This window comes from Arthrobacter sp. MP_M4, assembly GCF_035984855.1.
Classification (GTDB): Bacteria; Actinomycetota; Actinomycetes; order Actinomycetales; family Micrococcaceae; genus Arthrobacter.
Map to the genome: position 1 here is coordinate 1 of NZ_JAXCHX010000007.1, position 57,671 is coordinate 57,671.

General features: G+C 66.2%; 51 protein-coding genes and 1 pseudogene (1 of these 52 running past the window's edge). 31 read left to right on the forward strand and 21 right to left on the reverse strand.

What is annotated here, in order from left to right:
* Nucleotides 1-410 (forward strand): annotated as a pseudogene (locus tag RCH15_RS07745) (hypothetical protein); the annotation flags it as partial.
* Nucleotides 411-425: 15 nt separating this feature from the next.
* On the opposite strand, the gene RCH15_RS07750 reads toward RCH15_RS07745, so the two are convergent.
* The 4 genes from RCH15_RS07750 to RCH15_RS07765 are packed head-to-tail and all read right to left on the reverse strand — an operon-like array spanning nt 426 to nt 4,322.
* Complete coding sequence (locus tag RCH15_RS07750; RefSeq protein ID WP_326959698.1) at nt 426-1,505, reverse strand: glycosyltransferase family 4 protein; 1,080 nt, start codon at nt 1,503-1,505, stop codon at nt 426-428.
* Nucleotides 1,502-2,431: an alpha/beta fold hydrolase gene (locus tag RCH15_RS07755; protein ID WP_326959700.1), complete on the reverse strand. Its 930-nt coding sequence runs from the start codon at nt 2,429-2,431 to the stop codon at nt 1,502-1,504. Before RCH15_RS07755 ends, RCH15_RS07750 begins: the two co-directional genes overlap by 4 nt.
* Nucleotides 2,432-2,441: 10 nt before the next feature.
* Complete coding sequence (locus RCH15_RS07760; RefSeq protein ID WP_326959702.1) at nt 2,442-3,317, reverse strand: aldo/keto reductase; 876 nt, start codon at nt 3,315-3,317, stop codon at nt 2,442-2,444.
* A gap of 42 nt (nt 3,318-3,359) precedes the next feature.
* Nucleotides 3,360-4,322 carry a sugar-binding transcriptional regulator gene (locus RCH15_RS07765; protein ID WP_326959704.1) on the reverse strand — a complete coding sequence of 321 codons (963 nt, stop codon included), beginning with the start codon at nt 4,320-4,322 and terminating at the stop codon, nt 3,360-3,362.
* A gap of 125 nt (nt 4,323-4,447) precedes the next feature.
* Between RCH15_RS07765 and RCH15_RS07770 the strand changes: the two genes are divergently transcribed.
* The 8 genes from RCH15_RS07770 (at nt 4,448) to holA (ending at nt 16,553) form a co-directional block, all read left to right on the forward strand.
* Nucleotides 4,448-6,241: a glycerol-3-phosphate dehydrogenase/oxidase gene (locus RCH15_RS07770; RefSeq protein WP_326959706.1), complete on the forward strand. Its 1,794-nt coding sequence runs from the start codon at nt 4,448-4,450 to the stop codon at nt 6,239-6,241.
* A gap of 157 nt (nt 6,242-6,398) precedes the next feature.
* Nucleotides 6,399-7,148, forward strand: coding sequence for an MIP/aquaporin family protein (locus RCH15_RS07775; protein ID WP_326959708.1), 750 nt, complete (start codon nt 6,399-6,401; stop codon nt 7,146-7,148).
* A gap of 50 nt (nt 7,149-7,198) precedes the next feature.
* Entirely contained in the window at nt 7,199-8,713 is a 1,515-nt protein-coding gene (glpK, locus tag RCH15_RS07780) for a glycerol kinase GlpK (RefSeq protein ID WP_326959710.1), read from the forward strand.
* Between the two features lie 300 nt (nt 8,714-9,013).
* Nucleotides 9,014-11,545: a leucine--tRNA ligase gene (gene leuS / locus RCH15_RS07785; RefSeq protein WP_326959712.1), complete on the forward strand. Its 2,532-nt coding sequence runs from the start codon at nt 9,014-9,016 to the stop codon at nt 11,543-11,545.
* A 96-nt stretch (nt 11,546-11,641) separates the two neighbouring features.
* Nucleotides 11,642-12,637 carry a DegV family protein gene (locus tag RCH15_RS07790; protein WP_326959714.1) on the forward strand — a complete coding sequence of 332 codons (996 nt, stop codon included), beginning with the start codon at nt 11,642-11,644 and terminating at the stop codon, nt 12,635-12,637.
* Between the two features lie 123 nt (nt 12,638-12,760).
* The gene (locus RCH15_RS07795; protein WP_326959716.1) at nt 12,761-13,612 is read left to right on the forward strand and encodes a helix-hairpin-helix domain-containing protein; all 852 of its coding nucleotides are present in this window, start codon (nt 12,761-12,763) and stop codon (nt 13,610-13,612) included.
* Nucleotides 13,613-13,623: 11 nt separating this feature from the next.
* The gene (locus RCH15_RS07800) at nt 13,624-15,606 is read left to right on the forward strand and encodes a ComEC/Rec2 family competence protein (RefSeq protein ID WP_326959718.1); all 1,983 of its coding nucleotides are present in this window, start codon (nt 13,624-13,626) and stop codon (nt 15,604-15,606) included.
* Complete coding sequence (gene holA / locus RCH15_RS07805; protein ID WP_326959720.1) at nt 15,540-16,553, forward strand: DNA polymerase III subunit delta; 1,014 nt, start codon at nt 15,540-15,542, stop codon at nt 16,551-16,553. Before RCH15_RS07800 ends, holA begins: the two co-directional genes overlap by 67 nt.
* Nucleotides 16,554-16,690: 137 nt before the next feature.
* Here the strand turns inward: holA and rpsT are convergent, their stop codons facing one another.
* Both rpsT and RCH15_RS07815 read right to left on the reverse strand, forming a co-directional pair.
* A complete protein-coding gene (gene rpsT, locus RCH15_RS07810) occupies nt 16,691-16,951 on the reverse strand; it encodes a 30S ribosomal protein S20 (protein WP_226775157.1) in 261 nt (86 codons plus the stop codon).
* 174 nt (nt 16,952-17,125) lie between these two features.
* Nucleotides 17,126-17,731 (reverse strand): type II toxin-antitoxin system PemK/MazF family toxin, encoded by a 606-nt coding sequence (locus RCH15_RS07815; protein ID WP_326959725.1) that lies wholly within the window; start codon nt 17,729-17,731, stop codon nt 17,126-17,128.
* A 181-nt stretch (nt 17,732-17,912) separates the two neighbouring features.
* On the opposite strand from RCH15_RS07815, the gene lepA reads away from it, so the two are divergent.
* Both lepA and hemW read left to right on the forward strand, forming a co-directional pair.
* A complete protein-coding gene (lepA, locus tag RCH15_RS07820; RefSeq protein WP_326959727.1) occupies nt 17,913-19,766 on the forward strand; it encodes a translation elongation factor 4 in 1,854 nt (617 codons plus the stop codon).
* A gap of 42 nt (nt 19,767-19,808) precedes the next feature.
* Nucleotides 19,809-21,047, forward strand: a complete 1,239-nt coding sequence (gene hemW, locus RCH15_RS07825; protein WP_326959729.1) for a radical SAM family heme chaperone HemW — start codon at nt 19,809-19,811, stop codon at nt 21,045-21,047.
* Between the two features lie 39 nt (nt 21,048-21,086).
* On the opposite strand, the gene RCH15_RS07830 is transcribed toward hemW, so the two are convergent.
* Entirely contained in the window at nt 21,087-21,506 is a 420-nt protein-coding gene (locus tag RCH15_RS07830) for a DUF4870 domain-containing protein (RefSeq protein ID WP_326959732.1), read from the reverse strand.
* A 160-nt stretch (nt 21,507-21,666) separates the two neighbouring features.
* Complete coding sequence (locus RCH15_RS07835; protein WP_326959734.1) at nt 21,667-22,524, reverse strand: DUF3097 domain-containing protein; 858 nt, start codon at nt 22,522-22,524, stop codon at nt 21,667-21,669.
* 231 nt (nt 22,525-22,755) lie between these two features.
* Between RCH15_RS07835 and hrcA the strand changes: the two genes are divergently transcribed.
* The 3 genes from hrcA to RCH15_RS07850 all read left to right on the forward strand — a co-directional run bounded on the left by hrcA (nt 22,756) and on the right by RCH15_RS07850 (nt 25,772).
* Nucleotides 22,756-23,769: a heat-inducible transcriptional repressor HrcA gene (hrcA, locus tag RCH15_RS07840; protein WP_326959736.1), complete on the forward strand. Its 1,014-nt coding sequence runs from the start codon at nt 22,756-22,758 to the stop codon at nt 23,767-23,769.
* A gap of 93 nt (nt 23,770-23,862) precedes the next feature.
* Complete coding sequence (gene dnaJ, locus RCH15_RS07845) at nt 23,863-24,990, forward strand: molecular chaperone DnaJ (protein WP_326959738.1); 1,128 nt, start codon at nt 23,863-23,865, stop codon at nt 24,988-24,990.
* A gap of 2 nt (nt 24,991-24,992) precedes the next feature.
* Nucleotides 24,993-25,772: a 16S rRNA (uracil(1498)-N(3))-methyltransferase gene (locus tag RCH15_RS07850; RefSeq protein WP_326959740.1), complete on the forward strand. Its 780-nt coding sequence runs from the start codon at nt 24,993-24,995 to the stop codon at nt 25,770-25,772.
* Nucleotides 25,773-25,803: 31 nt separating this feature from the next.
* On the opposite strand, the gene RCH15_RS07855 is transcribed toward RCH15_RS07850, so the two are convergent.
* Nucleotides 25,804-26,736: a GerMN domain-containing protein gene (locus RCH15_RS07855; protein ID WP_326959742.1), complete on the reverse strand. Its 933-nt coding sequence runs from the start codon at nt 26,734-26,736 to the stop codon at nt 25,804-25,806.
* Between the two features lie 365 nt (nt 26,737-27,101).
* On the opposite strand from RCH15_RS07855, the gene RCH15_RS07860 reads away from it, so the two are divergent.
* From RCH15_RS07860 to RCH15_RS07885, 6 genes are all read left to right on the forward strand, one after another.
* Entirely contained in the window at nt 27,102-27,434 is a 333-nt protein-coding gene (locus RCH15_RS07860) for a hypothetical protein (RefSeq protein ID WP_326959744.1), read from the forward strand.
* Between the two features lie 111 nt (nt 27,435-27,545).
* Nucleotides 27,546-28,634 carry a PhoH family protein gene (locus RCH15_RS07865; protein WP_326959746.1) on the forward strand — a complete coding sequence of 363 codons (1,089 nt, stop codon included), beginning with the start codon at nt 27,546-27,548 and terminating at the stop codon, nt 28,632-28,634.
* A complete protein-coding gene (ybeY, locus tag RCH15_RS07870) occupies nt 28,631-29,104 on the forward strand; it encodes an rRNA maturation RNase YbeY (RefSeq protein WP_326959748.1) in 474 nt (157 codons plus the stop codon). The genes RCH15_RS07865 and ybeY overlap by 4 nt, the downstream gene beginning before the upstream one ends.
* On the forward strand, nt 29,101-30,432 hold the full coding sequence (locus RCH15_RS07875; RefSeq protein WP_326959750.1) for a hemolysin family protein: 1,332 nt from the start codon (nt 29,101-29,103) through the stop codon (nt 30,430-30,432). Before ybeY ends, RCH15_RS07875 begins: the two co-directional genes overlap by 4 nt.
* Nucleotides 30,416-31,378 (forward strand): GTPase Era, encoded by a 963-nt coding sequence (gene era, locus RCH15_RS07880; RefSeq protein WP_326959752.1) that lies wholly within the window; start codon nt 30,416-30,418, stop codon nt 31,376-31,378. The genes RCH15_RS07875 and era overlap by 17 nt, the downstream gene beginning before the upstream one ends.
* Nucleotides 31,379-31,494: 116 nt before the next feature.
* Nucleotides 31,495-33,075 carry an LCP family protein gene (locus RCH15_RS07885; protein ID WP_442784513.1) on the forward strand — a complete coding sequence of 527 codons (1,581 nt, stop codon included), beginning with the start codon at nt 31,495-31,497 and terminating at the stop codon, nt 33,073-33,075.
* Nucleotides 33,076-33,168: 93 nt separating this feature from the next.
* On the opposite strand, the gene RCH15_RS07890 is transcribed toward RCH15_RS07885, so the two are convergent.
* Nucleotides 33,169-35,121: a M13 family metallopeptidase gene (locus RCH15_RS07890; RefSeq protein WP_326959754.1), complete on the reverse strand. Its 1,953-nt coding sequence runs from the start codon at nt 35,119-35,121 to the stop codon at nt 33,169-33,171.
* Between the two features lie 251 nt (nt 35,122-35,372).
* On the opposite strand from RCH15_RS07890, the gene leuA reads away from it, so the two are divergent.
* The 3 genes from leuA to RCH15_RS07905 all read left to right on the forward strand — a co-directional run bounded on the left by leuA (nt 35,373) and on the right by RCH15_RS07905 (nt 38,797).
* Entirely contained in the window at nt 35,373-37,112 is a 1,740-nt protein-coding gene (gene leuA, locus RCH15_RS07895) for a 2-isopropylmalate synthase (protein WP_326959756.1), read from the forward strand.
* Between the two features lie 84 nt (nt 37,113-37,196).
* Nucleotides 37,197-37,967 carry a DNA repair protein RecO gene (gene recO / locus RCH15_RS07900; protein ID WP_326959758.1) on the forward strand — a complete coding sequence of 257 codons (771 nt, stop codon included), beginning with the start codon at nt 37,197-37,199 and terminating at the stop codon, nt 37,965-37,967.
* 2 nt (nt 37,968-37,969) lie between these two features.
* Nucleotides 37,970-38,797: an isoprenyl transferase gene (locus RCH15_RS07905; protein WP_326959760.1), complete on the forward strand. Its 828-nt coding sequence runs from the start codon at nt 37,970-37,972 to the stop codon at nt 38,795-38,797.
* Nucleotides 38,798-38,807: 10 nt separating this feature from the next.
* Here the strand turns inward: RCH15_RS07905 and RCH15_RS07910 are convergent, their stop codons facing one another.
* From RCH15_RS07910 to RCH15_RS07920, 3 genes are read right to left on the reverse strand one after another with little or no spacing between them, the layout of a single operon-like run.
* Entirely contained in the window at nt 38,808-39,806 is a 999-nt protein-coding gene (locus RCH15_RS07910; RefSeq protein ID WP_326959906.1) for an alpha/beta hydrolase, read from the reverse strand.
* Nucleotides 39,806-40,816 (reverse strand): alpha/beta hydrolase, encoded by a 1,011-nt coding sequence (locus RCH15_RS07915; RefSeq protein ID WP_326959762.1) that lies wholly within the window; start codon nt 40,814-40,816, stop codon nt 39,806-39,808. The genes RCH15_RS07910 and RCH15_RS07915 overlap by 1 nt, the downstream gene beginning before the upstream one ends.
* A 9-nt stretch (nt 40,817-40,825) precedes the next feature.
* A complete protein-coding gene (locus RCH15_RS07920; RefSeq protein ID WP_326959764.1) occupies nt 40,826-42,523 on the reverse strand; it encodes an FAD-binding dehydrogenase in 1,698 nt (565 codons plus the stop codon).
* Between the two features lie 67 nt (nt 42,524-42,590).
* Here RCH15_RS07920 and RCH15_RS07925 point away from each other — a divergent pair, with 67 nt between their 5' ends.
* Entirely contained in the window at nt 42,591-43,664 is a 1,074-nt protein-coding gene (locus tag RCH15_RS07925; RefSeq protein ID WP_326959766.1) for a quinone-dependent dihydroorotate dehydrogenase, read from the forward strand.
* A gap of 78 nt (nt 43,665-43,742) precedes the next feature.
* Here RCH15_RS07925 and RCH15_RS07930 read toward each other — a convergent pair whose 3' ends face one another.
* Nucleotides 43,743-44,342: a DUF3043 domain-containing protein gene (locus RCH15_RS07930; RefSeq protein ID WP_326959768.1), complete on the reverse strand. Its 600-nt coding sequence runs from the start codon at nt 44,340-44,342 to the stop codon at nt 43,743-43,745.
* 105 nt (nt 44,343-44,447) lie between these two features.
* Between RCH15_RS07930 and RCH15_RS07935 the strand changes: the two genes are divergently transcribed.
* The 5 genes from RCH15_RS07935 to RCH15_RS07955 all read left to right on the forward strand — a co-directional run bounded on the left by RCH15_RS07935 (nt 44,448) and on the right by RCH15_RS07955 (nt 49,647).
* Nucleotides 44,448-45,878, forward strand: coding sequence for a dipeptidase (locus RCH15_RS07935; RefSeq protein ID WP_326959770.1), 1,431 nt, complete (start codon nt 44,448-44,450; stop codon nt 45,876-45,878).
* A 172-nt stretch (nt 45,879-46,050) separates the two neighbouring features.
* Nucleotides 46,051-46,440, forward strand: coding sequence for a HesB/IscA family protein (locus tag RCH15_RS07940; RefSeq protein WP_326959772.1), 390 nt, complete (start codon nt 46,051-46,053; stop codon nt 46,438-46,440).
* A 199-nt stretch (nt 46,441-46,639) separates the two neighbouring features.
* A complete protein-coding gene (ctaC, locus tag RCH15_RS07945; protein ID WP_326959774.1) occupies nt 46,640-47,512 on the forward strand; it encodes an aa3-type cytochrome oxidase subunit II in 873 nt (290 codons plus the stop codon).
* Between the two features lie 12 nt (nt 47,513-47,524).
* On the forward strand, nt 47,525-49,249 hold the full coding sequence (gene ctaD / locus RCH15_RS07950) for an aa3-type cytochrome oxidase subunit I (protein ID WP_326959776.1): 1,725 nt from the start codon (nt 47,525-47,527) through the stop codon (nt 49,247-49,249).
* Nucleotides 49,246-49,647 (forward strand): cytochrome c oxidase subunit 4, encoded by a 402-nt coding sequence (locus RCH15_RS07955; protein WP_326959778.1) that lies wholly within the window; start codon nt 49,246-49,248, stop codon nt 49,645-49,647. Before ctaD ends, RCH15_RS07955 begins: the two co-directional genes overlap by 4 nt.
* 353 nt (nt 49,648-50,000) lie before the next feature.
* On the opposite strand, the gene RCH15_RS07960 is transcribed toward RCH15_RS07955, so the two are convergent.
* On the reverse strand, nt 50,001-50,315 hold the full coding sequence (locus RCH15_RS07960; RefSeq protein WP_326959780.1) for an HPr family phosphocarrier protein: 315 nt from the start codon (nt 50,313-50,315) through the stop codon (nt 50,001-50,003).
* Between the two features lie 164 nt (nt 50,316-50,479).
* Here RCH15_RS07960 and RCH15_RS07965 point away from each other — a divergent pair, with 164 nt between their 5' ends.
* Complete coding sequence (locus RCH15_RS07965) at nt 50,480-51,247, forward strand: GntR family transcriptional regulator (RefSeq protein WP_326959908.1); 768 nt, start codon at nt 50,480-50,482, stop codon at nt 51,245-51,247.
* A gap of 128 nt (nt 51,248-51,375) precedes the next feature.
* Here the strand turns inward: RCH15_RS07965 and qcrB are convergent, their stop codons facing one another.
* The 4 genes from qcrB to ctaE all read right to left on the reverse strand — a co-directional run bounded on the left by qcrB (nt 51,376) and on the right by ctaE (nt 55,752).
* On the reverse strand, nt 51,376-53,055 hold the full coding sequence (gene qcrB, locus RCH15_RS07970; protein ID WP_326959782.1) for a cytochrome bc1 complex cytochrome b subunit: 1,680 nt from the start codon (nt 53,053-53,055) through the stop codon (nt 51,376-51,378).
* Entirely contained in the window at nt 53,033-54,103 is a 1,071-nt protein-coding gene (gene qcrA, locus RCH15_RS07975; protein WP_326959785.1) for a cytochrome bc1 complex Rieske iron-sulfur subunit, read from the reverse strand. Before qcrA ends, qcrB begins: the two co-directional genes overlap by 23 nt.
* 102 nt (nt 54,104-54,205) lie before the next feature.
* Nucleotides 54,206-54,991 (reverse strand): cytochrome bc1 complex diheme cytochrome c subunit, encoded by a 786-nt coding sequence (gene qcrC / locus RCH15_RS07980; protein WP_326959787.1) that lies wholly within the window; start codon nt 54,989-54,991, stop codon nt 54,206-54,208.
* Between the two features lie 86 nt (nt 54,992-55,077).
* Nucleotides 55,078-55,752, reverse strand: a complete 675-nt coding sequence (gene ctaE, locus RCH15_RS07985) for an aa3-type cytochrome oxidase subunit III (RefSeq protein WP_442784512.1) — start codon at nt 55,750-55,752, stop codon at nt 55,078-55,080.
* Nucleotides 55,753-55,864: 112 nt separating this feature from the next.
* Between ctaE and trpD the strand changes: the two genes are divergently transcribed.
* A complete protein-coding gene (gene trpD, locus RCH15_RS07990) occupies nt 55,865-56,923 on the forward strand; it encodes an anthranilate phosphoribosyltransferase (RefSeq protein WP_326959791.1) in 1,059 nt (352 codons plus the stop codon).
* A 60-nt stretch (nt 56,924-56,983) separates the two neighbouring features.
* On the opposite strand, the gene RCH15_RS07995 is transcribed toward trpD, so the two are convergent.
* Entirely contained in the window at nt 56,984-57,265 is a 282-nt protein-coding gene (locus tag RCH15_RS07995; RefSeq protein WP_326959792.1) for an Lrp/AsnC family transcriptional regulator, read from the reverse strand.
* 97 nt (nt 57,266-57,362) lie between these two features.
* A protein-coding gene (locus RCH15_RS08000; RefSeq protein WP_326959794.1) for a DUF3054 domain-containing protein crosses the window boundary here: on the reverse strand, nt 57,363-57,671 show its 3' portion. It continues 126 nt past the right edge of the window; only the last 309 of its 435 coding nucleotides appear in the window; its start codon lies off the right edge, out of view; its stop codon occupies nt 57,363-57,365.

Sequence of the window (57,671 nt, forward strand, 5' to 3'; positions counted from 1 at the left end):
CGCCGGCAGCTCAGACCCCGGACCCGCAAACGAACCCGGGGCCGCCACTGGACAAGGGCCAGGGCCGGACACCGCCACCGGACGAGGAACACGACGCGGGCTTGGACTGGGACCTCCCACCGGATGACGATCCGGGCTGGAACCCGCCACCGGATGACGATCCGGGCAGGAACCCGCCACCGGATGACGATCCGGGCTGGAACCCGCCACCGGATGACGATCCGGGCTGGAACCCGCCACCAGGCGACGATCCGGGCTGGAACCCGCCGACGGACTGGGACCCGGACGGGAACCCGGACTGGGACCTGGACGCGGAGCTGGACACGGGACTACCGCCGGACCCCGGCCCGGACCCCGACCAGGAACTCCCCGTCGACCCTCTACCCGCAAAGTATCAACTCGCGGCCTGACGGCAAGGCTGCAACCTAGCGGCGTGCGTGGAGCGCCAGGGCTTCTTCCGCAGCGTCCAGGAGCCTGCGGGCCGACTCGTCCCAGCTGAAATCCGCTGCGCGTTCCACCCCGCGGCGGGACCGTGCTTTCCACACGTCCGGCTCCTCCAGCTTCCGCACCGCGGCCGCGAACTCCTCCGGGGAGTCCGGATGGACGTAGCTGACGGCGTCCCCGCCCACCTCCCGGAAAATTGCGATGTCGCTGGCTATCACGGGGGTGCCATGGGACATCGCTTCAACGAGGGGCAGTCCGTAACCCTCGGCTTTGGAAAGGCTGATCAGGGCCGTGGTTCGCCCCAGCAGAGCCTCATACTCAGCGTCGGTGACGCCGTTATGGAACACGATGTGCGCGCCGGCGGGTGCCAGGGCCTGGAGTTCCGCCCGGCGTTCGGGGGTGATCCGGCTGAGCAGGTGCAGAGTCATGTCCGGCAGCTCCGCCATTCCCTTGACCATGGTTTCGACGTTTTTGTACGGCATGAAGGACCCCATGTACAGCAGCGTCTTGTCCGCCCCTGCGCCAGCATCCCGGGGCGTATGTCCGTGCTGCGGGGCGTTGCCGACGATTCGGACGGGCCTGCTGGTCAACCGGTACTTCGCGATCAATGCCGCGGTAGTGGAGCTGATGGTTGCGACGACGTCGGCCCGGTTCAGGAGCAGGCGCTGGGGCCAGAAAGCCTTGTGGTACAGCCGCCAGAGGACCCGCACCGGAGCCGGCAGGAAGCCCGGAGGCGCCGGGTGTTCGTAGTAGATCAAATCGTGCAGGGTCAGCACCAGCGGGTACCTCCGGCCCCAGCTGCCCATGGTCTGCATGGGGCACACCACAACATCGGCGCCCAGGTTGTTCACCTTGGACGCGACGAATATCTCGGCGGGGGACAGCGGGCTGTTGATCAGGGTGTAGGGCACGTCCGGCAGCAGGGCCAGTTGACGGACATCGCTGATCAGCATGGAGACATCGGCGACTTTGGCAGTGGCCGCGATCAGGCTTGCACCGTAGCGGCTGATGCCGTCATGGTGGTCCAGGCGGGTGAAACGGGCATCGACAATAATTTTCACGAGGAATGGTCCTTCAGGAAGCGTCGGATGGCCGCCGCGGCGGGCTCCGGGGTTTCGTAGTGGATCAGGTGCCCGACGTCGGGGATCACAGTGAGGGCTGCATCCGGCAGGAGGCCCAGCAGAATGTGCTGGTCCGGCAGCGCGGCGATCTCGTCCTTTTCACCGGCGATCAGCAGCACCGGAAGCGTAAGGGCGGAGGCCACCTCGGCCACGTTGCTGCCCACCGAGGCCTTGAACGCCTCCAGCAGGCTTTGCCGGTCCGCGAACGCGGAGAAATAGGCGCTGTGCTGGGCGTGCACAAATCGGCGGAGGTTCTTGTCCTTGGTCTTCGCCATCGCCTCGCTCATGATCCGGACGATCAACTGGCTGCGCAGCAGGCCCTGGCCCAGCCGGCGCGGCAGCCGTGCCGCGGCTTCGTAGTACAGGACGGCGAGTTTGGTCATCAGCCCCTTGGACCCCTCCAGGGCAGGGGCAGCGATCGGGTTGATCAGGATCAGTTCACTGACCCTTCCAGGGTGGGCTGCCACGAAATGGCTCGCCACGATGGAGCCAAAGGAATGCCCCAACAGGACCGTGTCGGGGCCCAGGTGCAGCGCCGCCATGAATTCGGCCAGGAACTGGATGTACCGCTCGACGCTGTGTCCGGAATCGGGAAAAGCGGCGGAGCTGCCGAAGCCGGGCAGATCCGGCATGATGAGACGCATTTCGGGGAGCTGGTCGGCCACCCGGAGCAGGCCATGGTGGTCGCCGCGGAAGCCGTGCACCACCAGGATGGTCTGTGTCTCCGGGGTCACGCGGACGGGCTCGTAGGCCCAGTACGCAGCCCGCGTACCGGCAAGGTCCACTTCCGCGGCGTGGGTGCGGGCGTCGAGGCCGGCGCTGAACAGGGGAGTGCCGGGGGAGGGCTGGGTGGCCACATGATCCATTCGATGAGTCCTAATTGACAGTGTTCGGGTTGGAGCCGGTGCGGACGCCGCGGTCCAGGCCGGCCAGGGCGTCCATGGCGGAGTCGTCCAGGCTGAAGCCGAAGACGTTCAGGTTTTCCCGAATCCGGGCGGAGGAGCTTGCCTTCGGGATGGCGACGTTGCCGAGCTGCATATGCCAGCGAAGGATGATCTGGGCAGGGGTCTTGCCGTGCGTGGCCGCCAGGTCCACGACCACCTCGTCCTGCAGGACCTGGCCGCGCCCCAGGGGGCTCCACGCCTCGGTGGTGATGCCGAGCCCGCTGTGCAAGGCGCGCAGCTCCTCCTGCTGGAGCCAGGGGTGAAGCTCGATCTGGTTCACGGCCGGGATGACCTCGGCAGTCTGCAGCAGGCGGTCCAGATGGTCCGGTTCGAAGTTCGAGACTCCGATGGCCCGGGCCCTGCCCTCCCGGTACATCGTCTCCATGGCTTTGTAGCTCTGGGAGTAGAGACCCCGTTGCGGGCAGGGCCAGTGGATCAGGTACAGATCGACGTACTCCAGTCCAAGGTTGGCCATGGACGTGTCAAAGGCGCGCAGCGTTGCGTCGTAGCCCTGGTCGTCGTTCCAGAGCTTGGTAGTCACGAACAGGTCCTCGCGGGAGAGCGAAGGGGAGGCCTCGCCGGAGCCGCCGCGGGCGTTGCGCCCGTCGAATCCGGATAAAGCCCCGATGCCCCGGCCAACGCCTGCCTCGTTGCCGTACATGGCGGCGGTGTCGAAATGCCGGTAGCCGGACTCCAGCGCCATGGTCACCAGGTCCGGAGCGTCGGCAGCGGGCACCTTGTAAAGTCCAAACCCCAACTGATCAATCAGTACACCGTTGTTGAGGCTGAGCCGGGGAGAGGGTTTCATAACCCCGACTTTACCGACTCCGCCGCCCGTCCTCCCCACGGCTCAGGACAAGCCGTCGAAGCTGACCAGGCGCCGGGCGCTGGCCTCATCGAGGATCAAGTCGGTCGCCAGGCCTGCAGCAAGAGCACCGCGCAGTCCGTTGATCTTGGACGCTCCCGAAACCACACAGATTCTTCGGCGGACCTGGCGCAGCTGGGCAAGGTCCGGGCCGGTAGAGCGCTCGTTCAAGGTGATGCCGTCCGAAGAGCCATCGGCACGGAAAAACACCGTGGCGACGTCGCCCACGACGTCCGAGGTAGCCAGGACGTCGAGGTCGTTCTCGTCCAGGTAACCGCCTGCGTAGACGTGGCTGGGATAATCGGCGTCCACCGATCCGACGCCGAATATCGCGATACTCATGCGTGCCTGCAGCTCCAGGATGCGCTGCACACTGCGCTCATTCCACATGGCATCCTTCGTCGCGGCGTGATCGAAGAACGCCGGGACCGGAAACTGCTCCACCCGCGCACCGTAGGCGCTGCCGAAGCGGCGCATGATGTCGGCGGCGTAGGTGATGCCCGTGGTTTCCATGTTTCCAGCGCCGTTGAGCTGGACGATCACGCAGTCGTGCGTGATTTTGCGGGTCAGGTGCCGGCTGACTGCGCTCAAGGTCGAACCCCAGGCGACGCCGATGATGGCGTTTGAGTCCACCAGCGGCCCAATGGTCCGGGCTGCCTGCATGGCCACGCGGTCCAGTGTTTCCGCCTCATTGAGGGTGTCCACTACCGGAACCACGTGCACGTCCACCTTGTATTCGGCACGGATCATGCTCTCCAGCTCCGGGCCGGTATCCAGCGGGCTGCGGATTTGGATCTGCACCAGGCCGGATTCACGGGCCGAAGAAAGCAGGCGCGATACGGTGGACCGCGACGTGCGCAGCTCCCGCGCAATCGCGTCCATGGTCAAGTCCTGCAGGTAATACAACTGGGCGGCGCGGAGGGCGTCGGAGCTGCGTGAGGGTGTCATCCCACTTCCGTTCTGCACGTTTGTGCATAGTGCTTGACTCCATTTTCCAATACTCCAAAGAATAGTGATGAACGGCGGCGCGCCGCAGGGCGCGCCGCACAGAACCAGACCCAAAGGAGCAGTTCTTGGGACAGAAGGATTCAGCCCGCAACCAGGCATCGACCGGCGAGCGGGCATCGGTGCGCAAGCTGCGGACGCGGCCGCACGCACAGGTGCTCATTATCGGCGGCGGCATCAACGGCGTGGGCACGTTCCGGGACCTCGCCCTGCAGGGCGTGGATGTCGCCCTCGTGGAGCGCGGTGACTACTGCCAGGGAGCCAGCGGCGCCTCCTCGCACATGATCCACGGCGGCATCCGTTACCTCGAGAACGGCGAGTTCCGCCTCGTTCAGGAATCGGTAGTGGAACGCAACCGGCTGCTGCGCATCGCGCCGCACTACGTGAAGCCGCTGCAGACCACCATCCCTATCTTCAGCACGTTCTCCGGCATTCTGTCCGCGCCGCTGCGGTTCCTCACCCACAAGCAGCAGGGTGCGCCGAAAGAACGCGGTGCCTTCTTGATCAAGCTCGGCCTGAGCATGTACGACTCCTTCTCCCGTGACGGGGGAACCGTGCCGCGCCACCAGTTCCGTGGCCGCAAGCGTGCACTGGCTGAGCTGCCGGCGCTGCACCCGGGCATCAAGTACGCTGCGACCTACTTCGACGCTTCCGTCCACAACCCGGAGCGCCTCACGCTGGACGTCCTCCAGGACGGCGAAAAGGCCGGGGCTGCCGGAGCCAGTGACGCCCGCGCCAGCAACTACCTCTCCCTCGTGTCCGTGAAGGACGCGGCCGGAGCGGGGCGCACAGGCAGCACCGTGGAACTCCGCGACGAGCTGACCGGTGAGCTGTTCGAGTTCTCCGCCGAAGTCATCGTCAACACCACCGGAGCCTGGGTTGACCAGACCAACCAGGCGATGGGTGCGGCATCGGCCTTCATGGGCGGCACCAAGGGCTCGCACATCGTGCTGGACCACCCCGAACTGCTGGCTGCCTGCAACGGCCGCGAAATCTTCTTCGAACACACCGACGGCCGGATCGTGCTGATCTACCCGATGGGGGACCGCGTCCTCGTCGGCACCACGGACATCGACGCCGACATGGCAGCCGATGCCGTCTGCACCGAGGAGGAGATCGACTACTTCTTCGACCTGATCGGCCACGTCTTCCCGGACATCGCCGTGGACCGGGACCAGATCGTCTATACCTTCTCGGGAGTCCGTCCGCTGCCCAAGCACGACGCCACACAGCCGGGCTTCGTCAGCCGTGACTACCGCATCGAACACCGCGCGGCCGGGGAGGGCAAGTCCGGCGCCGCCGTGCTCAGCCTTGTCGGCGGAAAATGGACCACCTTCCGCGCCCTGGCCGAGCACCTGAGCAACGACGTCCTCGCCGAGCTGGGAATGGAGCGGAAAGTCTCGACGGCGAAACTCGCCATCGGCGGCGGCGACGGCTTCCCGGACAGCGAGGACGGCGTCCAGCGTTGGATCAAGACACACATGGCGGAGGGCCGGGACGCGGACCGGACCGCCGTGCTGCTGACCCGCTACGGCACCCGGGCTGAGGAAGTCATCCGCTTCCTCGACGGCGCCGCTGGCTCCGCACCGGATCGGCTCCTGCACTCAACCCGTGAGCTCAGCGTCCGCGAACTGGAGTTCATGGCCCGCAACGAGCAGGTGGGGCACTTGATTGACGTCCTGATCCGCCGTACCTCCCTTGCCTTCCGCGGGCTGGTCACCGGCGAACTTCTCAACGAAGTCGCCGAGATCCTCGCCGGGCCGCTGGGCTGGGACGCGGCAGCCCGGGCTTCCGAGATCACCCACGCCCAGGAGGTGCTCAAGCGGTTCCACGGTGTCCAGGTCCACAGCCTGGTCTCCTGATAGACCTCGGCGCCCGGACGGGGGACCTCCGGGCGCAAGGACTGCGCGGTTCATTTGGGGACCGGCGCAGTGGCCGGCCGGCAGCGCCAACGCGTTGCCGGCCCAACAGCCTCTCAAACTCGCGAGAGGCTGACAACAGAAAATAGAGGAGTCAAAGATGTCTCTTGGAATAGTTTTCCTGTCCGAAGTATTCGGTACCGCGATGCTGACCCTGCTGGGTTGCGGCGTCGTGGCGAACGTGGCACTCAAAGGCACCAAGGGCAACAACGGCGGGTTCCTGATGGTGACCTGGGGATGGGGCATCGCCGTCTTCGCCGGTGTCTATGTCGCCGCCAAGTCCGGGGCGCACCTGAACCCGGCCGTCACGTTCGGCCTGCTGCTCAATGGCAAGAAGGAGTACGCCCCCGGCGTTCCGGTTGACTTCGCCTCCACCTTCACCTACTTCGGCGGTGAACTGCTCGGCGCCTTCCTCGGCGCTGTCGTGATGTGGCTGGCCTACAAGCAGCACTTCGATGCTGAGCCGGAGTCCGCCAACCAGCTGGGCGTGTTCTCGACCGGCCCGGCAATCCGCTCCACCCCGTGGAACCTGATCACGGAGATCGTCGGCACCTTCGTCCTCGTCTTCGTCATCCTGACCTTCGGTGGAACGCCTTCGGGCCTCGGACCGCTGGCGGTGGCACTGCTGGTCGTCGGCATCGGTGTGTCCCTCGGTGGCCCTACCGGCTACGCCATCAACCCGGCCCGTGACCTCGGCCCGCGCATCGCCCACGCCCTGCTGCCCATGAAGGGCAAGGGGTCCTCCGACTGGAGCTACTCCTGGATTCCCGTCGTCGGACCGCTGGTCGGTGGCGGCCTCGCCGGCATCGTCGCAGCCGTTGTGCCCATCATCGCCACTGCGGCCGCCTGAAACCCCCTGCTGACTCATTTACCTGCCATTCCCAAGACAAGGACGTCAACATGAACCAGTACGTAATCGCCATTGACCAGGGCACCACCAGCAGCCGCGCCATCGTGTTCGACCACAGCGGCAATATTGTTTCCTCCGGACAAATGGAACACGAGCAGATTTTCCCGCAGGCAGGCTGGGTGGAGCACGATCCCGCCGAGATCTGGAACAACACCCGTGAGGTCATCGCTTCCGCCCTCTCCAAGGCCAACCTGACCCGCCACGACATCGCCGCCGTCGGCATCACCAACCAGCGCGAAACCGCCGTTGTCTGGGACAAGACCACCGGCAAAGCCGTGTACAACGCGATCGTCTGGCAGGACACCCGTACCCAGTCGATCGTGGACGAGCTGGCCAAGGACGGGGGACCGGACCGGTTCAAGCAGAAGGTGGGCCTGCCGCTGGCCACCTACTTCTCCGGCACCAAGATCAAGTGGATCCTGGACAACGTCGAGGGTGCCCGCGCCAGAGCCGAAGCCGGGGACCTCGTCTTCGGCAACACCGACGCATGGGTGCTTTGGAACCTGACCGGCGGGACCGACGGCGGCGTCCACGTCACGGATGTCACCAACGCCTCACGGACCCTGTTCATGGATCTCGAGACCCTCTCCTGGGACCAGGAGATCCTGGACGCTTTCGGTGTCCCCGCGTCGATGATGCCGGCCATCAAGTCCTCTTCCGAGGTCTATGGCACGGTCCACACGTCCCAGCTGCTGCGCGAGGTTCCGGTCGCCGGCATCCTCGGTGACCAGCAGGCAGCCACGTTCGGTCAGGCCGCGTTCGACGCCGGCGAGGCCAAGAACACCTACGGCACCGGCTGCTTCCTCATCTTCAACACCGGTGAGGAAATTGTCCACTCCAAGAACGGGCTGCTGACGACGGTGGGCTACAAGCTCGGCGACGCCAAGCCGCACTACGCCCTGGAAGGCTCCATCGCCGTCACCGGTTCGCTGGTGCAGTGGCTGCGGGACAACCTTGGCATGATCAGCAGCGCCCCGGAAGTGGAGACACTGGCGGCCGCCGTCACGGACAACGGCGGCGTGTACATCGTTCCGGCGTTCTCCGGACTCTTCGCCCCCTACTGGCGTTCGGACGCCCGCGGTGCGATTGTCGGCCTGACCCGCTTCGTGAACAAGAACCACATCGCCCGCGCGGCGCTGGAAGCTACCGCCTTCCAGACCCGCGAAGTGCTCGACGCCGTCAACGCGGACTCCGGCGTGCCGCTGACGGAACTGAAGGTCGACGGCGGCATGGTCGCCAACGACGCACTCATGCAGTTCCAGGCAGACATCCTGGGTGTCCCGGTAATCCGGCCCAAGGTCGTGGAAACCACCTCCCTGGGTGCCGCCTACGCCGCCGGGCTCGCCGTCGGCTTCTGGAAGGATCTCGGCGAATGTTCCGCCAACTGGTCCGAGGACAAGCGGTGGGAACCGCAGATGGAACAGTCCGAGCGCGAACGCCAGATGCGTCTCTGGAAGAAGGCCGTCACCAAGTCCATGGACTGGGTCGATGAGGACGTGAAGTAGCTGCAGGGCCCCGAAAAGGGGCCGGTGACTCCCCGCCACACCATGGCGGGGAGTCACCGGCCCCTTTTCCAGTTCAGCTTCGAGGGGTTTGTGGGTGCGCTAAAGTAGAGCTATGCGTGCAATCCTTCTGCTTAGCTAGCCGCGCGGCATCCCGATAAAACCCGGATTGCCAAGCGGCCGCCCCTCCGTGTCGAGGGGCTTTTGTGTGTCTGGGCCCATCGCCGGCCCGCAGCAGCGGACTAAGGGTTCAGGCGGGACAGTCCTGATCCGAGATAATTGACAGAACAGAAGAGGCCAGCAGTGAGCGTTCAGCCGGAGACAGACACCGGAACACCAGCAGTGGCAGCGGGGGCCCCCGAAGAGGGTGCCTACAGCTTCGCGACCATGGAAGCCAAATGGCCGCAGGTCTGGGAAGACCTCAAAGTCTTCACGCCCGTCGACGACGGCTCCAAGGAGCGGCGGTACGTTCTGGACATGTTTCCGTACCCCTCCGGCGATCTTCACATGGGTCACGCCGAAGCGTTTGCCATGGGAGACGTCGTCGCCCGGTACCTCCGCCAGCAGGGCTACGATGTACTGCACCCGATCGGCTGGGACTCCTTTGGCCTGCCCGCCGAGAACGCGGCCATCAAGCGCAACGCCCACCCCAGCGAGTGGACCTACGCCAACATTGACACCCAGGCGGCGTCGTTCAAGCGCTACGCCATCTCGGCCGACTGGTCCCGGCGGATCCACACGTCCGACCCGGAGTACTACCGGTGGACCCAGTGGCTTTTCAAACGCTTCCACGAGCGCGGCCTGGCCTACCGCAAAAATTCGCCCGTCAACTGGTGCCCCAAGGACCAGACGGTGCTGGCCAACGAACAGGTCGTCAACGGCGCCTGTGAGCGTTGCGGCACACAGGTCACCAAAAAGTCCCTGAACCAGTGGTACTTCAAGATCACCGACTACGCCGACCGGCTGCTCGAGGACATGGACGAACTGCGCGGGCACTGGCCCGAACGCGTCCTGGCCATGCAGAAGAACTGGATCGGACGGTCCGAGGGCGCGCACGTCACCTTCGTCATCGAGGCCGACGCCGGCAAGCCCGCCAAGGACGTCCAGGTGTTTACCACCCGACCCGACACCCTGTTCGGTGCGACGTTCTTTGTCGTCGCGGCCGACGCGCCGATCGCCGTCGAACTGGTCACCGCCGAACATGCCGGGGCCCTGGACGCCTACCGCGAACAGGTCAAGGCGCTCTCCGAAATCGAACGGCAGTCCACCGAGCGGGAAAAGACCGGTGTCTTCACCGGCCGGTACGCCATCAACCCGCTCAACGGCGAGAAGCTGCCCGTCTGGGCAGCCGACTACGTGCTGGCGGACTACGGCACCGGCGCCATCATGGCCGTCCCCGCCCACGACCAGCGCGACCTCGACTTCGCGCGCACCTTTGACCTGCCGGTACGGGCAGTGCTGGATACCGGCGAGGAGGATCCCGCCGTCAGCGGGACGGCGACGACGGGCGAGGGCACCCTGATCAACTCCGGTGCCCTGGACGGCCTGCCCAAGGCAGAAGCCATTCCGGCCGCCATCGAAATCCTGCAGCAGCAGGGCGCCGGCGAGAAATTCGTGAACTTCCGTCTGCGCGACTGGCTGCTCAGCCGGCAGCGCTTCTGGGGCACCCCGATCCCGATCATCCACTGCCCTGCCTGCGGGGAAGTCCCGGTGCCGGACGATCAACTGCCTGTCACCCTGCCGGCGGACCTGCGCGGGGAGGACCTGTCCCCAAAGGGCACGTCGCCGTTGGCCGCCGTCGAAAGCTGGGTCAATGTTCAGTGCCCCAGTTGCCACGGCCCGGCCAGGCGGGACACGGACACCATGGACACGTTCGTGGATTCCTCCTGGTATTTCCTGCGTTTCGTCTCGCCCCAGTTCACGGACGGCCCGTTCGATCCGGAGAAGATCAATGACTGGATGCCGGTGGGGCAGTACGTGGGCGGCGTGGAGCACGCCATCCTGCATTTGCTTTATGCGCGGTTCTTCACCAAAGTCATCCACGACCTCGGCATGATCGACGCCGACGAGCCCTTCAGTGCACTCCTGAACCAGGGACAGGTGCTCAACGGCGGCAAAGCCATGAGCAAGTCCCTGGGCAACGGCGTTGACCTCGGCGAGCAGTTGGACAAGTACGGCGTCGACGCCGTCCGGCTCACCATGATCTTCGCCTCCCCGCCGGAGGACGACGTCGACTGGGCGGACGTCTCGCCGTCGGGTTCTGCAAAGTTCCTGGCCCGCGCCTGGCGGTTGGGCCAGGACGTTGCCAGTGCTCCGGGCGTCGACTTCGCCGCGGGCGACCGCGCCCTGCGTACCGTCACGCACCGCACGATCGCCGACGCCGAAGCCTTGCTGGACCACAACAAGTTCAATGTGGTCGTGGCCAAGCTCATGGAGCTCGTCAACGCGACCCGCAAGACTATTGATGCGGGCACCGGAGCGGGAGGCGCCGATCCGGCGGTCCGCGAAGCCGTCGAGGCCGTCGCGGTCATCCTGAGCCTCTTCGCGCCCTACACGGCAGAGGATCTCTGGAACGTGCTGGGGCACCCCGCCTCGGTGGCCAATGCCGGTTGGCCCGCGCACGACCCCGCCCTGTTGGTGCAGGACACCGTCACCGCCGTCGTCCAGGTGCAGGGCAAGGTCCGTGACCGGCTCGACGTCTCCCCGGAGATCGGCGAGGACGAGCTGCGGGAACTGGCGCTGGGCTCGGAGAATGTCCAGCGTGCCCTCGATGGCCGCAGCATCCGCACCGTCATCGTGCGGGCGCCTAAACTGGTCAACATCGTCCCGGCTTAGCGGGGCAGACTGTCCGTTGGTCCGGCCGCCGGGGTCTCCCGGCGGCCGGACCGTGCCGCGTGTTCGACAGCCAGAGCAGAGAGCAAGAGGTTCCGCATGCCCGATCGCGACCCCGCGGGGTGGCCGTGGCTCAAGGAGCGCCTCGGCGGCTTACGCCAGCCCCGGTCCACTGCCCCCGGCAACAGCCCCGCCGTGGTCCGCACGGCCGTGGTCACGGACTCCGCTGCGGCACTGCCGGCCGACTGGGTCCGCGCCGTCTCCGGCGACGGGCGCCTTGCCGTCGTCCCGATGCCGGTGATGGTGGGAGCGGAGATCTACGGCGAGGGTGAGGACGACATCACCGACACCATCGCGCTGGCTCTGGCGAGCGGTAAGCCCGTCAAGACCTCCCGGCCTTCCCCGGGCCAGTTCGAGCAGGCCTACCTGGCTGCCGGACGGCTGGGCTTTGATGCTGTCGTCTCGGTCCACATCTCCGGGGAACTGTCCGGAACTGTCGACTCAGCCCGGCTCGCCGCTGCCCGGGTAGGCATCCCCGTGGAGGTCATTGACTCGCGGACCGTCGGCATGGCACTGGGCATGGGCGTCCAAAGTGCCGTCCGCGCAGCCACGGGCGGCGGAGCAGCGGCGGAAGTTCGGACGTCCGCCGAGCAGGAGCTAGCCCGCACCAGGGTTTACTTCTATGTGCCGAGCCTCGAACAGCTGCGCCGCGGCGGACGGATCGGAGCGGGGGCGTCCATGTGGGGCACCATGTTCTCCATCAAGCCCCTCCTCGCGGTCGTGGACGGCAAAGTGGTGCCGCTGGAGAAAATTCGATCCGCGGCGAAAGCCATCGCACGGCTCCAGGAGATCGCCGTGTCCGACGCCGCCAGCCGCCCGGCGGGGCTGGCAAGGTTCGCGGTCCACCATTTCGGCAACCCCGCCGAGGCCGACCAGCTGGCTCTGGAGCTGGCCACGGCGGTTCCCGGAAGTCCGCCCGTTCAAATCAGCGCGCTGCCCGCCGTGCTGGCTGCCCACGCCGGACTTGGTGTCCTTGCTGTGGTGGTCGGGGAGACCACTCCTGCCGCGGATCCGGAACCATCCGCCGGGATATAGCCCGGCCTCCAGGCCGGTGTCCTGGGCCCCGCCGGCCCGGCGGCCTGCTGCCGCCGTATCCCGGTATCCACATAGGACACCTCGACCCCGAGGGGCGCTGCCGGCGCTTCGTAGGATGGGCGCATGCCGCGCCACGATCCGGGATACCCAGCCAGCAGCGGAGACGGCCATGCCGCGCGCAGGCTGTCCGCTGCCGTAGCCGGCCCCGCAACAGATGCCGGCCTGCTCTCCATACCGCCGCTGGTCTCCGGTTCTGCACCTCAGCCCGGGCCGGAACCCGGTGACCCGCCAGTCCGCCGCGGTCCCCGTCTCAGGTGGCGCACCGGTGCCCGCGCCGCCGCAGTGCTGTGCCTGGTCGCCGCAGTGTTCCTCGGCTGGTTCTGGTGGCAGGCGGCGCATGCCCCCACGGATCTCGGCCCGCTAAGTTCCACCGGGATCGCAGCGGACGGCGATGGGCCCGCTCCGGATTCCCATCCCGAACCCGACCCCGTCATTTCATCGCCGCCCGCCACGGGAAAGATCATCGTGCACGTGGCCGGTGCCGTTGTCCGGGCCGGCATCGTGGAATTGCCGCAGGGGAGCCGGCTGCACGAGGCCATCGCTGCGGCGGGAGGTGGTTCCCCGGATGCCGATTCGGGCCAGCTCAATCTCGCGGCTGTCCTTGAGGACGGACAGAAAATCCTGGTGCCGCGGCAGGGCGAAACTGTTCCGGACGGAACCCCTCCGGCCGGTGATGCGGCCGCCGCGGGCGGACCGTCCTCCGGTGCGCTCCCGACCGCTGCCGGGAAGATCAACCTGAACACCGCCAGCGTCGAGGAACTGGCCACCCTGCCGCGCGTCGGGCCGGTGCTGGCCCAACGGATTGTGGACTGGCGCGGCCAGCACGGTCGTTTCCAGCGGGTGGAAGAACTGGACGCCGTGGACGGTGTCGGCGAGAAGATGCTCGCAGCCCTGTTGCCGCTGGTCCGGGTCTGAGGGAGCCCGGCATGGAGCGGGCCAGCCGCTGGCAGCAGTACATTGACGCAGCCCTTGGCCGCGGTCCCGGCAACGACCCGGAAGCAGAGAACGCGCTGCCACCGCCCGGGCTCTCCGGGCCGCCGGGGCCGCCTGGACAGCCGGGACAGCCGGGGCCTCTTGGACAGCGCCCGCGCCGTGTGAGGTTCAGGGACCTCATCGAGTCCTTTCCGGGCCCGGCCCGGTCCCACAGGAACCGGGAGCACCTGCTGCGCAGAACCGACGTCCGCCTGGTTCCTTCGGCGGTGCTGGTCTGGGCCACGGCAGCGGCGGCGCCCCACTTAAACCCGGCACAGCTGGCGGTGCTCGGCCTGAGCTTCCTGGCAGGGGCGGGGCTCCTCCTGCTCCGGGCAGGGTCCGTTTGCAGGAGGCGGAAAACCGGTGGTCCGGCCCGGCGGAGTTTCCTCGCAACGCTGGCGGTGGCGTTGCTTCTCGCCGCGGCGACGGCCGGGCATGCCGCCGCCGAATCCGCCGCCGGGAATGAGGAGGCCGTGTCCGCTGCCGCTGCCGGAGGCCACACCGTGGCAGTGGAGGTGGAGGTCTCGGGGGCACCGCGGCGGCTCACGGCTCCCGGACGTTCCGGGCTATCGGACCGCTGGGCCGTGCCGGCCACCATGATTGAAATGACCTTCGACGCCCACCGGGTCCGCGCGCCGGCGCGGTTGCTGGTGCTGGGTGGCGCCGACTGGGAGCATGCCAACCCCGGCATCCGGATCCGGACCACCGGCAAGCTCAAACCTCCCGGACCCGGCCAGGCTGAAGCGGCGGTCCTCTCGGCAAGTTCCGCGCCGCTCGCGATCGGTCAACCCGGGCCCTGGCAGTACGGCCCACGGGAGCTCCGGAGCCGGTTCTCCGATGCCGCCGGGCAGTTCGCGGGAGATGCCCGCGGGCTCCTTCCGGGAATGGTCACCGGTGACACCAGCTCCGTGGACCCGGACCTGGACACTGCCATGAAAACGGTCGGAATGACCCACCTGACGGCAGTCAGCGGGGCAAACTGCAGCATCATTCTGGGTGCCTTTCTGCTGGGCGCGCGCAGCCTGCGGTCCAATCGTGCAGTGACTGCGGTCCTGTGCCTGGGCGGGCTGGCCCTGTTCGTCCTGATGGTTGGCCCGGACGCCAGCGTCCTGCGGGCCGCTGTGATGGGCGCCATTGGCCTCGTGGCCCTGGCCGGAGGCCGCCCCGGACGGGGGCTGAGCCTCTTGTGCCTCGCAGTGGCAGGACTCGTGCTGGCGCAACCGGCGTTGGCCATCAGCTTCGGGTTCCTGCTCTCCGTCCTTGCAACGCTCGGCATCGTGATGACGGGCAGGGCAATTCTGGGCTGGTTTCCGGAGTGGGTGCCGCGGTGGGCGGCGGCCGGAGTAGCGGTTCCGCTCTCTGCCCAGACTTTCTGCGGCCCCGTGATCGTCTTGCTGCAGCCGCAATTCTCGGCCTATGCCCTGCCCGCCAACATCGCTGCTGCTGTCCTTGTCGCCCCTGTGACGTTGCTGGGGACGGCGGCTGTGCCGCTGGCAGCTCTGGCCCCTGCCCTCGCTACAGTGCCGCTGGCCGTCGCGGCCGCCTTCGCCAACGGGGTGGGCGGAATCGCACGTTTCTTCGCCGGCTTGCCCGGCGCTGTCCTGCCCTGGCCGGAAGGCGCCTTCGGCGTGGCCACGATGACGCTGTTCTCCGCTGCCGCCCTCGCCGCCTGCTGGCTGGGCTGCCACCCTGCCCGGACGGTGGGGCTGGCCCGGGCCGCCCATGAACGGACTGTGGCGATGCTCGACCGGATGCTGCCTCCCCATGACCGTGGCGGAACAGCCATGCGTGGGCGCCGCTCCGGCTTGGTGCACCGTCCAGGCCGTGGCAGGCTTAGAACCTGCAAACAACCTTCCGGGAGGAAACCTCAGTGGCTGCTGCCCAGACCCCACGCGCCCGGCCCGCGGCGGCGAATACCGCCACCTGGCGTGATGTGACCCCTGCCGCCGTCGTGCTGGTAGGCGGGCCGGAAGACTATTTGGGATCCCGCGCCATGGATCGCATCAGGGCACAGGTCCGTGCCGCAGCCCCGGACGTCGAGATAACACGGCTCAATGCCGGCAACTACGAGCCGGGTTCCCTCGCAATGAATGTCAGCCCGTCCCTGTTCGGCGAGCAAAAGCTCATCGAAGTGGAAGGCCTCGAGGGCATGAACGATGCGATCCTGGCGGACGGGCTGAAGTATCTCACCAGTCCCGAGCCGGACGCTGTGCTGGTCTTCCGCCATAGCGGGGGCGTGCGCGGTAAGAAGCTGCTGGACGCCATCAAAGCCGGCGGCTGGCCGGTGGTGGACTGCCAGCCGCTGAAGAAGGATGCTGACAAGATAGCGTTCGTGACAAACGAGTTCAGGGCCGCCTCGCGGCGCATCGAAGCGGATGCCGTGCACGCCCTCGTCAACGCCGTCGGCGCAAGCCTGGCTGAACTTGCCGCCGCCTGCAGCCAACTCATTGCCGATGCCGCTACCGGCGTGGACGCCGCCATGGTGGACCGGTATTACGGGGGCAGGGTCGAAGCCTCGGCTTTCAAGGTAGCCGATGCCGCAATGGCCGGGAACGCCCCGCTGGCACTGTCCACCCTGCGCCACGCCCTCGATACGGGCGCGGACCCGGTTCCCCTCGTCGCGGCGCTGGCCGCGAAACTCCGCACACTCGCCAAGGTCGCCGGCGCCCAGGGCTCCTCGTCCCAGATTGCCAAGCAACTCGGCATGCAGCCCTGGCTGGTGGAACAGGCGCAGCGGGAGGTGCGGCGCTGGACTCCCGAGGGCCTGGTCCGGTCCATTCAGGTGACCGCCGAGGCGGACGCCCAGGTCAAGGGCCTCTCCCGGGACCCGGTTTACGCCGTCGAACACGCCGTGACGGTGATTGCGACGTCGGTGCGCCGCTGACGGAGGGCCTGCAGGGCCGGAGCCGATCCGGGCGGCGCGGCCTGCGCCCGCCCGGAGGCGTATCCGGTGGCTTAACTGGAGGTGGCCGGCACCCGAGGGTGCCGGCCACGATCATCAGTTCGAGTGAACTGGAAGCCTTAGAGCGCGTTGACCTTCTTGGAGATGGCCGACTTGCGGTTGGCAGCGTTGTTCTTGTGCAGAACACCCTTGCTGACAGCCTTGTCCAGCTTGCGGCTGGCGGAAAGCAGTGCGGTAGCCGCAGCATCCTTGTCGGTGGACTCAACGGCGGTGTTGACGGCGCGGATGGCCGTCTTCAGCTCGGACTTGACTGCGTTGTTACGCAGGCGGGCCTTCTCGTTGGTGAGGATGCGCTTCTTCTGGGACTTGATATTAGCCACGTGTGAACTCTCTTTTTCAATGCGGAAAATGGTCTAGAGGGCTTTCAGATTGGCCATTGACTGAGCGGCGTGGGGATACCTATGGCGACCAACCATCTGTGGCCGTCGACCTGCACGGACACACAGCTGTCAATAGTAGCAGAAAGGCAGGCAGGGTGGCGATTGCGCGGACGCTTAGCGCCACCCGTGGCGGGCCTGCAGGGCCGCGGCCACAATACTGAAGCTTTTGGCATCGAGGATGGCACCTTCACGCCGGACATCACGCGGATTGATCTGCAGGATCCGGTCCAGTTTCGCTTCGCTGGGGCGCCCCTGCGAGTCCCAGCGGCCGGTGCCAATGTCGACATACTCGCCGGTCCGGCGCGGATCGCCGTCGTGGTCCTTGCTGGTCAGCATGAGGGCCAGCAGATACCGGCCGCCGGTGCCCACCAGCAGTACGGGGCGGTCCTTGCCCCGGGAATAGTCCTCTTCGTACGGTACCCAGGTCCAAACGACCTCACCCGGCTCGGGCAGGCCGTTGGGGGAGGGGGCGTAGGTAATCGTCGCCGTTCCGCGGAAGTCGCCGGGATACGTGCCGGTCAGGCCGGCGGCGGCATGCCCCGCACCGGGGCGTCCGCCCGGTTTGGTGCCGGGCAGTTTCCCGCCCGGACGGCCTGTGGCGGGCTTCGGTGCGGACGGCCGGGCTTTGCCGGAGCTCCCGGGCGTCGAGCCGGGGCGTCCTTCGAGCAGGCGCAAAGCGCCGCGGACTGCGTTGCCAATTGAGCGTAAGTTCCAAGCCATGGGGATACCATACCGGCCGCCCGGCCGGGCAGGAGGATGCACTCCGGCGGGCCCGGACGTGGGAGACTATAGGAACGATAAACGCGGCACGCCGCAGGACGGACACCCGTCCGCAGCGCCGTTCCGCTCAAAAACCACCAGTATTGCCGTCAGTCAGTATTGCCAACAGTAAGGACCCTGCGTGTCTCCCATGGCCCGCACCGCCCCGGTGCCTGCCGCAACAGATCCGGCCATCATCCGGAACTTCTGCATCATTGCGCACATTGACCACGGCAAGTCCACGCTGGCCGACCGGATGCTCCAGTACACCGGCGTCGTCCAGTCCCGTGACATGAAGGCCCAGTATCTGGACCGCATGGACATTGAGCGCGAACGCGGCATCACCATCAAGTCCCAGGCAGTCCGCATGCCCTGGGAGCTCGACGGCATCAGCTACGCGCTGAACATGATCGACACCCCCGGGCACGTTGACTTCACCTATGAGGTCTCCCGGTCCCTGGCCGCCTGCGAAGGCGCCATCCTTCTGGTGGACGCGGCCCAGGGCATCGAGGCCCAGACCCTCGCCAACCTCTACCTGGCGATGGAAAACAACCTCACCATCATTCCGGTCCTGAACAAGATCGACCTCCCTGCGGCGCAGCCTGAGAAGTACGCGGCGGAACTCGCCAACCTGATCGGCGGCGACCCGGACGACGTGCTCCGCGTTTCCGGCAAAACCGGCATGGGCGTCGAGGTGTTGCTGGACAAGATCGTCCGCGACCTGCCGGCCCCCGTGGGCGACCCGGACGCGCCGGCCCGCGCCATGATTTTCGACTCCGTCTATGACACCTACCGCGGCGTCGTCACGTACGTCCGCGTGGTTGACGGCATGCTGCATCCCCGCGAACGCATCCAGATGATGTCCACCCGTGCCACGCATGAACTCCTGGAGATCGGCGTCAGCTCCCCGGAACCCACCCCCTCTAAGGGCCTGGGCGTCGGGGAAGTGGGCTACCTCATCACCGGGGTGAAGGACGTGCGCCTGTCCAAGGTGGGCGACACCGTCACCAACCTTGCGAAGCCGGCCACCGACTCCCTCCCGGGCTACGCGGACGCCAAGCCGATGGTCTTTTCCGGTCTGTACCCGCTGGACGGCACCGACTACCCGGTGCTCCGCGATGCGCTCGAGAAGCTGATGCTCAACGACGCCGCACTGGTTTACGAGCCAGAGACGTCCGCAGCGCTGGGCTTCGGCTTCCGGGTAGGCTTCCTGGGGCTCCTGCACCTGGAAATCACCCGCGAGCGGCTGGAACGCGAATACAACCTGGACCTGATTTCCACCGCCCCCAACGTGGAATACGAGGTGACGCTCGAGGACAAGAAGGTCGTCCACGTCACCAACCCCAGCGAATACCCGACCGGCAAGGTCGCCGAGGTGCGCGAACCGATGGTGTCCGCCACCATCCTGGCGCCCAACGAATTCGTCGGCGCCATCATGGAACTGTGCCAGAGCCGCCGCGGCGTCATGGGCGGCATGGACTACCTCTCCGAGGACCGGGTGGAGATCCGGTACCGGCTTCCGCTGGCCGAAATCGTCTTCGACTTCTTCGACATCCTCAAGTCCCGGACCCGCGGCTACGGTTCGCTGGACTGGAAGGCCGACGGCGATCAGGTCGCCGATCTGGTCAAGGTGGACATCATGCTTCAGGGTGAACAGGTGGACGCTTTCAGTGCCATCACCCACCGGGAGAAGGCCTACGCGTACGGCGTGATGATGACCGGCAAGCTGCGCGAACTCATTCCACGCCAGCAGTTCGAAGTGCCCATCCAGGCTGCCATCGGATCCCGCATCATTGCCCGGGAAAGCATCCGCGCCATCCGCAAGGACGTGCTCGCCAAGTGCTACGGCGGTGACATCACCCGGAAGCGCAAACTGCTGGAGAAGCAAAAGGAAGGCAAGAAGCGCATGAAGATGGTGGGCCGCGTCGAGGTCCCGCAGGAAGCCTTCATCGCCGCCCTCACCACGGACGAGTCCAAGGACAAGGCTAAGAAGTAGCCGTGCCTGCAACCACCGTCCCCGCGCAGCCCGGCCCGGCCGGTGCCTAGCGCCCTTCCGCTGGGCGATCCAGCACCACCGGACGGGCTGTTGCCCGGCCAGGCGCTGGAGAGCGCCGCCGGCCGGGCGTTCGGGCTCTACGTGCATATCCCGTTCTGCGCCGTGCGCTGCGGCTACTGCGACTTCAACACCTACACCGCCACCGAGCTCGGCGGCGGCGCGTCCCAGGACGCCTACGCCGGCACCGCCGTCGCCGAAGTCGGCTTCGCGGCGGACGTGCTGACGACCAGCGGCTTACCGGAACGCCCGCTCAGCACCGTCTTTTTCGGCGGCGGCACACCCACCCTGCTCCCGGCGGAGGACCTGGCCCGCATCCTCACCGCCGCCGTCGCAGCCTGGGGCCTCGAACCCGGCGCCGAGGTCACCACCGAGGCGAACCCCGACTCCGTGACGCCGGAATCCCTGCAGTTGCTCGCCGACGCCGGGTTCACCCGTGTGTCGTTCGGCATGCAGTCGGCGGTACCGCACGTGCTCAAGGTGCTGGACCGCACCCACACGCCCAGCCGTGTACCCCAGGCCGTCCAGTGGGCCCGGGAGGCCGGACTGGCCGTCAGCCTCGACCTGATCTATGGAACACCGGGGGAGTCGCTGGCCGACTGGCGCTACTCGCTGGAGACCGCGCTGTCCTATCAGCCGGACCACATCAGCGCCTACGCGCTGATTGTCGAGGAAGGCACCAAGCTCGCCGCGCAGATCCGCCGCGGCGAGGTCCCGGGAATCGATGACGACGACCACGCCGCCAAATACGAGCTCGCCGACCAGCTCATTTCCGCCGCCGGGCTTTCCTGGTACGAGGTAAGCAACTGGTCCCGCACCCCGGAGCAGGCCTGCCGCCACAACCTTGCCTACTGGCGGGGCGATGACTGGTGGGGAATCGGCCCCGGAGCGCACTCCCATGTGGGTGGCGTGCGCTGGTGGAACGTCAAACACCCCGTCGCCTATGCCAGCCGGCTTGACGCCGGGCTCTCACCTGCCGCGGGCCGGGAAACCCTCGATGCGCAGACCCGCAACGTCGAACGCGTCATGCTGGAAGCCCGCTTGAATTCAGGGTTGGAGATCGCCAGCCTGGGCGGGCTGGGGGACACCGGGCGGCACGCCGTCGCAGGCCTCATCGCCGACGGGCTCGTTGACCCCGCCGCGGCTTTCCACGGCAGCCTGATCCTGACGCTGAAGGGCCGGCTGCTCGCAGACGCGGTGGTCCGCCGGATCCTGCCGGACTGATCCGACCGGGCTGGGCCCGGCCAGACGGGAGTTCCAGCCCTACTGGACCCAGCGGAGATTGTAGCCGTAGCGGTGCGGCTGGCCGCGGTTGACGTGGATGCCGGCGGCCACCGAGAAGCACGTTACGGCGATCCAGATGATTGTGGCCAGGACCGCGAAAATATTGCCAACCACCGGAACGAACACCAGCAGGTTGCACACTACCGCTGCAATCGTGGGCGGCAGCGTGAAGTTCAGGGCTTCCTTGGATTCCTGCGCCGTGAACGGGCCGCGGTCCTTGAAAATCAGGTAGATCACCAGCGCGGGCACGCAGCCCAGGATGCCGCCGAAGTGGGCCAGAGTTGCCCACTGCCGGTCCTCACTCGCAGTAAGCGGCAGTGCATTTGCCGGAACGCCATGGTACGGGGGCTGGCCATGGCCGGCCTGGTTGCCGATGTGTTCGCGTGCGTCGTCTGCCACGGTGTGTCGTCCTTTAGGAGTGCGGTGGTGCATTGGTGCCGGGAGGTGCCGGGGCTGCGCAGGGGGCGCAGCCGCCGTACCAAGAATACGTGCTCGGGCGCGGAATCACGGATCGGCCCGCTGGCAGATGCTTCTGACCGGTGCTTTTCGGAAGCACCGCTCAGGGAACTGTGAGGAAGTCTATAACCTCTTCCACCCGGCCCAGCAGGGATGGCTCCAGATCGGCGTAGTTGCGGACCGCGCCGAGGAGTTTCTGCCAGCCCAGGCCGATGTCCTCCTTGGTGCTGTGCGGCCAGCCGAAGGCCGTCAGGATCCCGGTCTTCCAATCTACGCCGCGGGGGATCACCGGCCACGTCTCGATCCCCAGGACGGCGGGCCGAATCGCCTGCCAGACGTCCACGTAGGGGTGGCCGACGATCAGGACATTGCCGGCAGCGCCGGGGGATGCCATCACGGCGGCGGCAATCCGGGATTCTTTGGAATCGGGCACCAGGTGGTCCACCAGGACGCCCAGGCGCCGCCCGGGCCCGGGGCGGAAGGCTGCCACCGCGCCGGCGAGGTCGTCAATGCCATGCAAAGGTTCGACGACGATGCCCTCCACCCGCAGATCGTCACCCCAGACCTTCTCGACGAGCTCTGCGTCGTGCTTGCCTTCCACCCAGATCCGGCTCGCTTTGGCGACCTGGGCGCGCTGGCCCTCCACCCGGACCGAACCGGACGCGGTTCTGGCGCCTGCCGCGGCCGCGCCGGTTGGCGCCGGGCGGGGCGCCGGGGGCATCAGGCGGATCGGCTGGCCCTCCAGGAGGAAACCGAAACCGAGGCGGAATGACCGGGATTTGCCGCGGCGGTCTTCAAGGGCAACCACATGCATCCCCCCGGACTTCTCCACCCGCGTAACGGCACCCACCCAACCGGACTGCACGTCCTCGAGCACCATTCCGCGCTCCACGGGCACTTCCGGGAGCTGGGCTTTGGCGGGGGCAGAGAGGTCCTGCGGGCCCCAGTTCTGGTATGACATCGGATACACACTGCTTTGCGTTCGGTTTGCTGCGGGCGGGCTGTGCCCCAAAACACGCGCCCCGGGAGGAACGCCCGGAGCGCATCCAATGCTAACAACGGGGTGACTCATATTAGACTGGTTAGCACTTAGGCATGTCGAGTGCTAACCACTGCTCATCCGGCCACCGTGCGTCCGCCACGGCCGGCGGGAACTGGCACCGGATGCAGGACAGTCGAGAGGAGGTGGAGTGTGAGCGAACCACGCAAACTTGAAGTGCTGCGGGCCATTGTGGAGGACTATGTCCATTCGCGGGAACCCGTCGGCTCCAAGGCCCTTGTGGAGCGGCACCACCTCGGCGTGTCCAGCGCCACCATCCGTAATGACATGGCTGCCCTGGAAGACGAGGGCCTGATCACGGCTCCGCACACCAGTGCCGGGCGCATCCCCACCGACAAGGGCTACCGGCTCTTCGTGGACCAGATCTCGGCGGTCAAGCCACTGTCACCCGCGGAGCGGCGGGCCATCCAGGCCTTGCTGGAGGGCTCCGAGGACCTCGATGACGTCCTGGACCGGACAGTCCGGCTGCTCTCGCAGCTGACCAACCAGGTCGCCGTCGTGCAGTACCCGCACCTCAGCCGGGCCAAGGTACGGCACATCGAATTCGTCCTGCTGGCGCCCCGCAAAGTGCTGGCGGTGCTGATCGCGGACACCGGCAAGGTGGAGCAACGCGTCATCGACGTGGCACAGGACCTTTCGGATGAGGCGTTGTCGGAACTGCGCACGCGGTTCCTCGGCAGCCTCACCGGGACCCCGCTGAACCTGCTGCCGCAGTCCTTGCAGTCCGTGGCCGCCAGCTGCCCGCCCGCGCGGCGCGGCGCCGCCCAAGCCCTGGCCCGCGGCCTTGAGGCACTGGCCACCAGCAGCCGCGAGGAACGCATGGTGATGGCCGGAACGGCCAACCTGGCCCGGTCCAACGTCGATTTCCCGCTGACCATCGGCCCGGTCCTGGAAGCCCTCGAGGAACAGGTGGTCATGCTCCGCCTGCTCAGTGACATGGCGGCGGACCCGAGGGGCGTCACGGTCAGCATCGGCCGGGAGAACCCGTACGACGGTCTCGCAGAGGCGTCGGTGGTGGCCACCGGCTACGGACCGGATGCGACTGCGAAAGTTGGAGTGCTGGGCCCCACCCGGATGGACTATCCCACCACCATGGCCGCCGTCCGGGCGGTCGCCCGCTACCTTTCCAGGATCCTTGGCCCCTGACGGGCCGGGTCCACCCTCCACCGCGCGGCCCACGAGCCGGGCATCAGACTTCTTGCCCCCAACAGGCAGTACTACCAGGAAGAGAAACACACTTTGAGCAGCCACTACGACGTCCTTGGAGTTTCCCGCGAAGCCACGGGCGAAGAGATCAAGAAGGCCTACCGAAAACTGGCCCGGACACTCCATCCCGACGTAAACCCCGGGGACGACGCGTCCGACCGGTTCAAGGCCGTCACACACGCCTACGAGGTGCTGTCCGACCCGCAGAAACGCCGGATTTACGACACCACCGGTAACGAGAACGGCAACGACAACGGCTTCGGCGGCGGCAACTACGCCGGCCAGGGGTTCGCGTTCCAGGATATCTTCGAGACCTTCTTCGGCGCCGGCGGCCAGGGCGGGCCCGCGTCCAGGGTCCGCCGCGGCCAGGACGCGCTGATCAGCGTCCGGATCGAGCTCCGCGACGCCGTGTTCGGTGTCAACAAGAAGCTTGAAGTGGACACCGCCGTGACCTGCCCCACCTGCGAGGGGTCCTGCTGCCAAAAAGGCAGCCACCCGGAACGCTGCGACATTTGCGGCGGCAGCGGCCAGGTCCAGCGCGCGGTGCGGTCCATCCTGGGACAGGTCATGACCACGGCTCCCTGCGGGTCCTGTGAGGGCTTCGGCACCGTCATCAAAGATCCCTGTAACGAATGTGCAGGCCAGGGCCGGATCCGCAGCCGGCGCACCCTGACGGTCAAGGTTCCCGCCGGCGTCGCCACCGGCACCCGCATCCAGCTTTCCGGGCAGGGCGAGGCCGGCCCTGCCGGCGGCCCCGCAGGGGACCTCTACGTGGAGATCCGGGTCAACAACGACGCCACGTACGTTCGCGACGGCGACGACCTGCACGCCAGCCTGAACATCCCCATGACGGCGGCCGCGCTCGGCACCGAACTCAACCTTGACACCTTCGACGGCCAGCAGGAGATCGACGTCAAGGCCGGTACCCAGTCCGGGGAGATCATCACCCTGCGCGGGCTCGGCGTCACGCACTTGCGTGGCTACGGCCGCGGCGACCTCAAGGTCCACCTGCAGGTGGACACCCCGGCCAAGCTCGACGCCGCCCAGGAGGATCTGCTGCGCCAGCTCGCTAAACTGCGCGGCGAACAGTTCACCGAAGGAAAACTTGCCGCGAGCGGCGGGGTCTTCTCGAAGCTTCGGGACCGGCTCGGTAACCTGTAGCGGTGAGCAACCCGGTCTTCTTCACCTCCCCTGGCACCCTCGACGGGCTGGCCCCGGGGTCCGTCTTTGTCCTGCACGGACCGGAGGCCCGCCATGCTGTCACGGTGAAGCGCCTCGCCGTGGGGGAGATGGTCGATATTGCCGACGGCGCCGGCAAACGGCTGACCGGAGCCGTCTCCGCCGCCGAGCCAGGCGGGCTGACGGTGGAATGCTCAAAGCTTTCGGAGGAGCCCCGTCCCGGAATCCGCCTGGTGCTGGTTCAGGCCCTCGCCAAGGGTGACCGGGACGAGCTCGCCGCCGAGACCGCCACGGAACTGGGGATCGACGCCGTCGTGCCGTGGCAGGCGGAACGGTCCATCGTCCGCTGGAAAGCCGACCGCGCGGCCAAGGCCCACGCCAAATGGCAGTCGGTGGTCACGGCGGCGGCCAAGCAGGCACGCCGGGCCTGGATCCCGGAGGTCCGCGCCGCCCTCGACGGCGCCGGCCTCCAGGCAGCAGTCGCCGGCGCCGACCTCGCCATCATCCTGCACGAGGACGCAGTGCGCCCGCTGCGCCAGGTCCTGGAGGACTGGCGGGGCGCCGGGTCCGGGGCGGGAGGGCCGGACGCCGGGCGCGAGGTCCTGTTGATCGTCGGACCCGAGGGTGGTATCAGCCCGCGGGAAGTGACCAGGCTCTGCGACGCCGGCGCCGTAACAGCCCTGCTCGGGCACCACGTGCTGCGCTCGTCCACGGCCGGGCCGGCCGCCACCGTCCTCGCCAGCGACATCCTGGGCCGCTGGTAGGGGACCGCCGGCGCGCCCGCTGCGCCGCCGGCTAATTGACCGTAAACCCGCGGGTATCCACGAACAGGTGCTGGTCCGGGTTGCCTTCCCCGACCTGGGAGACCCGGACTTCGTAGCTGCCCGGTCCCAGGTTGGCGGCGATGCTAAAAGCTCCCGCCTGTCCCGCGTCGGCCGACGCCGTGGCCGTCCCGTTCAAGTATTGGGTTTCGACGCTGCCATCGATGCGCAGAATGTCCCACCGGAGCTTCCCTCCTGCTACGGTGCTGCGGCCGGAGATCTTGATGGCACCATCGCCCAGGGAGGTCCCTTCCTGGGGATCAATGATCCACACCGGCGCCACCATCCCGGCGCTGCGTGAGGTTGGGGAGCCAAGCCGGACGTGGTTGAAAGCGACGTAGTCGGTGTGCCCGTCGACGAGCACCACCACCTGGACCAGCTGGCCGGCATCGATGAGCCCGGCGCTGGCAGCCGCCGCCGATGCGGTGTAGACAAGTTGCTGGACCGCACGCTCGGCCATGGCCGGATCCACGTTGCTGTTAAACGCATCCGCCGATAGATCCACGGTGATCACGTTCTTGCCGGAAATCGAGCTTGCCAGCTTCTTCGGGTTCTGCCACGGCGTAAAGAAGTCCGGATCCAGCGGTTTCTGGGACATCATGACCCGCAGCGCCCGGGTCACCGGGTTGTCCTCTTCCGGGACATCACGGAACTCCCGGTAAAGGAATGTGCTGTCGTCGCTGCGGCCAATCCAGTACACCGGTGCCTTGTTGGACGCCTGGGACGTTTCCAGCGGCGCGCTCGTGGTCGGTGCGGACGGCAGGGCCGAGAGGGCCTGCGACGGCGAGTCTGAATCGGTGATGCCGGGCTGGGATGAGGCCACGCAGCCGGAGAGGGCAAGCGCCGCGGGCAGCACGAGCACCAGCACGGCCCGGCGTGTCCGCCGGCCTGCTGCTGCCTGAGTCATCCTGCGTTGCCTGATGGCCGCCGCCCTTTGCTGTTCGGTTCTCTTTTTGTTGCCGTTAGGTGCGCTCGTTCTCTGCTTCCCCGCCCGGCTGATCCTGCCGCGGCTGAGGCCGATTTCCAGCATGTCACACGGCTCTGGGCGTAAACCGTGGATTCCGCCGGCGGCCCCGAACTGCAACGGGAACGATATGCGCCCGATGCAGAGTTGATACCTAAAGTGCCACGCCAGCCCTGGACGGCGGGGGAGGGCCGGGCGCTGGCGTCAGAACCGGGCACCCGGAATCACCCTCTTCGAGGGGGACAGCAGACTGCCCGCGGCGCTGGATATGAGGTGGCGGTCCTCAACAAACGAACGATGGAGAAGTCATGTCCCATCGGTTGAGCATCGGCACGATCGAGGGCACGCTCACACCCGCGGAGCTCGATGCCCGGCGGTTGAACCGCCACACGTTCCGGTGCGAACAAAGCGGTTCGGGCATCACCTGTGCGCTCGGAGCCCTCCCTCGAGCAGTTGCTCTCGATCACCGGTGGGAAAAGCCCGAGGAGCCCCGCCCGCTCCTTGTTGTGATCGACGAAGCCCACAACGTCCGCGCCTCGGACCCCGTCACACCGGTTCAACGGGAGCTCACCGAACGGGTCACCCGGATGGCGGCCACCGGGCGGGCCCTGGCGGGCGTCGGGTCCGGCCCGCTGGCGTAAGATGGGAGTACCCGTCGCCCCGGCCGCGGACGGCGAGTCACGCCGTCGGACCGGATGACGGAACACACCATTTCCGAACTGGAGGGGACCGGAGGCCCGCGGGCCAACACCATGACTGAAGCAGCGAACGGCAAGGCCCGGATCAGCGCCGGAGCGCGCACCGCAGGTGAATTTCCCCACTCCCTACCAGGGCTGCGGACGGAGGTAGTCCTGTTCGACAGTTCCGATCAGATGGTCCAGTCGCTCGGCAGCCATGACGAGGCCCTTCGCTTCATCGAAACCCAGTACCCGGCCGTGGACTTCCACGTCCGCGGCAACGAACTTGCCATTAGCGGGCCCGCGGCGGACGTGCCGCGCATCATGCGCCTGCTCAACGAAGTCCGCGGCCTCGTTGCCCGCGGGACCGTCATTACCCCGGCTGTTTTGCAGCAGCTCGTGTCGATGCTGCGCACCCAATCGCCGCAGAACCCGGTCGATGTCCTGACCCACAACATTCTTTCCAGCCGCGGCAAAACCATCCGGCCCAAGACGCTGAACCAGAAGAACTACGTGGACGCGATCGATGACAACACCGTAATCTTCGGCATCGGCCCGGCCGGCACCGGCAAGACGTACCTGGCGATGGCCAAGGCGGTCCAGGCGCTGCAGCAAAAGGAAGTCTCCCGGATCATCCTGACCCGTCCCGCCGTCGAAGCGGGGGAGCGGCTGGGATTCCTGCCCGGCACGCTCAGCGACAAGATCGACCCCTACCTGCGCCCGCTCTATGACGCCCTGCACGAAATGATGGACCCGGAATCCATTCCGCGACTCATTGCTGCCGGCACCATTGAAGTCGCCCCCTTGGCCTACATGCGCGGCCGCACGCTCAATGACGCCTTCATCATCCTGGACGAGGCGCAAAACACCACGCCGGAGCAGATGAAGATGTTCCTCACCCGGCTCGGCTTCGGCTCCAAGATGGTGGTCACCGGTGACGTCACGCAGGTGGACCTGCCCTTCGGGACACGCTCCGGCCTTCGGATCGTGGAGGACATCCTGACAGGTATCGACGACGTCAACTTCACCGTGCTGGATGCCTCCGACGTCGTCCGGCACCGACTGGTGGGCGACATCGTCAACGCTTACAGCGTCTGGGATGAGATCCAGCGGAACCGGGTCAAGCATTCAGTGGCCCGCGACAAGCGCGGTGAGCGCCCGTGAGCATTGAGGTCAACAACGAATCCGGCATTGCCGTCGACGAGGCGGAGTTGGTGCAGCTGTCCCGGTTCATTTTCGAGCGGCTCTTCATCCACCCGCAGGCGGAGCTGTCGATCCTGCTCGTGGATGAGCCGGCCATGGAGAAGCTGCACATAGAACTGATGGACGAGCCAGGCTCCACGGACGTGCTCTCGGTGCCCATGGACGAACTGACGCCCGGCACCCCCGGCAAGCCGACCCCGCAGGGCATGCTCGGCGACATCGCCATCTGCCCCCAGGTTGCGGAGGTCCAGGCGATGAACGCCGGCCACTCGACCCAGGATGAAATGCTGCTGCTCACCACGCACGGCATCCTGCACCTGCTCGGTTTCGACCATGCAGAGCTGGAGGAGAAGGAGGAGATGTTCGGGCTGCAGCGTGAACTTCTCTCCGCCTTCACCGGCAAAGACGCCCCGTCAGAGACGATTCAGTGACGCCACTGATCGTCGCCGGCATGGCGCTGGTGTTCCTGAGTTTTGCGGCGTTCCTGACCGCAGCCGAATCCGCCTTCAATTACCTTTCCCGGCACGACGCCGAGGCCGCGATCCTGCACAGCCGCGGCAACGCCCTCAAACGCATTATGGCCCAGCCCGTGGCGCACATGCGCGCCCTGCGCTTCTGGCGCATCTGGTTTGATATGGCCTCCGCGGTTGCCGTCACCGTGCTCCTGAACAGCCTGCTCGACAACGTCTGGCTTTCCGGGCTGATTGCCACCGGCGTCATGGCACTGCTGGGTTTCGTGATTGTGGGCGTGTCCCCGCGGCAGCTGGGCCGGGTGCATTCGGCCGGCCTGGTCCGGTTCAGCGCCCCGCTGATCCGCTGGCTGTGCTGGGTGCTGGGCCCGATTCCCGGCTGGCTCGTCACCGTCGGCAGCGCCGTGGCCCCCGGCGCTCCGGCAGACAATGAGGCCTTCTTCAGCGAAGAGGAATTCCGTGAACTGGTGGACCGTGCCACGGAGTCCGACGTCATCGAGGACAACGAGGCAGAGCTTATCCAGTCGGTGTTTGATTTCGGCGATACCCTGGTCCGCTCCGTCATGGTGCCGCGCACCGACATCCTCAGCATCGACTCCGGTTCAAGCCTGCACCGGGCCATGTCCCTGTTCCTGCGCTCGGGGTATTCGCGGATCCCCGTGATCGGCGAAAACACCGACCAGGTGCTGGGCATCGTTTACCTCAAGGACGTCGCCGCGGTCCTCCACAACCTCCGTCCCGGGCAGGCGCCCCCGGTCGTTGACAAGCTCGCCCGCGAGGTGCGCTACGTGCCCGACTCCAAGCCCGTCAGTGAGCTGTTGCGCGAACTGCAGAAGGAATCAACGCACGTGGCAATCGTGATCGACGAGTACGGCGGCACCGCCGGCCTCGTCACGCTGGAGGACCTCATCGAAGAAATCGTGGGCGAGATCGTGGATGAATACGACACCGAGAGCGCGGAGGCGGTGGAACTCGGCGACGGCAGTTACCGGGTCAGTGCCCGGATGAGCGTCGAAGATCTCGGCGAACTGTTCGACCTTGAACTGGACGACGACGAAGTGGACACTGTGGGCGGCCTGCTCGCCAAGGCCCTCGGGCGGGTCCCGATCGTCGGCAGCACCGTGGAGGTCCACGGGTTGTCCCTCCGCGCCGACCGGCTCGAAGGCCGGCGCAACCGCGTCAGCCACATCATTGCGTCGGCAGTGCCGACAGAAGAAACTGACCTTGAAGACCTTCTCGACGAGGCCGCACCAATCCAACAGGGAGTCTTACGTGAGCAAGCAGAATAAGTCCGACGACGGCGGCGCAGCCCACGGCGGTTACCGCGCCGGCTTTGCGGTGCTGGTCGGCCGGCCCAATGCGGGCAAATCGACCCTCACGAATGCCCTGGTCGGCCAGAAAGTCGCGATCACCTCGGCCAAGCCGCAGACGACGCGCCACACCATCCGCGGCATCGTGCACCGGGAGGACGCCCAGTTGATTCTGGTGGACACCCCGGGCCTGCACCGCCCGCGGACCCTGCTGGGAAAACGGCTCAACGAACTCGTCGCCGACACCCTCGCCGAGGTTGACGCAATCGGGTTCTGCCTGCCCGCCAACGAAAAGATCGGTCCGGGTGACAAGTTCATCGCCGCCCAGCTTGCCGCCATTGGAAACAAACCGGTGATCGCTATCGTCACCAAAGCTGACACGGTGGACCGCCAGGCGCTCACTGAACAGCTGCTGGCCGTCGCCGCCTTGGGCCGCGACGTCCTCGGCGAGGAGAGCTGGAAGGATATCGTGCCCGTGTCCGCCACCGACGGCTTCCAAGTGGAGACCCTGGCCGACGTCCTGATCGGCCAGATGCCGGCGTCCCCGCCGCTGTATCCGGACGGACATCTCACGGACGAACCGGAAGCGGTGATGATTGCCGAGCTCATCCGTGAGGCAGCCCTCGAAGGTGTCCGTGATGAGCTTCCCCACTCCCTCGCTGTCGTGGTCGATGAGATTGTTCCGCGCGAAGGCCGGCCCGAGGACAAGCCATTTCTGGATGTGCGGGTCAATCTTTACGTGGAGCGGCCGTCGCAGAAGGCCATCATCATCGGCAAGGGCGGGGCACGATTGCGGGAAGTCGGCACCAACGCCCGGAAAGCAATCGAAGCGCTGCTGGGTGCCCGCATCTACTTGGACCTGCACGTGAAAGTCGCCAAGGACTGGCAGCGTGACCCCAAACAGCTCGTAAAGCTCGGTTTTTAGCCCGAAGGTCCCACTCCGGCCCGGGCCCGCGCCGCACCCATCAAACCCGCCACCGGGGAATTCCCAGATTCGGACCCTAAAATGGTCAGACCCTGTCCGTGAAAGAAGGCTGAACCGTGTCCCGACCCCGTGAAGACCGCGCAGGCGGAGCCGGTTCCCCGGCAGGGTCCGGCCCCGCTGCCCGGCACACGGACGATCCCGCCGTCGGACCGGCCCGGCACCTGGGGTCCGTCGGGCGGATGCCGCGATGGCTGAAGATCGGTACCGCCGTCGTCTCCGTCCTCCTCATCGGCGTCATCGCTTTCGGCGCGTACTGGGCCATTCGCCTGCAAAGCAACATCACCAAGGCATCCTTGGGAGCCGGAAGCGATAAGACCGAGTCCGCATTGGACAACTCCCGGGACCGGATGCAGATCCTCATCCTTGGCTCGGACACCCGTGATGGCAAGAATTCCCAATACGGCGGGGCCGATGACTCCACCGGCTACGGGCATTCCGATGTCATGATGCTGATGGACATCTCGGCGGACAACAAGCGCGTCAACGTCGTCAGCTTTCCCCGGGACCTGCTCGTCGACATTCCCAAGTGCATCGATCAGAAAACCAAACAGGCATTTCCGGCCCAGAAAGACGTCATGATCAACGCGGCCATGTCAGAGGCCGGCATCGGCTGCGCTGTGGACACCGTGAACAAGCTCACGGGCCTGGAAATCGACCACTTCATGATGGCGGACTTCAATTCGGTCAAGGAACTCTCCAACACTGTCGGCGGGGTGGACGTCTGCATCAGCGACGCCGTCTACGACCCCGACTCCGGCCTGCGGCTCCCGAAGGGCACTTCCAAAGTTGAGGGGGAGCAGGCCCTCGCGTTCCTGCGTGCCCGCCATGCCTTCGCCGACGGCGGCGACCTCGGCCGGATCAGGGCGCAGCAGGCGTTCCTGTCTTCACTGGTCCGCAAGATCAGGGACGACGGAACCCTCGGCAACCCCGCCAAGACGCTGCAGATCGCGGATGTCGTGACCCGCAACCTCACCATCGATGAGGGCCTTGCCTCGGTCCCGACACTGCTGACGGTCGCGAACCGGTTGAAGAACATCGATGTCAGCAAGGTGGCTTTTGTCGCCGTGCCTACCGTGCCGGCGGTCAGCGACGTCAACCGCCTGGAGCTCGCCGAACCCGCTGCGTCGCAGCTGTTCGCCGCGATGCGCAAGGACATTGACCTGACGGACCCGACAGCGACCCCGAGCCCGTCCGTCAGCCCGGACGGGAGTGCCGCCCCCAGCGCGGAGCCGACACCCAGCGAAGTGGCGACCACTTATGACAAAGCAGTACAACCTGTCACAGTGGCCAATGGTTCAGGAGTTCCGGCGCGGCCCCAGGAAATTATCCGGACCTTGACCGCCGGCGGCTTCACCCAGCTTGCCCGGCTCGCCGCCCCGCCCGTGGCGGCCACGGCCGTGTATTTCGGCGCGGGCTACGACGCCGTGGCAACGGATGTGGCCGCCCTGCTGGGGATACCGGCGGCCCGGGTGCTGCCTGCCGCCGGGGTCAACGGCATCCAGGTCTACCTCGGCAGCGACCCCGTGGGCGGCACGGCGAGTAAAGACGCAGCGGTGGACCTGCCCTCCGACATCGTCAACCAGACCGCCGGCGACGTCGTCTGCCAGCAAGCCAACCCCGCACTGATTACGCCCTAGCAGGGCCCGCCCGGGAGATAAGGCCGGGGCCGGCTGCAGGAATCATCCTGCAGCCGGCCCCTGACTGTGAACGGGCACTGCGGGGACCGCTAATTACCAGATGCTGACGCGCCCCGCCATGGGCATCCACATGCCATCCTGCTCCGAGGTATCGAACGCCTCGTGGAAAGCATCGAGATTCTTGGCGATCTGGTTGGTGCGGAACTCGTTCGGCGAGTGCGGATCGGTGGCGAGCCTGCGGATGGCCTCCTCATTCCGCATGACCTGCCGCCAGCCGGCCGCCCACGAGGCAAAGAAGCGCTGCACGCCGGTCAGGCCATCCAGCACCGGCGGTTCCTGGCCGTCCAGGCTGATCAGATAGGCCTTGTACGCGATCGTCAGCCCGCCGAGGTCGCCGATGTTCTCGCCCAGGGTCAGGTTGCCGTTGACGGTGTGGCCGGGCGCCGCCGACGGGGAGAGGGCATTGAACTGGGCCACCAGTTTGGAGGTCAGCGCCTCGAAGGCGGTCCGGTCCTCCTGGGACCACCAGTTCCGCAGCAGCCCGCTGCCGTCATACTGCGAGCCCTGGTCGTCGAAGCCATGGCCTATCTCGTGGCCGATAACAGCGCCGATGCCCCCGTAGTTGACGGCGTCGTCGGCGTCGGCGGTGAAGAAGGGCGGCTGCAGGATGGCTGCCGGAAAAACAATCTCGTTGAGCAGCGGGTGGTAATACGCGTTGACCGTCTGCGGCGTCATGAGCCACTTCTGCCGGTCCACGGGCTTCCCCACCTCATCGAGATGCCGGTCGACGTCGGCGCTGTGCGCGCGCTCCACATTGCCCAGCAGGTCCGCCGGGTCGATGTCCACCGCGGAGTAGTCGATCCACTTGTCGGGGTAGCCGATCTTGGCGCGGAAGGAGTCGAGTTTCTTCAACGCCTCGCGTTTGGTTTCCTCCCCCATCCACGGGAGTCCGGTGATGGATTCGCGGTACGCCTCGATCAGGTTCGCCACCAGTAACTCCATCCGGGCCTTGTGCGACTCGGGGAAGTGCCGGCTTACGTAGATCTGGCCTACCGCCTCGCCGAGAGCGGCCTCGACGACGGCGACGCCGCGCTTCCACCGGTCCTTATTACGCGGCGTTCCGCTGAGCGTGGTGCCGTAGAAGGCAAAGTCCGCCTCCACCAGCGCGGCGGAGAGGTAAGGGGCTGCCGCGCTGATGACCCGCAACGCAAGCCACTCCTGCCAGACGGAGAGCGGCTCCGAGTCCAGCAGCGACGCCGCCCCGGCAAAAAAGTCGGGGGTGCTCACCACGAGTTCAGCGCGCTTTTCCGGAGCGATGGCGGCGGCGTCGAACCAGGCCGGAAGAAGCGGGAAGAGCGCAGCGGCCTCGTCGGCCGACTTGAGGTTATAGGTCTTCTGCGGATTCCGCAGGGTGACCTTGTCCCAGTGGTGCGAAGCCAGAGCCCTCTCAAGCTCCACCACCCGGTGTGCCGCGCCGAGCGGGTCGGCAACGCCGGCCAGGCCGAAAACGGTCGACACGTGGTCCGTGTAGGCCTGCACCACCGGCGCGAACTTCTCCTCGCGGTAGTACGACTCATCGGGCAATCCCAGCCCGCCCTGGCCGGTGTAGAGCAGGATCCGGTCCGGGTTTCCGGCGTCGGGTGCCGGGTAGATGTAAAAAAGCCCGCCCACATCGGCGCGGAACAGGCGGCCGGCCAGGGCTACGAGTTCCGTGACCGACGTCGTGGCGGAGACCTCGGCGAGCCGTTGCCGGATCGGGTCCAGGCCTTTCGCCTCCGCCGCGGCCTCGTCCATGAAGCTGTTGTAAAGGTCGCCGATCTTCTGCCCGATCCCGGTGGACTCCGCCCCGCGGGCGGCCGCGTCTGCGATGATTTCCTTCACCGCGAGCTCCGAGCCGTCACGCAGCGCGGTGAACGTTCCCTCAAGGGCCCGATCATCCGGAATCTCGGTGGTCTTGAGCCAGGTGCCGTTCACGTGCTGGTACAGGTCATCCTGCGGCCGGACGCCGGCGTCGATGGTGGACAGGTCAATCCCCGAAAGCGGCACGAATGCTCCTTTGAGAGGCAGTCCGGCACCGCCCCGTGGGGGTCCCGAGTCTGCATGGTGGACGTTGCAGAGGTAACGCCTCTTCATCTTACGCACCCGTGTTACTGTGAAAGGGTGCGCGCAGAACTGCTTCTTCTTAGCTGCCGCGGCGAGGCCTCAGACGCGATCTAGCGCAAGGCCCACCCTCGCTGCGGAGTTTGTGTTGCCCGGCCACCCTTTCACCAGGAATTACAGAAAAGGCCCCGATTGTAATGCGAAACGCACAAAAGCCCTCCGGAATGCCCATCCACCGCTATGTCCCTTTCCAGGACATCATCACGGTTGAATTGCCGGACCGCACCTGGCCGGACAAGGTCATCACCAAGGCCCCGCGCTGGTGCGCCGTGGACCTGCGTGACGGCAACCAGGCGCTGATCGACCCGATGAGTCCCGCCCGCAAGCTGAAGATGTTCCAGCTGCTGGTGCGGATGGGCTACAAGGAGATCGAAGTTGGTTTTCCGTCCGCCTCGCAGACGGATTTCGACTTCGTCCGGCAGCTCATCGAGGGCAGCCACATTCCGGACGATGTCACCATCCAGGTCCTGACCCAGGCCCGCGAGCACTTGATTGAGCGGACGTACGAGTCCCTCGTTGGCGCCAAGCAAGCGATCGTGCACCTGTACAACTCGACGTCGGTTCTGCAGCGCCGTGTGGTCTTCAACCAGGACGAGGACGGCATTTTGGACATCGCCCTGCAGGGCGCGCGGCTGTGCAAGAAGTACGAGGAAACGCTGCAGGACACCCACATCACCTACGAGTACTCGCCGGAGTCCTTCACCGGAACGGAACTGGAGTATGCCGTCCGGGTCTGCAACGCGATCGCGGACGTCTTCGAGGCCTCGGCCGACAGCAAGGTCATCATCAACCTGCCGGCCACCGTGGAGATGGCCACCCCGAATGTCTACGCCGACTCCATCGAGTGGATGAGCCGCAACCTGCACCCGCGCGAAGGCATCATTCTTTCGCTGCACCCGCACAATGACCGCGGAACCGGCGTCGCGGCCGCGGAGCTGGGCTACCTGGCCGGTGCCGACCGGATCGAAGGCTGCCTGTTTGGCAACGGTGAGCGGACCGGGAACGTGGACCTGGTGACACTGGGCCTGAACATGTTCGTCCAGGGCGTCGACCCGATGATCGATTTCTCCGACATCGACGAGGTCCGGCGCACCGTGGAGTACTGCAACCAGTTGCCCGTGGCTGAGCGCGCACCCTACGGCGGGGACCTCGTCTTCACCGCATTCTCCGGTTCGCACCAGGACGCCATCAAAAAGGGCCTGGAGGCGCTGGAGAAGGACGCCGCCGCCGCCGGCAAAGACGTCGCCGACTACCCCTGGCAGGTCCCGTACCTGCCGGTCGACCCGAAGGACCTGGGCCGCAGCTACGAGGCCGTCATCCGGGTCAACTCCCAGTCGGGCAAGGGCGGCGTCGCCTACCTGCTCAAGAACGAGCACAACCTGGACCTGCCCCGGCGCGCCCAGATCGAGTTCTCCGGTGTCATCCAGAAGCAGACGGACACCATGGGCGGCGAAGTCAGCGGCGCCCGGCTCTGGCAGGTCTTCCAGGACGAATACCTGCCTTCCGGCGCTGCCGACGCGCAGTGGGGGCGTTACGCCCTCGGCTCGTTCAGCACCGAGACGGACGAAGACGGTTTTATGACCTTGCACGCGTCGCTCAAGGTCGACGGCGTCCAGGTCCACCGGACCGGCACCGGCAACGGTCCGATCGCTGCCCTGCTGAGCATCCTGCGTGAGGATGGCGTGGACGTCCGGGTCCTGGACTACAGCGAACATGCCCTGTCCGAAGGCGGCAGCGCCCTCGCCGCGGCCTACGTCGAATGCGCCGTCGGAGAGCGTGTCCTGTGGGGCGTCGGGATCGACGCCAACACGTCCACGTCCTCGCTCAAGGCTGTCATCTCGGCCGTGAACCGGGCCATCAGGGACGCCCGCGCCTAGCCGGTATGCCAGCACGGCGCCGCCGGGTTCTCCGGCGGCGCCGTGCTGGCTTTCACCCCAATGGCGGTGTTTCCCGCCCAGATAATGCGAAGATTAACCGTGGCCCAACCTTCCTCCTTTGCTTCCCGCGCCTACCGTGATGACGGCGTCGTGCTGCGTACCCACAAGCTGGGCGAGGCGGACCGCATCATCACCATCCTGACCAAGCATCATGGCCAGGTCCGTGCGGTGGCCAAGGGGGTCCGCCGAACGAGCAGCCGCTTCGGCGCGCGGCTGGAGCCCTTTATGGTCGCGGACCTGCAGCTCATCTCCGGCCGGTCCCTCGACATCGTCACCCAGGCGGTTGCCAAAGGCGCCTATGGCGGCAACATTGCCGCCGACTACGGCCGCTACACCGTCGCTGCGGCGATGACCGAGACGGCGGAGAAGCTCACCGACGTCGACGGCGAATCGGGCACCGCCCAGTACAACCTCCTCGTCGGTGCCCTGGCGTCGCTAAGCCGCGGCGACCACACTCCCGAACTGATCCTCGATTCCTACCTGCTGCGTGCCCTTTCGACCGGCGGCTGGGCGCCGAGCTTCACCGACTGTGCCCGCTGCGGTGCCGGCGGGCCGCACAATGCGTTCTCCGCCCCGCTCGGCGGCATGGTCTGTGCCGACTGCCGCCCGCCGGGATCGCCGGCACCCGCTGCCGAGACGGTCCTCCTGCTCGGCGCGTTGCTGACTGGGGACTGGGCGACCGCGGACGCGTCCGTCCCGGTGCATCGCCGCGAAGCTGCGGGCCTGGTGGCCAGCTACCTGCAGTGGCATCTGGAACGAGTCCTGAAATCCTTCAAGCATGTGGAGCGAACATAACTGTGGCGTTGGGTAAAAAGAACAATCCGGTCCGGCAGCGGAGCGCCCCCGTGGTGAGTCCGTACCCGCACCCCTCCGGTGCCATGGCCCCGGCCATCCCGGCGGAGTTCATTCCACGGCACGTCGCCATTGTGATGGACGGCAACGGCCGGTGGGCGAACCAGCGCGGCCTGCCCCGGATCGAGGGCCACAAGGCGGGGGAGCCGGCCCTGCTGGACGTAGTGGCCGGAGCGATCGAGCTCGGCATCGAGTACGTGAGCGTCTACGCCTTCTCCACCGAGAACTGGCGCCGCTCGCCCGAGGAAGTGCGCTTCCTGATGGGTTTTAACAAGGACGTGCTACGTCGCCAGCGCAACCAGCTCGATGAGTGGGGTGTCCGGATCCGCTGGTCGGGGCGGCGGCCCCGACTCTGGGGGTCGGTGATCCGCGAGCTGGAGGAGGCCGAGGAATTTACCCGCAACAACAGCACCTGCACCTTGAACATGTGTGTTAATTACGGCGGACGGGCAGAAATCGCCGATGCGGTGTCTGCAATAGCGGAGGAGGTGGCGGCCGGGCGGCTCAGGCCGGGCGCCATCACCGAGAAGACGATTCAGAAGTACCTCGACGAGCCGGACCTGCCGGACGTTGACCTGTTCCTGCGCAGCTCCGGCGAGCAGCGGCTCTCCAACTTCATGCTTTGGCAGTCGGCGTATGCGGAGTTCGTCTTCATGGACACGCTGTGGCCCGACGTGGACCGGCGGACGCTGTGGGACGCCGTCGAGATCTATGCCCAGCGGGACCGCCGCTATGGTGGTGCCGTCGACGCTGCGCCCGCCGCCCCGGCCTGACCCCGGCGGTTCAGCCGGGGTACAGGCTGAGCCAGAGGACGAGGTCGTCATAGGCTTCCTGCCGCACCGTGCGGCGGGACAGGAAGAGGTCGTGGATTGCCCCCGGGTACCGGAAGACTGCCGCCCGGCGGCCCAGCCTGAGCGCACTGCGCGCCGTTTCCTCGACATCGATCACGGCGTCGAGATCCATGAGCTCCGCGGACCACTCCGCCTGGATCCGGGTGCGGCCGGACAGCATCACCAGCACCGGCGAGCTGATGCCCAGCCGCTGCGCCACCGCCGCGTGGCCGGCCAGGACTGCCTTCACCCACCCGGGGCGGACGGGGAACGATTCCTTCGGACGCCACGCGGGATCCAGGCACCATTCACCGTGGGCGGTGCTGCTTACGCTGTCCCAGTAGCCGGTCATGCTGGGCAGCAGGAGCGCCCGGCGCGGGTCTGCCCGCGCCAAAGGCTCCACCAAGTGCACGGCGATGTTACGGATGAGGCCGCTGCCCTGCAGTTCCAGCCAGGGCGCGTTGAGGACCAGCGTGCCCAGCTTCCCCGGATTCCGGTCCGCCCACAGTGCTGCGACAAGGCCGCCGAGGGAATGCGCGAGCATGTGCACCGTCGGTGCCGCGGAGTGGCCGGTGCGGCGGGCGACGTCGGAGCGGATCGCTGCCAGCGCCGCCGCGATGTCCTCGTCATAGACGGCCAGGTCGGTCGCGTACCCGGGTGTCTGCCAGTTCCGCAGGCTACGGCCGAACTTCCGCAGGTCCAAAGCATAGAAGTGGAATCCGCTGGCAACCAGATGATCGGCGAGTTCGGCCTGCAGGAAGTAGTCCGCCCAGCCGTGCAGGTAGAGGACCACCTTCGCCGGTGCTTGGGTTGCGCCGCCGGCCGGGGCGCGGTGACGGACCAGGGTGGCGACGACCGGGCCCTCATCGTCCCGAACCAGAGGCAGCTGCAAGGCTTCAAACCCGCCTCCCAGCACGTCCTCCCGCCACCGGGGAAGCACCGCGGACACCATCACGCGGAGTTTCCGTCGGTCAGTACGTAGGCGCGAAGCCAGCGGGCCAGCCGGTTGTATGCGTCGGCGCGGACGCGCGGGGCAGACAGGAAGACGTCGTGCAGGGCGCCGTCGATCCGTTCCAGCGTCACGGTACGGCCCAGGCTGAGGGCCCGCAGGGCTATGGTATTGACGTCAAGGACAGCATCGGTGCGCCGCATGGATTCCTTCCAGAACATTCCGTTGGCGCTGGCCCCGGAGATCAGCACGAGGATGGGGACATTGATATTGAGTCCCCGGGCCACCCGCGACTGTCCGGCCAGGACGGCGCTCAGCCAGCCGGCGCGGACCGGAAACGCCCGGGGCGGACGGTAGTTCTCATCCAGCGTCCACTCCCCTTCGGCCGCGCTGCTGACGCTGCGCCAGTAGAAGGAGCGCTCCGGAAGGCGGATGACGGCTTCGGGCCGGAACCGCGCAAGCGGATCCACCATGGTGCGGGCGGCCCGGCGAAGGGCGGGGCTGCCATGCATCTCCAGCCAGGGGCTGTCCAGGACCAGTTGCGCAACCACCCCCGGGTGCCGGCTCGCCCACAGTGCCGCAATCAGTCCACCGGTGGAATGCCCCATCAGCGCCACCGACGGCGCGGGCTGTCCTTCCGGCTGCAGGGACATGATGATGCCAATCGCCGCGGTGATCTCGGCGTCGTAGTCGTCCAGGTCCGCGACGTAGCCGCCGTACTTCCCGGCCTGCAGGCTCCGGCCGTGGTTGTGCATGTCCAAGGCATAGAACGCGAAACCCTGGCCGGCCCAGAACGTGGCAAGTTCCTCGTTGAAGAAGTAATCACTCCAGCCGTGCAGGAAAAGCACCGCCCGGGGAGGGCTCCCACCGGTTCTGCCCGGTGCGCCTCTGCCCGTCCCGGCGCCGGGAACATGCCGCACCAGCGTGGCGGTGCGTTCGACGCCGTCCGGACCGGCCGCCGGGAAGGCGCAGGCTTCGAAGTCGTCGCCGAGGATATCGGGCAGCCATTCCATGGCAGGCACCTAGATTGCCGACGCCGCTGCGCGGCCGGCTGAACGGCCTGAGAACAGGCAGCCGCCGAGGAAGGTTCCTTCGAGGGCGCGGTATCCGTGGACGCCGCCGCCGCCGAACCCGGCAGCTTCGCCGGCGGCGAAAAGGCCGGGCACTGGCTGCCCTGAGCCGTCCAGGACCCGGGACTGGAGGTCCGTCTGGAGTCCGCCCAGGCTTTTGCGGGTGAGCACCGAGAGGCGCACGGCCAGGAGCGGTCCGTGCCGGGGGTCCAGCATCCGGTGCGGCCGGGCCACGCGCATGATCTTATCGGTGGTGAAACGGCGGGCCGCGCGGATGGCGGCGAGTTGCGGGTCCTTGCCCAGGCCGCTGTCCACCTGCCGGTCCCGGGACCGCATCAGCCGGTCCAACGCGACGGCGTCGATGAGCGGCCGGCCGGTGAGGGAGTTCATGGCGGCCGCGAGCCCTGCGGGCGTGCCGGCCTGCAGGAAATCGACCCCGCAGTCAAGGAAGCGCTGCAGGGGACCGTCGTTGCCCGGTTTCAGCCGCGATGCCAGGAGGCGGAGACTCTTGCCGGTGAGATCGGGATTCTGTTCCGAGCCGGACAGGGCAAACTCCTTCAAGGCGATGGTCCTGTTAAGCACGAACCAGGAGTGGTCGTGGCCGGTGCCGAGGATGTGGCGCAGCGACCCCAGCGAGTCGAAGCCCGGGAACAGGGGAGCGGGGAGCGGGGTTCCGGTGGCGTCCAGCCACAGGGCGGAGGGACCGGGCAGGATCCTGATGCCGTGCTTTGGCCAGACAGGGGAATGGTTGTGGATGCCTTCCGGGTAATGCCACATCCGGTCCCCATTGATGAGGTGCCCGCCGGAGCGGGCTGCGGCGGCGAGGAATCCGCCGTCGACCGATGCCGGCACGCCGGAGAGCATTCTCCGGGGCGCCGGGCCGCCGGGCCACTGCCGGCGGACGGCGTCGTGGTTGCCGCCGATTCCGCCGGTGGTCACCACAACGGCTGCGGCTGAGGCTTCGAAGCTGCCGACGGCGGTACGGGAGGAGGCTTCGCCACGGAGGGCTCCGCTGGGCTCCAGGATTTCCCCCTGCACCCCTGTGATGCGTCCCGCGGTGGTCACGAGGCCGGCCGCCCGGTGGCGGAAGTGGAACGTGACCCTGCCCGTGGCCTCACCCTCACGCAGCTTTGCCAGGAACGGCGCCACCAGTGCAGGGCCGGTGCCCCACGTCACGTGGAACCGCGGCACAGTGTTGCCGTGGCCGTCAGGAGCGTAGCCGCCGCGTTCGGCCCACTGCACCAGCGGGAAGAACCGTACGCCCAGGGCGGCCAGCCAGGCGCGCTTTTCCCCCGCCGCGAAGTCCACGTAGGCGGCCGCCCAGTCCCGGGCAAGCGCGTCCTCTGGGCGGTCGAACGCGGCGGAGGACATCCAGTCGGCGAGGGCAAGCCCCGCGCTGTCTTTGACACCCAGCCGGCGTTGCTCGGGGGAGTTGTCGAGGAACAGCCCGCCGAAAGACCAATGCGCCTGCCCGCCGGCCGACGACTCGGGCTCCTGGTCCAGCACAGCAACCCGGCGGCCTGCCGCGTAAGCCTGTGCCGCGGCGACCAAGCCGGCCAGGCCAGCCCCAATAACGAGCACATCGGCCTCGATTCCGGATCCGGCCGCCGGGGCAGGTGCGGTACCCGGGGCTTCATAGTCGCTGCTCATGGCTTCATGCTAGCGCCGGGGAGTGCGCGGGTTTGGTCTGGACCGCCGGAACCGGAAAACTAGAGCCATGCGCGTATATCCGACCTTCTTCCGGCTGGCCTTTTCATGGATGGACGCCGAACGCGCCCACAAGATCGGTTTCCGGGCCATCCGGCTCGTCCACTCCTGCGGTGCCGGGCGGGTGCTGCAGCTGGTTACCGCTCCCGCTGCATCGCTCCGGACGCAGGCGCTGGGCCTGACGTTCCCCTCGCCGTTCGGCCTGGCGGCCGGCTTCGACAAAGAGGGCCACGGCATCCAGGCCCTCACCGAGCTCGGTTTTGGCCACATTGAGGTCGGGACCATCACCGGGCAATCCCAGCCCGGCAACCCCGCCCCGAGGCTGTTCCGCCTGGTCGAGGACCGCGCCGTGATCAACAGGATGGGCTTTAACAATGACGGGGCCGCTGCCGTGGCACCCCGCCTGAAATCCGCCCGGGCAGCCCTGCAGCGCCGCCATCGGGGATCCCGGCCGGTGATCGGGGTCAATATCGGCAAATCCAAGGTGGTGGAACTTCAGGACGCCGTGGCCGATTACCTCCTCAGCGCCCGCAGCCTGGCCCCGGCCGCGGACTATCTTGTGGTCAACGTCAGTTCGCCGAACACGCCGGGACTGCGGCTCCTGCAGGATGTGCAGGCCCTTCGCCCGCTGCTGGCGGCAGTGGGGGAGGCCGCGGACCAGGCCGCCGGGCGCCACGTGCCGTTGCTGGTCAAGATCGCACCGGACCTGAGCGATGATGACATCGACGACGTCGCCCGCCTGGCCTTGGACCTGAACCTGGACGGGATTATCGCCACCAATACCACCATCGCCCGAACCGGGCTTACCGCGGGCCCTGACAAGGTGGCGGCCTGCGGGGCGGGCGGGCTCTCCGGGGCGCCGCTGAAGCAACGGTCTTTGGAGGTGCTGGCCCGGTTGAAGGCCGCAACCGGGGACGCGTTGACTCTGATCTCGGTGGGCGGCGTGGAAACCGCACAGGATGTGCAGGAGCGGCTCGAGGCCGGCGCCACCCTTGTGCAGGGCTACACGGCGTTCCTCTACGAGGGTCCGTTCTGGGCGGCGCGCATTAACCGCCAGCTCGCCAGGCACCCGTCCCGACGCTGAGTGGCGTCCGCCGGGGGACAACGAGGCCCCCGGCAATGGACTGGTCTGTCCGCTGCCGGGGGCTCCCTGGGCCGGGAATCAGGCGGGGTATTCGCCCCGCTTGACGAGGGGTTTGGGCAGGCGCAGCCGGCGGAACTGCAGCGAGCGCATGGAGCCGTACCAGACGGTGCCGCGCTCCGGTTCGCCGAATTTGTCCGTCAGCCTTTTCTTGAGTTTCCGCGACAGAATGAAGACGTCCACGAAGACCGCCAGGAACATGACCCAGAACGCGCCCAGGACGTAGATCATCTGTGAGCTGGAGGCCGGGATCAGCAGGGAGACGACCACGAAGATGAGTGCGCCGAACATCAGGTACTCCCCGAGGCTGAAGCGGGCGTCCACGTAATCCCGTGCGAACCGCTTCTGCGGGCCCCGGTCCCGGACCGGCAGGAACCTCTCATCGCCGGTTTGCATGGCCTCGCGCATCTTCAGCCGCTGCTCCTGGACCGCAGCCCGCTCGGCGGCCTTGGAGGCCTTGCGGTCCTCCGGCACCAGCGGCCGCTTACGGGCCGCCACCTGCGCGCTGCGCTTGGGCGTGGGCGCGCCCTTGCCGAGGGCGGTACCCCGGGCGGCTGCCCCGGCCGCCTGCTGGTCAACTATGTCCTGCGCCGCTGGCGCTTCTTTTTTACGTCCAAACACCCCTACAGAATACCCCGGGGCAACTAAAGCCCGGCCCGTGGACCCGGGGCGTGACCGGCCGCCGCCCTGTTTGCTGTGATTCGCGGCACGGGTAGTGTTCTGGCCATGACTTCATCACCCGCGGGGAACCCGCAAACCGCCTACCGCCATGCCGGAAACGTCGACACCGAGGCGCTCCGCCAGGCCGTCGCTGACTCTTTTGACTCCACCGTCGCCCAGTTGACCGAACTCGTCGCCATCCCGGGGATCGCCTGGCCCAGCTTCGACCCCGCCCCGCTGAACGCCAGCGCCGACGCCGTGGCTGAACTGGTGCGCGCCAGCGGCTTTGACGAGGTCCAGGTCCTGCGCTGCGACAAGGAGGACGGGACGCCGGGCGGCCCCGCCGTCGTTGCCCGCCGGGCGGCCGCCGCGGGCAAGCCGACAATCTTGCTGTACGCCCACCATGACGTGCAGCCCACCGGAGACCTGGCGCTGTGGGAGACAGACCCGTTTACCGCCGTCGAACGGGACGGCCGGCTCTACGGACGCGGCGCGGCCGATGACAAAGCCGGCATCCTGGCGCACATCGCCGCCTACTCGGCCGTCACCCGCGTTTTGGGCGACGATCTCGGCCTCGGCGTGACGTTCTTCTTCGAAGGTGAAGAGGAAGCCGGGTCCCCGACGTTCCGGACTTTCTTGGAAACGCACCAGGAGCTGCTGCGCGCTGACGTGATTGTCGTGGCGGACTCCAGTAACTGGAAGGTCGGCGTTCCTGCGCTCACCACCAGCCTCCGCGGCCTCGTGGATGGCACCATCGAAGTCAAGGTCCTGGACCACGCTGTCCACTCCGGCATGTTCGGCGGCCCGGTCCTGGATGCGCCGACTCTGCTGTCCCGGCTTATCGCCACCCTGCACGACGACGACGGCAGCGTTGCCATCGCCGGCCTCGCCAGCAGCGACGACGCCTCGGTGGATCTCTCCGAAGCGGAATACCGCGCCGACGCGTCTGTGCTCGACGGCGTCCGGCTCGCCGGCACCGGATCGATCGCATCGCGGATGTGGACCAAACCGGCGCTCTCCATCATCGGAATCGATGCCCCCGCAGTGGACGTCGCCTCCAACACCCTGCTGCCCCGCGCCCGGGCGAAGTTCAGCCTGCGGCTCGCGCCCGGGCAGGAACCGGCTGAGGCGATGGATGCCGTGCGCCGGCATGTGGAAGCCAACGCGCCTTTTGGCGCCCACGTGGTTTTCACGCCGGGGGAGAGCGGCAACGCTTTCCGCACGGACACCTCTTCCAAGGCGGCCAGCGTCGCCATGTGGGCCCTCGGCGAGGCCTGGGGCGTCCCGGCCGTCGAGACCGGCATCGGCGGCTCGATTCCGTTCATCGCCGATCTGACCGAGTTGTACCCGGATGTGCAGATCCTGGTCACCGGCGTCGAGGATCCCGACTCCCGTGCCCACAGCGCAAACGAATCCCTGCACCTGGCGGACTTCCGAAATGCGATCGTGGCCGAGGCGCTGATGCTGGCCCGCCTGAACGAGGAAGGACTGGCCTGATCCTCCTGGCCTGCGGAAGTCCGGGGGGAACATCCAGCCTGCTGGGACGGTTACGTCAGGAGTTAGAGCTACACGGCTGATCGACGTAGCATGTAGCTATAGCCCGTACCGTCAAAGTAGGGGCGGGTGCCGTGCAAGCGGCACCGCCACCACCGTCGTTAGAAGGTAGGCCATGAGCACTACAACCAATGAAAACAGCATTGACACCACCGCCGCTGCGGGCGGGGATCCGGCAGCGCACGAGGTCAAGCTGACCGACGTCGCCGCCGGCAAGGTCCGCAGCCTGCTGGAGCAGGAAGGCCGCACCGATCTGCGCCTCCGGGTGGCGGTCCAGCCCGGCGGTTGCTCTGGCCTCATCTACCAGCTCTACTTCGATGAGCGGCTCCTCGACGGCGACGCCGTGCGCGACTACGACGGCGTCGAAGTTGTGGTGGACAAGATGAGCGTTCCCTACCTCAGCGGTGCCAGCATCGACTTCGAAGACACCATCTCGAAGCAGGGCTTCACCATCGATAACCCCAACGCCGGCGGCTCCTGCGCCTGCGGTGATTCCTTCCACTAAGGCCGGGCTGTTTGCCCGGCCTTAGTGCCGGAAAATCCACAACGACCGGGGCCGGCAAATAGGTCCCGACGCACGGCGCGGACATGTGGGCGAAACCTCGCGGGGAGCGGTAAGCTCTACATCGAGTAGTAAAACTTTTCGTGTGCCCAGGTTTGCATTTGGCGGCCCGGGCGACAGCAACAAGTAGGAAGGGCCGTCTGTGAGTTCGCAGAACCGAACCGGCAGCCGACGCAAACAGATCACTACGATCACTGGCTTGGCACTCGCCGGCGCGTTGGCTTTGACTGGATGTTCACCAGAGGTACAGAAAGGGTGGCTGCCCACCGAGCGTGGCACCACCAACCACACTGACCGCATCATGGACCTCTGGGTCAACTCATGGATTGCCGCCCTGGTTGTGGGCGTCATTACCTGGGGCCTGATGATCTGGTGCATCGTCGCCTACCGGCGCCGCAAAGGCACAGTGGGGTTCCCGCGGCAGAACAGCTTCAACCTTCCGCTCGAGGTCTTCTACCTGACGATCCCGCTGTTCATGGTTCTGGTGTTTTTCTACTTCACCGACCGCGACCAGCAGGCGATCGACAACCGGGCACAGCCCGCCGACGTCGTCGTCGATGTCCGCGGCAAACAGTGGGCCTGGGACTTCAACTACAAAAAGGGCGACGTCATCCGCGAGGATGTCCACGAAGCCGGCGTCCAGGCCCACCTCACCGGCAATGACGTGGACAAGGAAAAGCTGCCTACGCTTTACCTGCCGGTGAACAAGTCCGTTGACCTGGAACTGAACGCCCGCGACGTCATCCACTCCTTCTGGGTTCCCGCCTTCCTGCAGAAGCGCGACATGATCCCCGGCAAGACCAACTACATCAGGTTCACCCCCACCAAAGAGGGCACCTACGACGGCAAGTGCGCCGAACTCTGCGGCGAGTACCACTCCGAAATGCTGTTCCGCGTGAAAGTCGTTTCCGACGCCGAGTTCCAGACACACCTGGACCAACTCCGCCAGGACGGCAACACCGGGCTCCTCGGCGAAGAGTACGACCGCAACCCGGCCCCGGCAGAAACCAAGTAAGGGGAGCGCGAAGTGGCAACGACCTATTCCCAGCCCACCGGGATCCTAGAGGCTCCCGTAGTACCGAAATCCAAGGGACGCATTGTCGTCAACTGGATCACGTCCACTGACCACAAGACCATCGGGTACATGTACCTGATCTCGTCGTTCGTGTTCTTCTGCTTCGGCGGCGTCATGGCGCTGCTGATCCGCGCCGAGCTCTTCGAACCGGGCATGCAGATCCTGCAGACCAAGGAGCAGTACAACCAGCTCTTCACCATGCACGGCACCGTCATGCTGCTGATGTTCGCCACCCCGTTGTTTGCCGGGTTCGCCAACGTCATCATGCCGCTGCAGATCGGTGCCCCCGACGTCGCCTTCCCGCGGCTGAACGCACTGGCTTTCTGGTTCTTCCTTTTCGGTTCCACGATCGCCGTGTCCGGTTTCATCACCCCGCAGGGTGCAGCATCGTTTGGCTGGTTCGCGTACGCGCCGCTGTCCAACACGACCTTCAGCCCGGGCGTGGGCGGTGACCTCTGGGTCTTCGGCCTGGCGCTCTCCGGCTTCGGTACCATCCTCGGTGCCGTGAACTTCATCACCACGGTCATCTGCATGCGCGCCCCGGGCATGACCATGTGGCGTATGCCGATTTTCACCTGGAACATCCTCGTCACGGCCATCCTGGTCCTGATGGCGTTCCCGCCCCTGGCCGCCGCACTGTTCGCCCTCGGCGCGGACCGCCGCTTCGGCGCCCACATCTTCGATCCCGAAAACGGCGGCGCTGTCCTCTGGCAGCACCTGTTCTGGTTCTTCGGGCACCCGGAGGTCTACATCATCGCCCTGCCGTTCTTCGGCATTGTCTCTGAGATCTTCCCGGTCTTCAGCCGCAAACCAATCTTTGGTTACAAGGGCCTGGTCTACGCGACGATTTCCATCGCCGCCCTGTCAGTGACCGTGTGGGCCCACCACATGTACGTCACGGGCTCAGTTCTGCTGCCGTTCTTCTCCTTCATGACGATGCTGATCGCCGTTCCCACGGGTGTGAAGTTCTTCAACTGGATCGGCACCATGTGGCGGGGTTCCATCACCTTCGAAACCCCGATGCTCTGGAGCATCGGCTTCCTGGCAACGTTCCTCTTCGGCGGCCTGACCGGCATCATCCTGGCCTCACCGCCGCTGGACTTCCACGTGTCCGACTCCTACTTTGTGGTCGCCCACTTCCACTACGTGGTCTTTGGCACCGTGGTGTTCGCAATGTTCGCCGGTTTCTACTTCTGGTGGCCCAAATTCACCGGCAAGATGCTGAACGAACGCCTGGGCAAGATCCACTTCTGGATGCTGTTCCTCGGTTTCCACGGCACATTCCTCATCCAGCACTGGCTCGGCGTCGAGGGCATGCCCCGCCGCTACGCGGACTACATGCCGCAGGACAACTTCACGTGGATGAACCAGTTCTCCACCTACGCCTCGTTCTTGCTGGGCGCCTCGCTGATCCCGTTCTTCTGGAACGTCTACATCACCTGGCGCAGCAACGACCGGGTTGAAGTCGATGACCCGTGGGGCTTCGGTGCTTCCCTCGAGTGGGCAACCTCGTGCCCGCCGCCGCGCCACAACTTCACGTCGCTGCCGCGGATCCGGTCCGAGCGTCCGGCACTGGATCTGCATCACCCGGAGCTCGCCCAGACCTACACAGCCGAGTCCCCCGGCCCGGCAGCAGCTGCCCTCGGTAACGCCGACCAGAAAGATCAAGCCCAGTGAAAATTGAGTCACGGATTTTCGGATTCGGAGTCTTCTTCTTCGTCCCGGTTGCCATCGTCTACGGTTTTGTGACCGGCTGGACTGAGCCGGTGGGCTACCTCGCCCTCCTGCTCGTAGCCGGCCTCGCGGGCATGATCGGCGCTTACCTCGCCTTCACCGGCAAGCGTGTCGGGATGCGACCGGAGGACCGCAGCGATGCGGAAGTCCATGAGGGCGCCGGCGAGCAGGGTCACTTCAGCCCTTGGAGCTGGTGGCCGCTGGTCCTTGGCCTCGCCTGCGCAGGCGGTTTCCTCGGCCTGGCCGTGGGTTTCTGGATTGTGTTCATCGCCGGCGGGCTCGCGGTCGTCGCCTTGGTTGGCTGGGTTTACGAATACAGCCGCGGAGACCACGCGCACTAACGTCCCACCGGACAAAAACGGTCACTGACAACGGCGGGCCCCACCTATGGTGGGGCCCGCCGTCGTTGGTAGAGCAGCCCTGTGGAACACGGTTTCAGTGACGGAGATCCGCCGGGGAAATGGGTGCAGGGCGGCTGACCATCTGAGCGCCGGATCGGCTGAGCGTACAACCGGCTTCGTCGGGCTCGACGCACGCCGGGCGGGCACTGGGATGGTTCCGTCCGCCTCTATCTTTGCCTGGGCCGTAGAGCGTCGCCACAGATGAATCCGGACTGGCACGTGCTATCTCCAGCCCCTGTCCCGGTGGGCCCGGTTAGGACCGACACAGCCACCTGTGCGGGCGTCTGAGCGGCTTAGCTGCCCCCGGAGGACTCCAGGAGCGCTGTGAGGGCGTCAAGGGCGTCGTCGACGCCGGCAGGGCCGACACGGTCCGATTCGGCCCCCGGGGGTACAGCGAGTTCGACTTTGCACCCGCAGGAGAAGTCTTCCGTCATGACTTCGAGCAGGGACCGGGCATCAACTCCCGGCCGGCCTGCCTTTCTGATAATGACGGGGAGCCCTGTTGCCTGGACGGCGCGAACAAAGAGGGCCGCGGGCCTGGCGTGCAGCCCAACAGGGGCTTGGACGATTGCGGTCCGAACTCGCAACGGCAGTTCCTTATCTCTCAAGGGCGTATCCACCGGCGACGACCGGGGATTTAAGCCTAACCGCGGCCGGTGTCCCAGGCGAACCAGCAATGCGCCGTGGTCTAGACCAGGGTCGCTCATGGCATAACCTGAAGATATGAATCTTCCCGGACGGCAGCGCAGTGGCGCCCTCTGACGCGGCGCGGATGGCCGGCGAAATTGACCGGCGAAGCGGCACGCCCATCTATGTCCAACTGAGGGAGATCCTTCGCGCCCATATTGGAACTGCCTGCCCGCCTGGTTCTGCGCTGCCCTCGGAGCGGGACCTCGCCGAACGGTTCGGCCTGGCCCGCATGACTGTCAGGCAGGCCATCGACGCCCTGGTGGGGGAGGAGGTCATCGAGCGCGTCGTAGGTCTGGGCACTTTCGTCCGGAAACCTAAGCTGGACCTGCAGGTCAAGCTGACCTCGTACAGTGAGGAAATGCAGCGCCGCGGCATGGTCCCGGCGGCGCGGGTGTTGAGTTTTGAGCAGATCGCGGCCAGCGCGTTCCTGGCCCGGGAGTTGCAGTTGGAGGAGGGGACTGCGTTGGTGCGCTTCCGGCGGCTGCTGCTGGCGGACAACGAACCCATGAGCGTCGACGAGAACTTCATTCCCGCCCACCGTGTTCCCGGCCTGCTCGACGGCGAACCGCCCACCTCGCTGTATAACGTCCTCAGCGAACGCTTCGGCCTGGTGATGGAATGGGGCGAGGACATGATCGAGGCGACGGCTGCGTCGCCGTCGACCGCCCGCTTACTCAATGTCGAAGTGGGGTCGCCGCTGTTGAAGATCCAGCGCCACGCCTTCGTGGCGCGGGCCATGGTCGACTACTCGGTTTCCTACTATCGGGCCGACCGTTACAAACTATGGGTCCCGCTGCAGCGCCCCGGGGTTCGTCCGACCCGGAACTATGCTTCGGGCTACAGACCCTGATAACGCCGCAACATCCTGTGGCTCGATGACGGCAAGAACGGCAGCGTATCCACGGTGGATCTTGACGGTACATGCAGAAAGGCCCGGTCCTGACGGGACCGGGCCTTTCTGGTGTTCATCGCAGCAGGCTAGCGGCTGAGTGTCTTCTGGGCTTCTCCAGCTTCAACAACCTCGTGGGCGCCGTGGTGGCCGTGGGCCGCCGCAAGCTCCGCAGGCGTTGCCGGGGCAACCCGGTCTTCGAAGAACCACTGGGACAGCTTCGCACGTCGCTTTTCTGTCTTGTCGACCACGCCGTTGGCGTTCGGCACCGCGGGCAGCGGTGAGGGCGACTCGAAGCCGACGAGCTTGTAGCGCTTGTACTCATCCAACGGGGCGTGGACCTCGATGAACTCACCGTGCGGCAGGCGCACGATGCGGCCGGTCTCGCGGCCGTGCAAGGCGATCTCGCGGTCCTTGCGCTGCAGCGCCAGGGCGACCCGCTTGGTGACGATAAAAGCGATGACCGGGCCTACGAAGAACAGCGCACGGAGCCAGTAAGTCACGTCGTTCAGCGATACGTGGAAGTGCGTGGCGATGAGGTCCGAGCCGGCAGCGGCCCACATGACGCAGTACCAGACGAAACCGGCCATGCCGATTGCGGTCCGTGTGGGAGCGTTCCGCGGACGGTCCAGGACGTGGTGCTCGCGGTTGTCCTTGGTAATCCACCGTTCAATCCACGGGTAGGTGAACAGCACCGTGAAGAGGATGCCAGCGGGTACCAGGGCCGGGAGCAGAACGTTGAACGTGAAGACGTGGCCGAACCACACCTGCTCGACCGACCAGTTACCGATAGTGCCCGGCATCAAGCGCAGGGCCCCATCGACGAAACCGATGTACCAGTCAGGCTGGGTGCCAGCCGAAACGGGGGAGGGGTCGTACGGCCCGTAATTCCAGATCGGGTTGATGGTGAAGAAGCCGGCCATGAGGGCGACAACACCGAACACGATGAAGAAGAACCCGCCAGCCTTCGCCGCATAGACGGGGCCGAGGGGGTAGCCGACGACGTTGCCGTCGTTGCGTCCCGGACCCGGGTACTGGGTGTGCTTGTGCACGACCACCATGAAGAGGTGCATCACGATCATCAGGAGAATGAGGGCGGGCACCAGCAGGATGTGGAGCATGTACAGACGACCGATGATGGCCGTTCCGGGGAACTCTCCGCCGAAGAGGAAGAAGGAGATGTAAGTGCCGATGACCGGGATGGACTTGATGACGCCGTCGATGATGCGCAGGCCGTTGCCGGAGAGCAGGTCATCGGGGAGGGAGTAGCCGGTGAAGCCGGCAGCCATCGAGAGGATGAGCAGCACGCCGCCCACCACCCAGTTCATTTCACGGGGCTTGCGGAAAGCGCCGGTGAAGAACACGCGGAGCATGTGCACCGAGACCGAAGCCACGAACAGCAGAGCGGACCAGTGATGGACCTGGCGCATGAACAGGCCGCCACGGACATCAAAGGAAATGTTCAGGGAGGAGCTGTAAGCCACCGACATTTCGACGTTCTTCAGCGGTGTGTAGGAACCCGCATAGTGCGTCTCCGCCATGGAAGGATCGAAGAAGAACGTCAGGAAAGTACCCGAGAGGAGGAGGATGACGAACGAGTAGAGCGCCACTTCGCCGAACATGAAAGACCAGTGGTCCGGGAAGACCTTGCGCCCGAATTCCCGGAGGATCCCGGAACCGCCGACGCGCTGGTCGACGAAGTCGGTGATGCGGCCGCCTTTAGTTTTAGCGGCGAAGACGGGGGCATCAGGCGTTGTTGTTGCGCTCATGCTCATCACGCTCCCAATAGCTAGGTCCAACAGGTTCATGGAAGTCGCTGGTGGCGACGAGGTAGCCCTCGGCATCTACTGCGATTGGCAGCTGCGGGAGAGGACGGCTGGCGGGGCCGAAGATGACCTTGCATTCCTGGGTCAGGTCGAAGGTCGACTGGTGGCACGGGCACAGCAGGTGGTGGGTCTGCTGCTCGTACAGGGCAACAGGGCAACCGACGTGGGTGCAGATCTTTGAGTACGCAACGATTCCGTTGTAACCCCAGTCCTCCCGGCCTGCGGAGGGATTGAGGGACTCTGGGTTCAGCCGCATGAGCAAGACGACGGCCTTGGCCTTCTCATTCAGCTTGCCTTCGGTGAGTTCGTTCAACCCTTCCGGGATGACGTGGAAAGCCGAGCCAATGGTGACGTCAGAGGCCTTGATGGGGGTGCCGTCAGGGTCGCGGGTGAGGCGCTTGAGCTTGCCTTCCTGGGGTGCCCACATGGTGTGGGCCAGAGCGTTGTCAGGACGCGGTCCCAGGTCACCGAAGACGGCGAGGGCCGGCAGGGGTGCGAGTGCCACGGCGCCCAGAAGGGTGTTGCGGATCAGCGGCCTGCGCTTGATGCCGGTTTCCTCGACGATGTCGTCGACGATCCGTACGGCAGCCAACCGGTCTTCTTCTGTGCGGATCGCATGGCGCTCTTCGGAGACTTCGTGATCCGGCATGAGGGCCTTGGCCCAGTGCACGATGCCAGTGCCGATGCCGAGCATCGCAAAAGCGGTGCCGATGCCGAGCAGTGCGTTCTGCAGACGGACGGTTGCGATTGCAGTGTCGCCGCCGAGGTCGATCGCAAAGTAGGCCACCAGAAAAATCAGGGTGCCGACGACTGAAATCCCGAAGAGAAGGGCTACCTGCCGTTCTGCTCGTTTTGCTGCCTTCGGGTCCGTGTCGGCCAGGCGCAAACGGTGCGGGGGAATTCCAGGATCCTGGAACTTCTCCACCTCATTCTGACCAGCCGTAGCTACGGTGCCCGAGTGGTCCGGACTGCCGTCACTATGGTTGCCCATAATTCGCCTCATCCCTCTCTCGTCCCGGCTAATGCCGAGTTAGCTTTCAATTCAAACTGCTGACGCGTCAGCAGAAAGTGTTTACAGATGAAAATGGTGGGGCTAGGACGTCCGGGACGTAAGCCAGATGGTGAACGCGATGATGACACCCAGGCCGGCGATCCAGACGAAGAGGCCTTCCGATACGGGACCCAGGGCGCCAAGGTCAGCGCCGCCGGGGGAGCCGTTGGATTCGATCTGCTTCAGGAAGGTGATGATGTCGCGCTTGCCGTCGGGACCGATGTTGGCGTCACTGAAAACCGGCATGTTCTGCGGACCGGTGACCATCGCTTCGTAGATGTGCTTGCTGGATACATCGGCGAGGGCCGGGGCGAATTTGCCGCGGGTCAGCGCGCCGCCGGCTGCTGCGGCGTTGTGGCACATGGCGCAGTTGGTACGGAACAGCTCGCCGCCCTTGGCGGCGTCGCCCTGTCCGTCGAGCACGCCGGCCTCGGGAATGGACGGGCCTGCACCGAGCGACGCCACGTAAGCGGCCAGCTGGCGGGTCTGCTCCTCGTTGAACTGGGCCGGCTTCTTATAAGCCTGCGGACCGTTCATCTGCATGGGCATGCGGCCCGTACCGACCTGGAAGTCGACGGCGGCAGCGCCGACGCCTACCAGGGACGGCCCTGCCTGGGACCCGCTGGCACCCATGCCGTGGCATGTGGCGCAGTTGGCAGCGAAAAGCTTGCCGCCTTCCTCTGCGTCATTGGCGCTGAAGCTGGTGGTGGCTTTGGCCTGGTTGACTGTGGTGGCAACGGCGTAAAGCCCACCAGTGACCAAGAGTCCCATCAGCAGCAGTGCAATCGCTGCCAGTGGGTGACGTCGCTTCTGCGAGAGTGCCTTCACGTGGTGGTTCCTTTATTCGATCCTGCGTTGGCTCCGGGAGCCACTTCTTGAGATTCTACCTCTTGTAGAAAATGAGGCAACTGGAGCTACTTGAGGACGTAGATGACCAGGAAGAGGCCAATCCAGACGACGTCGACGAAGTGCCAGTAGTACGAGGTGACGATCGCTGAGGTTGCCTCGAAGTGGCCGAACTTCTTCGCTGCGAAGGAGCGGCCCATGATCAGAAGGAAAGCAATCAGACCGCCGATGACGTGCAGGCCGTGGAAGCCCGTGGTCATGTAAAACGCCGAACCATAGGCGTTGGAGGAGAGTGAGACGTGCTCGGAGACCAGCATGGCGTATTCAGTTGCCTGGCCGGCAACGAAGAACGATCCCATGATGAACGTGAGGGTGAACCACTCGTTCATTCCCCATCGGGTGAAGCTGAGGAGGCCGCCGCTTCGACGCGGCTGAAGCCGCTCGGCGGCGAAAACGCCCATCTGGCAAGTGAAGGAACTTGCCACGAGGACGATCGTGTTGACGAGCGCAAAGGGGAAGTTGAGCTTGGCTGTCTCTTCGGCCCACATCTGCCCGGAAGTCGAACGGAGTGTGAAGTACATGGCGAAGAGACCGGCGAAGAACATCAACTCACTGGAGAGCCAGACCACGGTTCCAACAGAAACCATGTTTGGGCGATTCAGCGTCGGGTGCGCCGGGGTACTGGGGGCTTGGGTCGCAGATGTCACATAGACATTATGTCTATAAAACTCCCTGCTGCCCAACGCAAACCGCGTTTTGGCAGGACTTTTTCTACAAAGACGCGAATTCGCGCGGAAAAGTTCCCTGGCCGGTTCACATTGGTCTTTGCGGTGCGCACCTCGATAGCATCAGGACGTGACTTCTCAGGCATCTGCACAGGCGGCAGGCAATACATGGCCGCGGCTCATCAAGGCACTCATGGACGGGGCCAATCTCACGGCCGCAAACACGGAGTGGGCGATGAACTCGATCATGAGCGGGGATGCCACCCCCGTGCAGGTCGCCGGCTTCCTGGTCGCCCTGCGGTCCAAGGGTGAGACCGTCGATGAACTGGTCGGACTGGTCGAAGCGATGATCGCGCACGCCAGTCCCATTGACATCGGCGGGGAAAAGCTGGACATCGTCGGAACCGGCGGAGACCAGCAGAACACTGTGAATATTTCCACCATGGCCGCGCTGATAGCAGCCGGCGCCGGGGCCAAGGTGGTCAAGCATGGGAACCGTGCGGCGTCCTCTACTTCAGGTTCCGCGGACGTGCTGGAGGCCCTCGGAGTCCGGCTTGACCTGCCCATCCCACGGGTGGCCCTCAATGCCGAAGAAGCGGGCATCACTTTCTGCTTCGCCCAGGTCTTTCACCCCTCAATGCGGCATGCCGCCGTCGCGCGCCGTGAACTCGGCGTGCCTACGGCCTTTAACTTTCTGGGACCGATGATCAACCCGGCCCATGTGCAGGCCTCGGCGGTGGGCGTGGCCAATGAGCGGATGGCTCCGCTCGTGGCGGGTGTGCTGGCCAGGCGCGGCAGCAGGGGGCTCGTCTTCCGTGGGAACGACGGACTGGACGAGCTCACCACCACCGGCCCGTCCCGGGTGTGGGAGATCAGGCACGGATCGGTCACGGAGCAGATGTTCAACCCGCGCGAGCTGGGCATCCGCCAGGCAACCCTGGAGGAGCTCCGCGGCGGGGACGCCGCAGCCAATGCAGCCGTCGTGCGATCGGTGCTCTCCGGTGCCCACGGCCCCGCGCGCGATGCGGCGCTGCTTAATGCCGCAGCAGGGCTCGTGGCTTTCGATCTTGACGCCGTCGGCCCGTTCAACGGGCGGATGGCAGCGGCATTCAAGCACGCGGAACACTCCATCGAGTCGGGCGCCGCCTCCGCCGTCCTGGACCGCTGGGTCGCGCTCTCCCGCAGCTGAGGCGCTGGACGTCAGCAGCCAATCCGTCCATGCTCCGATGTGGACCCGGGGCGGCGGACGTTACTCTTCGAAGCCTAAGGCGAAGGCCGCGTCCAGGTCGTGCTGGGAATAGGCGCGGAAGGCGATCTGGGTGGTGGTGTGCATGACGCCGGGTACCTTGGAGAGCTTGTCGGCGATGGTATCTGCAAGGTCTTCATGTTTCGGAACACGGGCAATCGCAATCAGATCCCATTCGCCGGTCACGGAGTAAACCTCGCTGATGCCGGTAAGAGCGGAGATTTCTTCTGCCGTCTCCGGGATGCGGGAAGCGTCTGTCTTAATCAGGACGAAAGCGGTGACCACGTGTGAGCCTTTCCGGATCTGTTGCGCCGTTGCCGGCCAGGTGGCGGCCCGGATGGGCTTGTCCGGACCCCGGCCATGTCCCCGTAAGCCTAGTCCATCACGCCCTGCTGCGGCGTGCCTGCACCCGCCGTACCCCTGCGGCTACAAGGCGATATCCGAGCAGCAGCAGTCCCAGGCTGAGGAGCGCCACAATGACGAACGGCAACACCACCGTCTGCCCGGTAAGGGCGCGCAGGAGCATCCCGACGGTTACCGTGCCCAGCCAGACGGCGACACCGGCCGGCCAGAGCGCCAGCGGCGACCGCCATAGCCGCAATGTCAGCCAGGACAGCGCCGCTCCCGCCAGGAACGGCCAGGCCGTGGACAGCACACCGGTGATGATGTCTCCGCGCTGATGGGCGTCCCG

What these genes read in the sequence shown, in the direction of transcription:
- RCH15_RS07755 (WP_326959700.1), bottom strand. Translation starts at nt 2,431, where the DNA reads ATGGATCATGTGGCCACCCAGCCCTCCCCCGGCACTCCCCTGTTCAGC.
- RCH15_RS07940 (WP_326959772.1), top strand. Translation starts at nt 46,051, where the DNA reads ATGAGCACTACAACCAATGAAAACAGCATTGACACCACCGCCGCTGCG.
- RCH15_RS07915 (WP_326959762.1), bottom strand. Translation starts at nt 40,816, where the DNA reads ATGGAATGGCTGCCCGATATCCTCGGCGACGACTTCGAAGCCTGCGCC.
- RCH15_RS07920 (WP_326959764.1), bottom strand. Translation starts at nt 42,523, where the DNA reads ATGAGCAGCGACTATGAAGCCCCGGGTACCGCACCTGCCCCGGCGGCC.
- recO (WP_326959758.1), top strand. Translation starts at nt 37,197, where the DNA reads ATGCGAAGATTAACCGTGGCCCAACCTTCCTCCTTTGCTTCCCGCGCC.
- qcrB (WP_326959782.1), bottom strand. Translation starts at nt 53,055, where the DNA reads ATGAGCGCAACAACAACGCCTGATGCCCCCGTCTTCGCCGCTAAAACT.
- RCH15_RS07925 (WP_326959766.1), top strand. Translation starts at nt 42,591, where the DNA reads ATGCGCGTATATCCGACCTTCTTCCGGCTGGCCTTTTCATGGATGGAC.
- RCH15_RS07800 (WP_326959718.1), top strand. Translation starts at nt 13,624, where the DNA reads ATGGAGCGGGCCAGCCGCTGGCAGCAGTACATTGACGCAGCCCTTGGC.
- RCH15_RS07910 (WP_326959906.1), bottom strand. Translation starts at nt 39,806, where the DNA reads ATGGTGTCCGCGGTGCTTCCCCGGTGGCGGGAGGACGTGCTGGGAGGC.
- leuA (WP_326959756.1), top strand. Translation starts at nt 35,373, where the DNA reads ATGCGAAACGCACAAAAGCCCTCCGGAATGCCCATCCACCGCTATGTC.
- RCH15_RS07865 (WP_326959746.1), top strand. Translation starts at nt 27,546, where the DNA reads ATGACTGAAGCAGCGAACGGCAAGGCCCGGATCAGCGCCGGAGCGCGC.
- RCH15_RS07790 (WP_326959714.1), top strand. Translation starts at nt 11,642, where the DNA reads ATGCCCGATCGCGACCCCGCGGGGTGGCCGTGGCTCAAGGAGCGCCTC.
- qcrA (WP_326959785.1), bottom strand. Translation starts at nt 54,103, where the DNA reads ATGGGCAACCATAGTGACGGCAGTCCGGACCACTCGGGCACCGTAGCT.
- RCH15_RS07815 (WP_326959725.1), bottom strand. Translation starts at nt 17,731, where the DNA reads ATGGCTTGGAACTTACGCTCAATTGGCAACGCAGTCCGCGGCGCTTTG.
- RCH15_RS07935 (WP_326959770.1), top strand. Translation starts at nt 44,448, where the DNA reads ATGACTTCATCACCCGCGGGGAACCCGCAAACCGCCTACCGCCATGCC.
- RCH15_RS07795 (WP_326959716.1), top strand. Translation starts at nt 12,761, where the DNA reads ATGCCGCGCCACGATCCGGGATACCCAGCCAGCAGCGGAGACGGCCAT.
- RCH15_RS07860 (WP_326959744.1), top strand. Translation starts at nt 27,102, where the DNA reads ATGTCCCATCGGTTGAGCATCGGCACGATCGAGGGCACGCTCACACCC.
- RCH15_RS07835 (WP_326959734.1), bottom strand. Translation starts at nt 22,524, where the DNA reads ATGTCATACCAGAACTGGGGCCCGCAGGACCTCTCTGCCCCCGCCAAA.
- RCH15_RS07965 (WP_326959908.1), top strand. Translation starts at nt 50,480, where the DNA reads ATGGCCGGCGAAATTGACCGGCGAAGCGGCACGCCCATCTATGTCCAA.
- glpK (WP_326959710.1), top strand. Translation starts at nt 7,199, where the DNA reads ATGAACCAGTACGTAATCGCCATTGACCAGGGCACCACCAGCAGCCGC.
- RCH15_RS07775 (WP_326959708.1), top strand. Translation starts at nt 6,399, where the DNA reads ATGTCTCTTGGAATAGTTTTCCTGTCCGAAGTATTCGGTACCGCGATG.
- RCH15_RS07855 (WP_326959742.1), bottom strand. Translation starts at nt 26,736, where the DNA reads ATGACTCAGGCAGCAGCAGGCCGGCGGACACGCCGGGCCGTGCTGGTG.
- RCH15_RS07760 (WP_326959702.1), bottom strand. Translation starts at nt 3,317, where the DNA reads ATGAAACCCTCTCCCCGGCTCAGCCTCAACAACGGTGTACTGATTGAT.
- RCH15_RS07765 (WP_326959704.1), bottom strand. Translation starts at nt 4,322, where the DNA reads ATGACACCCTCACGCAGCTCCGACGCCCTCCGCGCCGCCCAGTTGTAT.